This is a genomic window from Streptomyces sp. SID13726, assembly GCF_010548375.1.
Taxonomy (GTDB): domain Bacteria; phylum Actinomycetota; class Actinomycetes; order Streptomycetales; family Streptomycetaceae; genus Streptomyces.
Genome location: NZ_JAAGLY010000011.1, coordinates 167234 through 222834, shown reverse-complemented (window position 1 = coordinate 222834; position 55601 = coordinate 167234). Strand labels below are relative to the sequence as shown.

The window sequence follows — 55601 nt, the reverse complement described above, 5'->3', positions numbered from 1 at the left end:
AGGTCGGCGGACAGGCGTGGACGGCGTCCCCGACCAGCACGACCCGGCCCCGGTGCCAGGCGCCCTCCACCAAGTGCCGGTCGAACCACGTGTAGTTGACGGCCTTCGGATCGGTGAACGCGGCACGCAGCTGCGGCCACACCCCGCCGTACCCCTCGCTCAGCGACCGCATCTCGTCGGCGTACCCGCCCAGGTCCAGGGAGGCCCGGTCGCGGGCCCGTTCGACGAGATACGCGTACACGGTGGTCTCGCCGGTCGGGCAGTACCCGGCGATGAAGCACGGGCCGCCGTAGATCATCTCGGTGCGGGTGACACCGGCGGGGCGGGGCGCCGGAGCCCGCCAGATGCCCATGCCGACCGGCTCGGGTCCTTCGGTGATCCCGATCGCCCGGCGGGTGGCGGAGTTCAGCCCGTCGGCGCCCACCACCAGGTCGTAGCGCCGGTCCGTGCCGTCCGAGAAGGTCACCTCGACGCCCTTGTCGTCCTGTGCGAAGGCGGTGGCCGTGGTGCCGAGGCGGACGTCGGCGCCCGAACCGCGGACCGCGTCGATGAGGAGCCGCTGGAGCACCGGGCGCTCCATGCCGATGTGGGCGGGCAGGTCGTCCCCGCCGGTGCGCAGCTCCTCGTGGGCCTGCAGCACGGTGCCGTCGGGGGCGAGGAGGGCGACGCCTTCCGCGGCGTAACCGTGCTCCTCGACGCCCGGAAGGACGCCCACCTCGCGCAGGACCCGCAGGGCGTTGCCCTGGAGGGTGATCCCAGCGCCTGCCGAGGCCTTCCAGTCGGGGCTCGCCTCGACCAGGTCGACGGCGATGCCGGCCCGGCGGAGCAGGACGGTCAGGGCGTTGCCGGAGGTGCCTCCGCCGATGACCAGGACGGATCTGTCGGTGCTGTGAGCCATGTCGGGGAACTCCCGGGAACGGGCCGCGCGACTTCGGGCGGCGGGATGCGGCTCTCGCCCGCCGGGGGAGCGGGCCAGGGTGGGGACGGGGATGCGGATCAGGGGTGGGGACGGGGGGACGGGTGCGGAGCGGGTGCGCCGGTGGGGTCCGGGGAGGGCGACGGTTCCGGGGCGTGGGCGTGGGCGTGGGCGTGGGCGGGGAAGGGCCGGGAGCCGGGAGCCGGGCGGTTACTTCACGGCGACCGGGTTCACGGGGGAGCCGACCGCGCCGGTGATCGGCAGGGGAGCGGCGGTGAGCCAGAACTCGTACACACCGTCGTCCGCGCAGTCCGCGGCGAGCGTGTCGAGGTCCCACATCTCGCCGATCAGCAGGCCCATGTTGGGGATGACGACCTGGTGCAGCGGCTGGAAGGCGTCGTCGAACTCGTTGGGCCGGACCTCGAAACCCCAGGTGTCGGTGGCGATCGCGGCGATCTCGCGGGCGTGCAGCCAGCCGGCCGTGGTGAAGGACAGCCCGGGTGCCGGACCGCCCGCGTAGTCGCCCCAGCCGCCGCGCCGCACCCGGGCCAGCTGCCCGGTGCGCACGAGCACGATGTCGCCGCGCCCGACGGCCACACCGTTCGCCTCGGCGGTCGCGGTCAGATGCTCCTCGGTGACGGCGAAACCGTCGGGCAGCTCACCGTCGGTGCCGATCACGCGGCCCACGTCCAGGAGCACCCCGCGACCGGCGACGTACGGCGCCATGTGCTCGATGCCGGTGACGAGGTCGCCGTCCGAGGTGACCGTGGTCGCGGCGTCCCGGCCGTTCCAGGCCCTGCCGTGGTCGAAGATGTGCCCGAGCCCGTCCCACTGCGTGGAGCACTGGAGCGGCATCGCGATCACGTCGTCGGCGCCGCCGATGCCGTGCGGGAAGCCCTGGTTGCCGAGGGCGGCGTCGGTGCCCGTGTCCAGCATGGTGTGCACCGGGTTGGTGCGCCGCCGCCAGCCCTTCTGCGGGCCGTCCATGTCGAACCGCTGCGACAGCGAGAAGCTCGTACCCCGCCGGACCAGCGCGGCACCCTCGCGGCGCTTGGCCTCGTCGAGGAAGTTCAGCGTGCCCAGCACGTCGTCCGCGCCCCAACGCCCCCAGTTCGAGTACGCCTTGGCGGCCTCGGCGATCGCGCCCTCGGGGTCCCGGCGGTTCACAGCGCCTCCGCCACACAGCGGGTGCGCTGGGCACCGAGCCCGGTGACGGACCCCTCCATCACGTCGCCGTCGCGCAGCAACCGGCCCCAGTGGATGCCGTTCCCGGCCGGGCTGCCGGTCAACACCAGGTCACCGGGCAGCAGTTCGGCGGTCTGCGAGATGTACGACACCAGCCGGGCCACCCCGAACAGCATGTCCTTCGTGGACTCGTCCTGCATGGTGTCCCCGTTGAGCTTCAGCGTGACCCGCAGGTCACCGGGGTCGGCGATCGACCCGGCCGGCACGATCCACGGCCCGAGCGGGGTGAACCCGGGCGCGTTCTTGCTGCGCAGCCAGTCGGTGCCGATGGCCTTCATGTCCCGGCGGAAGACGGAGGCCCGGTCGGTGAGGTCGTTGGCGATCGTGTACCCGGCGACGTACTCCAGGGCCTCCTCGACCGGCACCCGCTCGGCGACCCTCCCGATGACGACGGCCAACTCCAGCTCCCAGTCGGGCTGTTCGGCCCAGGAGGGCAGCACGACATCGTCGTAGGGGCCGGTGATCGCGCTCGGCAGCCCGATGAACACGTACGGCAGGTCCTCGGCGGCCCGCCGGTCCATCACCGCGGCGATCTCCGCCCGCGCCTCCTCGACCGTGCGGGGATCGTCGGGGGAGCGGTGCGCGACCTCCAGGTCGATCACGTGCTGCCGGTAGTTGGCGCCGGACTGGAAGACCTGCCGGGGCTCGACCGGGGCGTGCACCCGCAGGCCCGCGAGCGGCCGCCGGTCGAGCGAGGGGTCGTCGGCGAGGGAGTGCAGCACGGGGAGGATCTCCTCCCACCGCTCCAGGACGGCACGTATGCCGGACGGTGCCCAGTCGAGAGCCCTGCTCAGATCGAGGACCCGCTCCCCGGCCAGGAGACCGGGGAAGGGCGCCCCATCGGGGGCGGAGAACGTGCCGAGCGCGAACGGGCCGGCAGGTTGCGCGAGCGTGGCCATGAGATTTCCTCCCGCTGGGTTGCGGTCTACTCTGACCTCGATGTGTCAATCACGGAAATCAATCCTGTGGATTCGGTGAATCCACGGCGTGGATACTCGTTCCGAGCTGCTCGGTGGTGCCGGTGAACCTGTCCCGACTCGACCTCAACCTGGTCGTGGCCCTGCGCGCCCTCCTGGAGGAACGCAATGTCACCCGGGCCGGCGAACGCGTGGGACTCAGCCAGCCCGCCATGAGCGCGGCCCTGTCCCGGCTGCGCCGCCATTTCGACGACGAACTGCTCGCCCGCACCGGGAACGCCTACGAACTCACCCCGCTCGGCGCGGCCCTGCGCGACCGCAGCGCGACGGCCTGCGACCTCCTGGAGCGGGTCTTCGCCAGCCAGGCCGACTTCGACCCGGCCGCCGAGACCCGCGAGTTCACGCTGCTGGCCTCGGACTACGGCGCGGCAGCGTTCGGCGCCCCGCTCTCCCGCGCCCTGCACGAGGAGGCACCCGGCATCCGGGTCACCTTCCAGCACCCGGCGCCCACCATCGTGGAGAACACCGCGACCGTCCTCAGCACGGTCGACGGACTGCTGATGCCGCACGGCGTCATCGACGGCTTCCCCGGCGTCGACCTCTACCAGGACCGCTGGCTGTTCCTGGTCGCCGACGACAACCACGAGGTCGGCGACGAACTCACCCTCGACCTGCTGGCCCGCCTGCCCTGGGCGGTCTACCAGCGTCCCTACGACGCCGGCGCGGCCCGTCAGCTCAGCATGATCGGCATCAGCCCCCGGGTGGAGGTGTCGGTGCAGACCTTCCAGCTCCTGCCCCACATGGTCGAGGGCACCCGCCGCGTGGCCATGATCCAGGAGCGCCTGGCCCGCGGAGCGGTCCGCTCCGCCGCCGTCCGCGTCCTGCCCTGTCCCTTCGAGGCGGTCCCGGTCCGGCAGGCCCTGTGGTGGCACCCCGTCCACACCCAGGACGCGGCCCACATCTGGCTGCGCCGGAAGGCCCAGGAAGTGGGAGCGACCCTGACGGGAGACGCGGGTCCGACGGGCGCGCAAGCACCCTGAAGGGGCGCGGGGTCGTACGGATGTGCGGCTTCGCGGTTGAAGGAAAGCCCCCGATGCGGTCAGACCACGTCTTCGGAAAGCGGCCGAGAACGTACGGCGGTCAGCCCCACGGCGACAAGCAGCGAGGTCACCCCCAGCACCCCCACGGCCCCCGCCAGACTCCCCACCACGGACTCCCCGGCGAGCAGCACCAGCGGACAGACGAACTCCCCGCCGAAGAACGCCGCCATCCACAGCCCGGTCCCACGCCCGCGATCCTCGAACGCCAGCCGGGACATCGCACCGGTCAGCAGCGCCGGCAACAACATGCCCGTACCCACGCAGTTGATCACCGCACCGGCCACCAGCAGCGGCGCGCTCCCCGCGAGGAACATCACCCCGAACCCCGCCGCGCAGACCGCGAACACGGCGGGCAGCATCGGATCGGGCGCCCGCTTCAGCCGGGCGAAGGCGACCGCCCCGCCCACGGTCGCCGCGCTGGCGACGGCAGTGGACAGTCCGATCATCCCGGAGTCGGACACCCCGAGGTCGTCGAGCAGGTACGACATCTCGACCGGCACCGTGTAGAAGACCATCGCCCCGAAGAAGGTGAGCCCGCAGACGCCGCCCAACTGCCGCCAGGGGAAGGGCCGTCGAGCCGTGGCCGGGGTCAGGGCCGTGGCGCCGCGGACCGTGGGGCCGGGCAGCGCGGCCACCATCAGCGGGGCCAGCACCAGACTCACGGCGTACACCCAGAACGGCACCCGCCACCCGGCCGCCCCCGCGACCCCACCCAGCACGAAGAACACGGTCGCTGAGGCGGACGCGCACATCGTCTGCAGGGCCAGGTACTTCACCCGCCGCCGACCCGAGTAGTAGTCCCCGATCAGGGTCGTGCAGCACGTCATGATCGCGGCCTCGGTGACCCCGACCAGCGCCCGGCTCACGATGATCGCCCCCAGGGACGACAGCCACAGCGGCGCCGTACCGAACACGGCGTACAGCAGTGTCGCCACGATCAGCAGCCGCTTGCGCCCGAGCCGGTCCACGATCACCCCGGCGAACGGCGCCAGCAGCGCGAGCGACAGCGCGGGCACGGTCAGCGCCAGCGGCACCAGGGCCTTCGCCCCCGGTACCGACGCGAAGTGGTCCTGCATCTTCGGCAGCACGGGGGCGATGAGGACCGCGCCGAGGATCGGCAGACAGCTGCCGGCCATCAGCAGGGTCACCCGCAGCAGATGGGCCGGGCCCGTGACGGGGACGGGCTCGACGGCGGTGGTGTCCACCGCGGCGGGGGACGGGGGCACGGATCCGGGCATGACGACTCCAGGGGACGGCGTACGGGAGACGGGCATGCCGTGAGCGGTGCGCCTGCGACGGCGCACGGCATGCCGGTGAGGTCCGCACACCGGCGGTGGTCCGGACGGCGGCGTGCGGGCTGGCACGACTATGGGCGGTCCCGGCGGCCCGCCGCCATCCTCCACGCGATCCGAATCCCGTATCCGGCTCATCCACGGGGTGGATGAGCCGGCCCCGTCGGGCTACCCACCGAGTTCCCTGGTGATCCGGTCCGGCATGAACGCCGAGGAATCCAGGGCCCGTTCCTCCCAGCCGAAGACGCACGCGGTGGCCACGCCGTCGAAGCCCTCCCCGGTGGCCCTCAGCTCTCCGCGGTGGACCTCCGTCCTTCCCGGTGGCCCTCAGCCCTCCCTGGTGGACCTCAGCCCTCGTACTCCCGCAGCTTGCGGTACAGCGTCGCCCGGCCGATCCCCAGGGCCGCCGCCGCGCTGGACTTGTTGCCTCCGTGGCGGTGCAGGGTCTCCAGGATGGTGGCGCGCTCGGCGTGTTCCATCGGACTGAGAGGCCGGACGGCGGGCCCCTCGCGCACGGCGTCCGGGAGTTCCGCGCGGCGGACCGGCCCGGAGATCCGCCGGTGCTCCGCCAACGCCTGTACGACATGGGCGAGTTCGGTGACGTTCCCGGGCCACGGGTGCTGTTCGAGGGCGCGCAGGGCGTCCAGGGACCAGGTCAGCGGCGGATTGCCCGGTGCCGGGCGCGGGGTGAGGGAGGCCAGCAACTCCCGGATGTCCTCGGCGCGTTCCCGCAGCGGCGGCAGAGCGACGGCTCGCGCTGCCAGTTTGTCGAGGAGCCGTTGCAGACACGGTCCCGGTGGGGTGCCGGGTGTGTGGGTGATCACCAGCCGGGCGTCCGGGTGCTCGTCGAGCAGGGAGTTGAGGGTGGCCACGGCGGGCTGCGTCAGGCGCTCGGCGTGCCGCAGGAGCAGCGGGCCTCCGACGGCCCAGCCGGCCAAGTCCCCCTCGGGAGAACCGTCCTCGGCCGCGTCGACGACCTGGACGGCGGCCGGGCCCAGCAACTCCCTCGCCAGGGAGGTCTTCCCGGTTCCACGTTCGCCGGTGAGCAGCAACGGCTCGGGGGCGCGGGCCAGTTCGGCGGCGCGCTCGACGGCGTACCGCCACGGGAGGGAGGAGCCGGACAGGGCGGGGAGCGGTCGCGGTCTGGGCCTGGGCGCGCTCTCGTCCCGCGGTTCCAGGACGGCCACGATCCCCATGACCGCGCCCTCCTGCCGCACCACGTCGATCCGGGCTGTGCACCCGGCCCCCTCGGGCAGTTCGACGGGCGCCGGCGCGTCCGTCTGCCGTGCCGCCACCGCCGTACGCTCAAGGGCCCGCAGCGCCTCCGGGGTCGCCAGCCGCTCCGCCGCCGCGCTGACCAGCCGGTTGCGGCCGTCCAGTGCCACCACCGCCCGGTCCTCGCCGCGCGCGGTGCGCAAGTAGGCGTCCAGGAGGACCTGTTCGGGGCGTCCGGCCCGGGCCAGCAGTTCCGCCTCCACCGCCATCGCGGCCGCCTCGGCGAGCCCCGCCTGCGGGTGCGGTGGGCATCCGCCGCACAGGTGGGAGGCGACGGTGAGGGTGCCGAGAGCGTGTCCGCGCTTGGGCGCGAGGACGGGGACGCTGACCGCCGACACGTCCTGCCAGACGTCGAGGAAGTGCTCGGGCCCGTGCACCTCGGCCCGGCACCGGTTGCGCAGGGCGAGGGCCGCGCTGTTGTGGCCGACCTCCTGCTCCGACAGGCCGGGGCACGGGGCGATGCCGGGCGCGCTCCCGGACGTCCACAGCACCCGCAGCCGCGCGTCGGTGAGGACGAGGACGGAACGGCCCGTGCCCAGGGCGGGGGCGATCCGTTCCAGCACCGGGCGGGCGGCGCCGAGCAGCGCCGAACCGACCGGCCGGGGCGGAGCCGCAGGCTTTTTGAGGTCGTGCGGCACACCGAAGAACCGAGCCCGCCGCCATGCCGCCAGGACTTCCTCCGGCACCCCGTCGGGCAGCGGACGCCCGGCCAGGAAGCGCTCACGCGCCACTCGCAGGGGTGGGAGCGCGTGGACCGCGGGGGAGTGCTCTGTGGTGGTCACGACGGGTCCACCGTAGCGGGTTCGGTTGAATGGACAACCAGTGCCCCCGGGGTGAGCGGTGCGTGGAGCGGACGTGCGGGGACCAGTCGTGCGGGGGCCAGCCGTGCGTGGCGGATCGCGCGCGGTGTCGGTCGAGACGTTCTCGAACGCGACGGCGACTGTACGGTGACCCCATGACCGCCCCCGACGCCGCCCCCGGAACCGCCGGAACCGCCGGAACCGCGGTCCCGCGTCTGACCGACCGCCCCGGCGACGCCTCGCCCTTCGCGCTCGGGCTGCTGCTGCGCCGGGCGCACTGGCGCGCGGCGGCGGTGATGGAGGAGGCGCTCAAGCCCCTCGGCGTCGAGCTGCGGCACTTCGCCGTGCTGATCGTGCTGGTCGACCGCGGGCCCACCGCGCAGCGCGACCTGGTCACGGCGACGGGCTCGGACAAGGCCGGGATCATGCGGGTCGTGGACGACCTGGAGCGCAAGGGCCTCGCCGTGCGCAGGCCCGTGCCGGGGGACCGGCGGGTGCGGGCGGTGGAGATCACGCCGGCGGGCGTGGAACTGTTCGACGCGGCGCATGTCGCGGCCGGGCCGCGGGCCGAGCGCCTGGTCGCCGGGCTGGCGCCCGGAGAGCCGGAGCGACTGGCGGATCTGCTGACCCGGTTCGCCCACCCCGAGGTCGACCAGGCGTAGCCCCGCCCGGGCGAGTCCGCCTCCCAGGCCGATTTGCGTTCTGCAATGGTATCGAGTGATACTTTCTCGAACGTAACCAAGAGGCCCGAGGAGGCAGAAGATCTTGGACGTCTACGAGGCGGTCACGAGCCGACGAGCGGTGCGCGGGTTCACCGACCGGCCCGTTCCGAGACAGACGCTGGAGCGTGTGCTCGCGGCCGCGGCCTGGGCGCCGTCCGGATCGAACATCCAGCCGTGGCACGCCTACGTGCTGACCGGAGCACCGCTCGCCGAGCTCAAGAAGCGGGCCGGTGAGCGGGTGGCCGCGCAGGACCCGTGGGACGAGCGGGAGTACGAGATGTACCCGCCCGTGCTGAAGTCCCCCTACGGAGAACGGCGTTCGGCCTTCGGCGCGCAGCGCTACGGCGCGCTGGGCATCGGCCGCGAGGACTGGGAGGCACGTCAGCGGGCCGCCGCCGCCAACTGGGACTGCTTCGGCGCGCCCGCCGCCCTGTTCTGCTATATCGACCGTGACATGGGCGCCGCCCAGTGGGCCGACGTCGGCATGTACCTCCAGACCGTCATGCTGCTGCTCCGTGCCGAGGGACTGCACAGCTGCCCGCAGATGGCGTGGTCGGTGTACCGCAGGACGGTCGCCGAGGTCCTGTCGCCCCCGGACGGCCTCGTTCTCTTCTGCGGCATGTCCATCGGGTTCGAGGACAGCGCGGTGGTCCACCCCCGCACGGGCCGGGCACCGCTGCCCGAGACCGTCACCTTTGTCGATGGTGATCAGGAGGGCGAACCACGACCATCCCCGGCGAAAGGCATGTCATGAGGTTCGCGGTCACCGGCGGCACCGGGCTGACCGGGTCCCAGGTCGTCACCGACCCGGCCGCCGGGATGTTCGCCGTGGCCAAGGGCGGCGTCGTCACCGACAAGGGCGCGCACCTCGCCCCCACCCGCTGCACCGACTGGCTGCCCTGACGCCCCCTCGCGCGGGTGTCTCGTAATGAGACACCCGTGGTCCGGCACACCGCACCATGATCATTACTGTCCGGTGTCCGTGTCACCCCGCCAGGAGCCTCCTCGTGCCCACCGTCGTCGAGACCGACGTCCTGATCGTTGGCAGCGGCCCGGCCGGAGCCTCGGCCGCGCTCGCCCTGAGCACCTACGGCGTGCCCAACCTCGTCGTCACCCGCTACGCGAGCCTCGCCGACACCCCCCGCGCGCACATCACCAACCAGCGCACGATGGAGGTTCTGCGCGACCTCGGCGTCGAACAGGACGTCATCGCGCGGGCCACGCCGCAGCACCTGATGGGCAACACGACCTTCTGCACCAGCCTGGCCGGTGAGGAACTCGGCCGCGTGCGCTCCTGGGGCAACGACCCCCTGGTCCAGGCCGCCCACGAACTCGCCAGCCCCACCCGCATGTGCGACATGCCCCAGCACCTCATGGAGCCGGTCCTCGTCGACGCGGCTGTCGCCCGCGGCACCAGCCTGCGCTTCGAGACCGAGTACCTCTCCCACACCCAGGGCGCCGACGGCGTGACGGCCACCGTCCGGGACCGGCTGCGCGGGGACACGTACGAGATCCGCGCGAAGTACCTGATCGGCGCCGACGGCGGCCGCTCGAAGGTCGCCGAGGACGCCGGGCTGCCGATGGGCGGCCAGATGGGCGTGGCCGGCAGCATCAACATCGTCTTCGAGGCGGATCTCAGCAAGTACACGGCCCACCGCCCGTCCACCCTCTACTGGGTCCTCGCCCCGGGCGCGACCGTCGGCGGCATCGGTGCGGGACTCGTACGCTGCGTGCGGCCGTGGAACGAGTGGCTGATCGTATGGGGCTACGACGTCGAGGCGGGCGCCCCCGACCTGACGACCGAGTACGCCGAGTCCGTCGTACGCCAGCTGGTCGGCGACGACGGGATCCCGGTGACCATCAAGTCGTCCTCGGCCTGGACCGTCAACGAGATGTACGCCGAGACCTACTCCGACGGCCGGGTCTTCTGCGCCGGCGACGCCACCCACCGGCACCCGCCGTCCAACGGGCTCGGCTCCAACACCTCGATCCAGGACTCCTACAACCTCGCCTGGAAGCTGAAACTCGTCCTCGACGGCACCGCCTCCCCGAAGCTCCTCGACACCTACACCGCCGAACGCGCCCCGATCGGCAAGCAGGTCGTCACCCGCGCCAACCAGTCCATCGGCGAGACCGCGCCCATCTTCGACGCCCTGGACGGACTCTCCCCGCAGACCCCCGAACAGCTCTGGGCCAACATCGCCGCCCGCAAGGACGCCACCGAGGCCGCCGAGAAGCAGCGGGCGAAGCTGCGCGAGGCCATCGCCTTCAAGGTGTACGAGTTCAACGCGCACGGCGTCGACCTCAACCAGCGCTACGTCTCGGACGCGGTCGTCCCGGACGGGTCAGGCGCGGAGACCTTCGCCCGCGACCCGGAACTCCACCACCAGCCCACCTCCCGCCCCGGCGCCCGCGTCCCGCACGCCTGGATCACCTCGGGCACCCGGACCCTGTCGACGCTGGACACCGTCGGCAAGGGCCGCTTCACCCTCCTCACCGGCATCGGCGGCGAGGACTGGATCCTGGCCGCCGATGCCCAGGACACCGAGATCGCCGTCGTGGTCGTCGGGCCCGGTCAGGAGTACGAGGACCCGTACGGCGACTGGGCGCGACTGAGCGAGATCTCCGACGCGGGCACCCTGCTCGTCCGGCCCGACGGGTTCGTCGCCTTCCGGCACGCGACCGCGGCCCCGGACGCCGAGGCGCTGCTGACGGACGCGCTGCGGCGAATCCTCGGTCACGCCCGATAACGCGCGACCATGGCAGAAGCGGAACGCCGTCGAGCACGAGGAGCCGGGATGACCACCGACGCGATCGGAACCAGCGTCACCGAGGAGGCCGTCGCCAGCCTCCACGCGACCGCCGATCCACGCCTGCGCGAGCTGCTCGCCGGACTCATCGGCCATCTGCACGACTTCGTGCGCGAGACCCGTCTCACCCAGGACGAGTGGGAGCGGGCCATCGCCTTCCTCACGGCCACCGGGCAGACCTGCACCGACACCCGGCAGGAGTTCATCCTCCTCTCGGACGTCCTCGGCCTCTCCATGCTGGTCGAGACGGTCAACGGCGACCGGGTGCAGGGCGCCACCGAGTCCACCGTGCTCGGCCCCTTCCACATGACCGAGTCGCCCGTGCGTGAACTCGGCGACGACATCGACCTGGTGGGCGGCACCGAGCCCTGTGTGGTCAGCGGCCGGGTCCGCTCCGCCGACGGCACCCCGCTGCCCGGCGCCGTCCTCGACGTCTGGCAGGCCGACGACCAGGGCTTCTACGACGTCCAGCAGCCCGACGCACAGCCCGCGGGCAACGGACGCGGACTGTTCACCGCCGACACCGAGGGCCGCTTCTGGTTCCGCACCTGCGTCCCGGCGCCCTACCCGATCCCCACCGACGGCCCGGTCGGCGACCTGCTCCGCGCGACCGGCCGGCATCCCTACCGGCCCGCGCACATCCACTTCATCGCCGGTGCCGAAGGGCACATCCCCGTCACCACGCACATCTTCGTCGCGGGCAGCGACTACCTCGACTCCGACGCCGTCTTCGCGGTCAAGAAGAGCTTGGTGCAGGACTTCGCGGCCACCGACGACCCGTCCCTGGCCGCCGAGTTCGGCGTCCCGAACCCGTTCCGGCACGCCCGCTTCGACCTGGTGCTGGAGCGCGACGCATGACGTTCCAGGGCGACTTCACCTACGAGAGCCGGCCCGGCCGGGTCGTCTTCCGGCCCGGCGCCGCCGTCACCGCGACGCCGGGCGAGGCCGAACACCTGGGCCTGCGACGGCTGTTGGTGGTCTGCGGCAGCCGGGGCGAGGCCGTCGCGCGGAAGGTCGCGGACGCGCTCGGCGACTCCTGCGCGGGACTGCACGCCGAGGCTCGTATGCATGTCCCCGCCGAGGACGCGGAGCGGGCGGTGGCGGTCGCCCACGCCGCCGTCGCCGACGGGATCGTCGCGGTCGGCGGCGGCTCCTCCGTCGGCCTCGGCAAGGCCATCGCCCTGCGCACCGGACTCCCGCTGATCGCCGTGCCGTCGACCTACTCGGGCTCCGAGATGACCCCCGTGTGGGGCCTGACCGAGAACGGCGTCAAGCGCACCGGCCGCGACCCGAAGGTCCAGCCCCGCAGTGTCGTCTACGACCCCGAGCTGACCCTCTCCCTGCCCGTCCCGCTCACCGTGACCAGCGGCGTCAACGCCCTGGCCCACGCGGTCGAGGCGCTGTACGCCCCGGACACCTCACCGCTGATCGCGCTGATGGCCGAGGAGGGCGTACGCGCGATGGCGCAGGCGCTGCCCCTGCTGGCCGCGGAACCCGCGGACCTCGACGCGCGCGGCCGGGCCCTGTACGGCGCGTGGCTGTGCGGGGCGTGCCTCGGGGCGACCACCATGGGCCTGCACCACAAGCTGTGCCACGTCCTTGGCGGCACCTTCGGACTGCCGCACGCCGAGACCCACACCGTCGTGCTGCCCCACGCCCTCGCGTACAACGCCCCCGCCGTTCCCGGCGCGTTGAGCGCACTGAGCCGGGCACTCGATGCCGACGACCCGTCACAAGCCCTGTGGGGCCTGGCCGGACGCCTGGGCGCCCCGCGCTCGCTCGCCGAACTCGGTCTGAAGGAGACCGACTTGGCGGAGGCGGCCGAACAGGTGGCGGGACAGCCGTACGCCAACCCGCGTCCCGTGACCGCGGACGGGGTACGGGCGGTGCTCCAGGCGGCCTACGAAGGACGCCGGCCGTGAGTACCGCAGCACCACAGCAAGTCCCCTAGGAAAGGTGAACATCATGGCCCTCGCACTCCTCAGGCGCCGGCGGTCCAAGGCTGCCCATGCCGGGGCTGCGGGCCTCTCCGTCCCCCTCCCGCCCGGCGCGGGCGCCGTGGCCCGCGAGATAGTCGACCCGATGGGCTCGCCGCTGGCGGGCGCGGACGTCACCGTCACCGCGCTGGACACGCACCGGGTCGCGGCCCGCGGGACGGTCGATCCCTACGGTTTCTTCCTCGCCGTACTGCCTCCGGGCCGCTACAGCCTGCTGGCCGCGGCCGAAGGGCTCCAGCCGCACCGCGAGACGGTCGAGGTCGTCCCGGACGCGGTGGCGCCCGCCGAGCGGGTCTGGCTCCAGCCGGCCGCCGCGCTCCAACTGCCCACGCCCGGCGTCTGGTTGTTCGATCCGCCGCACACCGCGATCCGGTTCATCGCCAAGCACGTCGGCATGGCCCATGTGCACGGCCGCTTCGAGCGCTTCGAGGGCGGCATCCAGGTCGCGCAGGACATGTCCCAGACCCGGGTCCAGGTCCGCATCGACGCGTCCAGCATCACGACCGGCAACTCCACCCGCGACAACCATCTGCGCTCCGGTGACTTCCTCGACGTCGAGCGGTTCCCGCACATCGACTTCGTCAGCACCCGCTTCGCCTACCGGGGCGGCAGCAAGTGGACCCTCCAGGGCTCCCTGACCATGCACGGCGTCAGCCGCTCGGTCGCCCTGGACACCACCTACCTGGGCACGGTGAACGGCGGCTACGGCGAGGAACTGCGCTGTGCGGCCCTGGCGACGGCCGAGCTGCACCGCGAGGACTACACGCTGAACTGGCGCTCCATGCTGGCCCGGGGCATCGCGGTCGTGGGTCCCACGGTCCAGCTGGAGCTCGACGTGCAGGCGATGTACCGGACGCACGACACGCCGACCCCGCCCGAGTAGGGGCGCGCGGGCGGCCCGTTGTCAGTCCCGGTCGGTACCTTCGGCGCATGAGAGCCAACGGAACTTTCAGCGTCAAGGCGTTCGTCCCGACCGAGCTGAAGCCCGAGCCCGCCGTGGCCACCGGGCTGCCCGTCGGTGTCGCGACGATGGAGAAGCACTTCGAGGGCGAGGTCGCCGGCCGTGCGGCGACCTTGTTCACGGCCGCGTACGACCAGGAGAGCGGCGTCGGACCTATGTGGCCATGGAGTCCTTCGAGGGCTCGCTGCACGACCGGTCCGGCGCCTTCAACTTCGTGCACTCGGCGACCACCACCGGCAGCGACCGCACCGCCGAGTTCTTCACCGTGGTCCCCTCCAGCGGCACCGGCGACCTGGCCGGAATCACCGGCACCGGCGGTCTCGGAGTGGACACCGACGGCACCCATCGGATCTGGTTCGACTACGAACTGGGCGGAGGTGTCTGACAACTTCACGAAAATCACACAGAACCCGCCTGACACTTGAGGTTTCAAGCGTTACGCTCGCCGTCATCCGAGTGCTCGGGGGAGCGGCTCGTCCGTCATGGCGCTCCCTCCCCCCACGGTTTCAGGAGACTCGGCGTGAGTGACGGCGACGTAGTGGTGATCGGCGGCGGCTATGCGGGCGTCCGGCTGGCGAAGCGGCTGGACCCGACGGCCCGGGTGACCCTGGTGGACCGCAAGGAGGTCTTCTTCCACCGCATCTCCTCCCTCCGGGCGGGCGTGCGCAGGGAGTGGACCGTCACCCCCTTCATCCCCTACGACCGGCTGCTGCGCCACGGCCGGGTCGTCGTCGGCAAGGTGGTCACCGTGGACACCGCCGAGCGCCGGGTGGTGCTGGCCGACGGGACCGGACTGCCGTACGACGTGGTGGTGATAGCGACCGGGGCCGACTACCCGGCACCGGCCCGCTTCGCCGGCACCACCACCGAGGAGGCGGTGAAGTCCTTCAACGAGCACCAGACGAAGATCGCCTCCGCCGACCATGTCCTGGTCGTCGGCGGCGGTCCCTCCGGGGTCGAGCTCAGTGCCGAGATCCGGCTGGCCCGGCCCGAGGCCCGGGTCACGCTCGCGCACTCCGGCTCCAAGCTGCTGAGCAACACGGGCAGCGAACGGGCCGGACGCAAGGCGCTCGCCTGGCTGGAGGCCCATGACGTGGAGGTACGGCTCGACTCCTTCATGTCCCCGGGCAACGACTTCGGCACCTACCGCGACGCCCACGGCGGGCTCATCGCCGCCGACCTCTCCTTCTGGGCCACCGGCACCACCCCCAACACGCTCTGGCTGCGCCTGGCCGGACACGGCGACTGGCTGAACCCGTCCGGGCACGTGAAGGTCGACCGCGCGCTGCGGGCCGAGGGCCACCTGGACGTCTTCGCGGTGGGCGACGTCAACGACGCCACCGAGCACAAGATCACCCCGGCCGCGCTCGCCCAGGCGGACCTCGCGGCCTGGAACATCCGCGCCCATCTGAACAGTTCGGGCCGGCACCGGAAGGAGCCGCGCTTCTACCGGCCCGTCCACCGCACCCCGCTGATCGTGCCCTTCGGCCCGGCCGACGGGGTGACCATGCTGCCGGTGCCGGGCGGCGAGACCGCGGTGCTCGGCGGGCGCACCACGACCCTGGCCAAGGCGAAGACGCTCATGACGCCCTACATGAGGCGCCAGCTCGGCTACACCGCGGCCTGACCGGAGCCGACGGCCGGGCGCCCGGCCAGGGCACTCGGGTGTGCCGGGCCGGGCGCCCGGCCGTCGGCTCCAGGCGTGCGGAACGTGTGCCGTGGCCCTCGGTGTCCAGCGCCTGTGCCGTGGCCCTCAGGCGTGCAGCACGTGCTGGGTGGGCCGGACCAGGCCGGACTCGTAGGCGAAGACCACCGCCTGGACCCGGCCGCGCGCGCCGATCTTGGTGAGTATGTTGCTGACATGGGACTTGACCGTGGTCGGCGCGATGGACAGCCGGTCGGCGATCTCGGCGTTGGAGTCACCGGTGGCGACCGCGCTGAGCACATCGCGCTCGCGCCCGGTGAGGGTGTCGAGGCGGTTGCCCGGCCCGGGGACGGTTGTGCCGCGCTCGCTGCGGACGGCGTCGATGAGCGCCCGGGTCAGCCCCGGCGAGACGACGACGTCACCGGCGGCCACGACCCGGATCGCCGCGACGAGTTCGTCGGGGGTGGCGTCCTCGGGGAGGTGCCCGGCGGCTCCGGCGCGCAGGGCACCGTAGGGGTAGCCGTCGGAGTCGGTGGTCAGGAGCAGGACGTGCGGGGTGGGCGGTCCGTCGGGGGTGTGGGTGATGCGGCGGACGGTCTCGGCGGTGTCGGTGCCGGTCGTGCGGGTGTCGAGCAGCACGACGTCCGGCCGGAGCGCGGCGCTGAGGCGGACCGCCTCCGCCCCGCCGACCGCCTCGCCGACGACGGTCAGGTCGGGCCGGGACGACAGGAGCATACGGAGGCCGACGCGCTGAAGCGCCTGGTCGGTGGCGATGAGGACGGTGGTCATGGGGGCGTGCTCCATCCTCGCCCAGCGGGCAATATGCTGAACGAAACGGTTTCGTTCTCGTGGGGGTCAGCGTAACTCCGGGGCAATCGAAACGTGAGCGTTTCGATTGTGGGGTGGGTCACATTCCGCTTCGGTTTCGACTCGTAGGGAGTCGTCGTCGCGGGTGAGGAGGGGGAGCGGCCGGTCGGGGGCGTGCGCAGGGTGGCGTCCAGCGACCGCCAGTCGGAGGCTCGACCCGGGGTCTCGGACCCTGGGTGTCCTGTAGGGCGGCGATCCCGAAGCCGGTCAGGACGACCCGGCGGGCGGGGCCGAGCAGGACGTTGCCTGGCTCGACGTCCCGGTGCGGCACCCCGGCCTCGTGGACCCGGCGCAGTGCCTGGGCCGGTGCGAGAGTGACCCTGGCCGTCTCGCTCACGCCCGGCGGGCGCTGCTCGGCGATGGTCCGCTCCCGCGAGGGCGACCCCGGGACGGTCGATGCACGCACCGACCCTCGCCTCGCGCAGCGCACGCTCCCGGCGGGTGCGCGCGTCGGCGTCCGTGCCCGGTCCCTCTGGATGCAACTCCTCGACGGCGACCGGCCGTTCAGGCACCTCGCCACGGGCTCGCCACACTCGTCCCGTCCCGTCCCGTCCCGTCCCGCCCCGTACCGTCCTGGCCGACGCTCTCCGCCAAGCGGTAGTGACCCCCGATCCGCATATGGGCTCACCGCCCGCCCACACCCATGACGGCACACCGCTGCCGTGTGCGTCGAAGATGGGCAACCCGGGCCCGACCGGCGGCGACCTAGGAGTGAAATCCCGCCCCCACGAAGGGAGTTCACTTCATGCGCACTCGCATCGTGCGTCTCATGACCGTCCTCGCCGCCCTGCTCGCGGTGTGTGCCGCGCCCGCCGTCACGGCGACCCCGGCGCAGGCCGCGGACAACTGGAACCCGCCCGCCGGGCTCGTACAGCCCCTGGGCGAGGTCTGGAACCACGTCGAGTCGACCTATCCCAACCTGTACGGCTTCCGCAACTACGGCTGGGACCAGGTCGTCGCCAACAAGGGAAGCGTCAACTACTGCGTCCGCTGGGAGTCCGACGCCCCGGTCAGCGCCGCCCTCCGGGACCAGGTGCACGCGGCCGTGAAGAAGCAGTTCGGCAAATGGATGTCGGCCATGCTCGACAACGGCACCGGCACCAACGCCTGGCCCTACACCACCGTGCCCGTCAACATCGTCGGCTGGGCGGTCAAGAACCGCTCCACCCTCCAGTGGACCGACAACTCGGTCGACATCTACGCCGGGAACCTCGACTCCGGCGGCGCCCCGCAGTGCGCCCCCGACTGCGGCCGCTTCTTCCACCAGGACGGCAACTACTCCAAGTGCCCCGGCGGAGCGGCCCGCCACTACGACCAGTCGCTCTGGCTGACCAAGGGCTTCCAGGGCGGCGCGGGCGGTGACTGGGGCCAGCGCGTCGGCCAGGAGTACTTCACCGGGGCCCTCGCCCAGGAGAACATCCACATCTATCTCCACGAGGTCGGGCACACCTTCGGCCTCGACGACTTCTACGACTGGACCCCGACCGGCCAGTGCTGCTTCCTGATGAAGGCGGGCAGCGCGACCCAGATCACCGAGTTCGACAAGTGGATGCTGCGCGACTTCTGGCGCCACCTCAAGAACCGCTACGGCTACTGATCGATCACGCACGGACCATTGACGTGGTCCAGAGAAGGGTGTCACTCTCCTGACTACGTAGTCAGCGAGCTCAGCGGCCAGACCCAGGAGTCAGATGACTACGTAGTCCACAGGAGGCCAGATGAAGACACCCGGAACCGGACGTCCCCGGCGCGGCCCCGGCATGACCGAGGTCGCCCGGGCCGCCGGGGTCTCGCAGAAGACCGTGTCACGGGTCGTCAACGGCGAGCCGCACGTCAGCCCGGAGGTACGCGACCGCGTCCTGCGGGCCGTGGAGGAACTGGGGTACCGCCCGAACAACGCGGCGCGCGCCCTGCTCCTGGGCCGGTACCGGCGGATCGGGGTCGTCTCCCTCGGCAGCGCGCTCTACGGCCCCGCCACCCTGCTCCTCGCCCTGGAACGGGCCATGCAGCGGGCGGGCTACTCCTTCGCCCTGGCCGGCACCCTGGAGGGCCAGCCCGTCCAGGTCGCCGTGGAGGCGCTGCTGGAACAGGGCGTGGACGGGATCGTGCTGTCCGAGCCGATCGACGACGGCACCCCGCTCCGGCTCAGTGCGGACGTACCGGTCGTCAGCCTCGGCGAGGGCGTCGACGCCGGCCAGGCGCCGAGCGCGGTCGTCGGCGTCGACGGGGTCGCGGCCGCCCGCACCGCCACGGAACACCTGCTGTCCCTGGGGCACCGCACGGTCTGGCACATCCCGGGACCCCACGACTGGTGGGCCGCCCGCGACCGTGCACGCGGCTGGCGCGAGGCCCTCGCCGCGGCCGGTGCCCCCGAACCCCCGCTACCGGTCGAGGGCGACTGGAGTCCCGCCTCCGGGTACGCGGCCGGCCGCCAGCTCGCCCGACTCTCCGACGTCACGGCGGTGTTCGCCGCCAACGACGACATGGCGACCGGCGCGCTCCGGGCGTTCGCCGAGGCCGGCCTGTCCGTCCCCGGCGACATCAGCGTCGTCGGCTACGACGACATCCCCGCGGCCGCCTATCTCTCCCCGCCCCTGACCACCGTCCGCCAGGACTTCACCGCCGTCGCCGACCGGGCCGTCGAGGTACTGATCGCCCTCATCGAAGGCGGCCCGGCACCGACCGAACACCACGGCATCACCGGCGAGTTGACCGTACGGGCCTCCAGCGGCCCGGTACGCGAACCCGCACCACCCCTCCGCTGAACCGTCGGCGCGACGGCCCGGGCACCTTCGCCGCGGGCCGGTCCGCCCTGCCCGCGAGTGCCGCCCGGGACGGCCGCACCCGCCCCCTCGTAGCCGCGCCACGTGAGGAGTCACGTGTGTCCCCAGCACCCCCGACCCGCCGCGCCCTGCTGCGCACAGCCCTCGCCCTGGTCACCGCCGCCGCCCTCACCGCCTGCGGAGGCGCCGGCACCACCGCCCGCACCTCCGGAGACGTCACCCTCTCCCTGTGGACCCACGACCCCGGATACGAGGACTTCTTCCGCAAGGGCATCCCGGAGGCCGACCGGCTCACCGACTTCCGCTACCACCTCGACGTCACCCGTGCGGGCCCGGCCGACCTCGTCACCAAGCTCCTCGCCCAGGCCGTCGCAGGGCGCGGCACCCCCGACACGATCGGCTTCGAGATCGGCAGCTTCCCCCGCATGCTGCGCGGCGACATCGCCCCGCGCCTGCTGCACGACCTCACCGCCGACATCGCCGCCGTGCCCGGCCTCAAGGACGACCTGCTGCCCGCCCGCCTCGCCCCCTACAGCAAGGACGGCAGGCTCTACGCGCTCGACTCCGACACCCCGATGGTCGTCTACTACTACCGCGACGACCTGTTCTCCAAGTGGAACCTCCCCACGGACACCGCCACTTGGGAGGAGTACGCCGAACTCGGCGCCCGTGTGCACCAGGACCACGGCGCCTCCCTCTGTGTCGTCTCCACGATCGGCAGCGACACCGGCCAGGTCGTCCAGTCCTTCCAGATGCTCCTCTACCAGCGCGGCGGCGCCTTCTTCGACGCCGACGGAGAGCTGACCCTCGACTCGCCGGAGGCGGAGGAGACCCTGCGCTTCCTGTGCGAGGGACTGCGCACCGGCTTCGTCATCGACATCTCCGACTACTACGGGGCGGCCATGCAGACCGCCCTGAAGACGGACAAGGTCGTCGGACTGCCCATGGCCATCTGGTACAAGAACTACGGCCTGGTCCCCAACGTGCCCGAACAGAAGGGGAGATGGCGGGTCCGTGACCTGCCCCGGTTCTCCAAGGGCGGCGGGGGGACCGCGGCGCTCGGCGGCACCGGCTTCGGCGTCGTCAAGGACAAGGCCAACACCGGGGCGGCCGTCGACTTCCTCCTCAACACCTGGCTCACCCATGACGGCCAGGTCCGCCGCTTCACCGAGACCGGCTATCTGCCCACCCGCCGCTCGGTCTACGAGGACCCGGCGCTCAACGCCACGAAGGACGACTTCTGCGGCGGCCAGCAACTCTTCAGGCTGTACCGGTCGTTGCTGCCCGACGTCCTCGCCTTCCACCAGAGCCCCGACCAGTCGATCCTCTTCGACGTCCTCGCCGGAAACCTCCTGCGCGCCTACCGCGGTGACGTCAGCCCACGCCAGGCGCTCAAGCAGACCGCGGCCGACTACCGCGACCAGGCCGGACGTTAGGAGGCCCTGCTGTGACCACCGCCGTCGCGGGCCACGCCCGCACCACCGACGAACGCACCGGCGAGCCCGGCACCGCGCGGCGCCCCCGCGGCTCCTGGGCGCCGTACCTCTTCATCTCGCCCTTCTATCTCCTCTACGTCCTGTTCATGCTGATCCCGATCGCCGTCTCGCTGTGGCTCAGCCTCACCGAGTGGGTCGGTCTCGGCGCCCCGCACTGGGTCGGCCTGCGCAACTACCGCAACCTGCTCACCGACATCAGCTTCCACCGGGCGCTCGGCAACACCGGCGTCTTCGTGCTCGTCGCCGTCTGTGTCGTCGTCCCGCTCGCCCTGCTGATCGCGCAGGCCCTCAACACCCGTGGCCTGCGCGCCCGTGACCTGTGGCGCACCGCCTACTTCGTGCCGATCGTGGTCTCGCCGATCCTCGTCGCCCTCATCTTCGGCCTGCTCTTCGACCGGCAGTTCGGCCTGATCAACTCCGTCCTGCGGGCCCTGTTCGGGACCGGCGGAGTCGACTGGCTCGGCGATCCGAGCCTCGCCAAGGTGAGCATCGCGGTGGTGATGCTGTGGCGCTGGACCGGCTACCTCACGGTGTTCTTCCTCGCCGGACTCCAGAACGTGCCGAAGGAGTTGTACGAGGCCGCCGCCCTCGACGGCGCCGGACGTCTGCGCACCTTCACCACCGTCACCCTGCCGGCGCTGAAGCCGGTGACGGCGTTCGTCGTTGTCACCTCCTTCATCGGCGCGGCCCAGATCTTCGAGGAGCCTTACCTGCTGACCGGCGGCGGACCGGCCGAATCGACGCTCTCCGTCACGATGTTCATCTACCGGGCGGCCTTCCAGCGCCAGCAGTTCGGCTACGCGGCAGCCGCAGCCGTCGTGCTGTTCGTCCTGGTCTTCGGCCTCAGCCAGCTCTTCAACCGGCTCCTCGGCATCGGGAGGGCGTCCGCATGATGCGCACCCGCATACCCCTGTACGGCACGCTCGTCCTGCTGCTCCTCGCCTTCCTCGCCCCGCTGCTCTGGGCGCTCAGCGGTTCGTTCAAGCCGCGCGGCGACATCTTCGCCTACCCGCCCCGGCTGATCCCCGACCCGTTCACGCTCGACAACTACCAACGCCTGTTCTCCGGGCAGCCGTTCTGGCGCTGGTTCCTGATGAGCACGGTCGTCGCCCTCGTCGCCACCACGGTCTCGGTGTTCGTCTGCGCCCTGGCGGGCTACGGCTTCGCCAAGTTCCGCTTCGCCGGGAAACGGCTGCTGTTCGGGGTGATGTTCAGCTCGCTGTCGATCCCGTTCGCGGTCATCCTGGTCCCGCTGTTCGTGATCCTCGTCAAGTCCGGCCTCGGCAGCCCGTGGTTCGCGCTGATCGTGCCGTGGGTGGCGCCCGCGTTCGGGATCTTCATGATGCAGCAGTACATCGTGCAGTCCGTCCCGGACTCCGTCCTGGAGGCCGCCCGCATCGACGGGGCCAGTGAGTTCGGCATCTTCCGCACCATCGTGCTGCCCCTGCTGCGGCCCTCCCTCGGCGCGCTCGCCGTCTGGCAGTTCCTCCAGAGCTACAACAGCTTCCTGTGGCCGCTGGTGCTGGTCTCCGACAGCTCCCAGTACACCCTGCCACTGGGCCTCCAGACCCTCTTCGTCTCCGAGCAACGGCAGTACGACCTCGTGCTCGCCGGAGCCGTCATCGCCGTGGTGCCCGCGGTCGCCCTCTTCGTCCTGTTGCGCAAGCAGCTCCTGGAGGGGCTGTCCACCGGCGCCGTCAAAGGCTGACTCAACCACCGTATTGGAGAAGGATGTTCCAGCTTCCACCCCGGGTCCTGTTCGGCGCCGCCTACTACCACGAGTACCAGCCGTACGAGCGGTTGAAGGACGACCTCGACCTCATGGCCGAGGCGCGCTTCACGGTGATCCGGGTCGGCGAGTCCGTCTGGTCGACCTGGGAGCCGGAGAACGGCCGCTTCGACCTCGACTGGCTCCAGCCGGTCCTCGACGGCGCTCACGAGCGCGGCATCTCGGTGATCCTCGGCACCCCGACCTACGCCGTACCCTCGTGGCTGGCCCGCCAGTACCCGGAGATCGCCGGGGAGTCGCGCACCGGTGAGCGCATCGGCTGGGGTGCCCGGCAGGAGGTCGACCTCACCCACCCGGCGTTCCTCTTCCACGCCGAACGGGTCATCCGCCGGATCATCGCCCGCTACGCCGACCACCCGGCCGTCATCGGCTACCAGGTCGACAACGAACCCGGCCTCCATCTCCTGCACAACCAGGGCGTGTTCCAGCGCTTCACCGACGAACTCCGGGCACGCTACGGCGATGTGGAGACCCTGAACCGCGAATGGGGCCTCGTCTACTGGTCGCACCGGCTGTCCACCTGGGCCGACCTGTGGACCCCCGACGGCAACGTCCAGCCGCAGTACGACCTGGCCTGGCGGCGCTTCCAGGCCCGGCTGGTCACCGAGTTCATCGGCTGGCAGGCGGACATCGTCCGGGAGTACGCCCGCCCCGGGCAGTTCGTCACCACCTGCATCTCCTACGACCGCCCCGGCGTCGAGGACGACAAGCTCACCGAACGTCTCGACGTCACCGCGGGCAACCCGTACTACACGATGCAGGACGCCCTCGAACTGCCCGACCGCGGCCGGGACGGCCAGGACTGGACGACCAACGGCACCTGGGCCCTGTACCGCAGCGCCGACCGCATGTACTCCTCCCGCCAGGAACCCTTCCTCGTCACGGAGACCAACGCGCAGGCCATCAGCTACCCGTGGAACAACCGCCCCGCCTACGACGGCCAATGGCGCCAGGCCGCCTGGGCGTTGATCTCCCGTGGTGCCTCGATGATCGAGTACTGGCACTGGCACACCCTGCACTTCGGCGCCGAGACCTACTGGGGCGGCGTCCTCCCGCACAACGGCAGGCCCGGCCGGGTGTACCGGGAACTCGCCGTGCTCGGCGCGGAGTTGGAGAAGGCGGGCGACCTCGCGGCCTCCCTGACCCCGGACGCCGACGTGGCCTTCCTGTACGACGGGCCCAGCAAGTGGGCGCTCCAGGGCCATCCGCCGCTCGCCCTGGCGGACGGGGGCCCGGACGGGCGGTCGTACGAGACGGTCTTCGACGCCTTCTACCGGGGCGCCTTCGACGCGGGCGCGCAGTCCCGCATCCTGCACCCCGGGCAGCTCGCCGGGCAGGACCTGCCTCCCGTGCTGGTCGTACCCGCCTACTACGCGGCCGACGACCAGATCCTGGAGCGGCTGAAGGCGTACGCCGAGGCGGGCGGCCACCTGGTCCTGGGTCCGCGCACCGGGTACGGCGACACCGAGGCGCGGGCGCGTACCGACGTGCAGCCCGGGCGGCTGTCCGAGGCGGCCGGGGTGATGTACGACGAGTTCAGCAACCTCGGCTGGCCCCTGAAGGTGACCGGGACGGCCGTACTGCCGCTGCCGCCCGAGGCGCACGCCCTGCACTGGGCCGACGGACTCCAGCCGCAGGGCGCCGAAGCGCTCGCGACCTACGCGCACCCGCACTTCGGCCGCTGGCCAGCCGCCACCACCCGGAGCTGCGGCGAGGGCCGGATCACCTACGTCGGCACGGTCCCCGACCCCGCCTTCGCGCGGGCCCTGTTCGAATGGGCCGTCCCGGCCGAGTGGCGTCCCGCCCACCCCGCCGTCACCGCGACCTCGGCCACCGCACGGGACGGCCGCCGGGTGCGCTTCCTGCACAACTGGTCGTGGGACGAGGTGACGGTCCCGGTGCCGGCGCCCGTCCGGGACGCGCTGTCGGACACGGCGTACACCGAGGAGGTGCCGCTCGGCCCCTGGGACGTGAAGGTGCTCACGGAGGACTGACCCCGGTTGGGAGAACATCTGTCGACGGATACGGTATTGGCATTCTCATTTTGTGCAAGTACCGTATCCGACGATGAATGACGACGCCCAGACCTTCGCCCTGACCTCGTCCGGCATCCCGCTCAAGCCGGTCTACGGACCGGAGGACCGGGCTGTCGAGCCGCCCGCGCCGGGCGCGTTCCCGTTCACGCGCGGCAACTACGCCTCCGGCTACCGGGGACGGCTGTGGACGCTGCGCCAGTACTCCGGTTTCGGCACCGCGGAGGACTCCAACCGCCGCTACCGCTATCTCCTGGACCAGGGCGGAACCGGCCTCTCCGTCGCCCTCGACCTGCCGACCCAGTGCGGCTACGACTCGGACGACCCGGAGGTGAGCGAGGAGGTCGGCCGGGTGGGCGTGGCCGTGGACACCCTCGCCGACGCGGAAGTGCTGTTCGACTCCATCCCGTTGGACCGGATCAGCACCAGCTTCACCATCAACGGCACGGCGGCGATCCTGCTCGCCTTCTACGTGGCCGCCGCCGAGAAGCGCGGGGTGCCGAGGGTCAAGCTCACCGGCACCATCCAGAACGACATCCTCAAGGAGTACGCCTCCCGCGGCACCTGGATCTGGCCGCCCGAGCCGTCCCTGCGGCTGATCGCCGACACCATCGAGTTCTGCGCGGCCGAGGTGCCCCGCTTCAACGCCATCTCCGTCGCCGGCGCGCACTTCCGGGACGCGGGCGCCAACGCCGTGCAGGAGATGGCGTTCACGCTCGCGGACGGGGTCACCTACGTCGACACCGTGCTGGCGCGCGGCCGTATGACGATCGATCAGTTCGCCCCGCAGGTCTCCTTCTTCTTCTACACGCACGGCGATTTCTTCGAGGAGATCGCCAAGTACCGTGCCGGACGCAGGCGTTGGGCGACGATCGTGCGCGAGCGGTACGGCGCGGGCTCCGACAAGGCGGCGATGTTCCGCTTCGGGTGCGTGGCCGGAGGCGCCTCGCTGTACGCCCCGCAGGCCCGCAACAACACCGTCCGGATCGCCTACGAGGCCCTCGCCTCCGTACTCGGCGGAGTCCAGTCGATGTTCACCGCCGCCTGGGACGAGCCCTTCGCCCTGCCCAGCGAGGAGTCGGCGACCCTCGCCCTGCGCACCCAGCAGATCCTCGCCCACGAGACCGGCGTGACCCGGGTCGCTGACCCGCTCGGCGGCTCGTACTTCGTCGAGGCGCTCACCGACGCCACCGAGGAACGGATCGCCGAGATCATGGACGACCTGGAGGCCCACGGCGGCATGGTCCGGGCGATCGAGGACGGCTATCTGCAAGGGCTCATCGCCGACGAGGCCTACCGGCTGCACCAGGAGGTCGAGGCGGGCACCCGCCCCGTCATCGGCGTCAACCGCTACGTCGACGCCGACGAACCGCCGCCCGACATCGCCACCTACGAACTCGACGCCAAGGGCCGCGAGGTGCAGCTGAAACGCCTGGCCCGGGTCAAGGCCGAACGCGACCCCGCGGCCGTACGCGCGCGCCTGGCCGACCTCGTCGGCGCGGCCGAGGGCGACGACAACCTCATGGGGCCGCTCGTCGACTGCGCCAACGCCTACTGCACGGTGGGCGAGATGGTGGCGACGCTGAAGGACGTCTGGGGCGAGTTCCAGCAGCCGGTGGTGTTCTGATGGGCACCCGCATCCTCATCGCCAAGCCCGGTCTCGACGGCCACGACCGGGGCGCCAAGATCGTCGCGCGGGCGCTGCGCGACGCGGGCTTCGAGGTCGTGTTCACCGGCATCCGGCAGCGCGTCGAGGACATCGTCGCCACGGCCGTGCAGGAGGACGTCGCGGTCGTCGGCCTGAGCATGCTCTCCGGCGCCCATCTCGCCCTCACGGCACGGACCGTGGAGGGGCTGAGGGCCGCCGACGCGGGCGACATCACGGTCGTCGTCGGCGGCACCATCCCGCCCGCCGACGTACCCCGCCTGAAGGCCGCCGGCGCCGCGGCCGTGTTCCCGACCGGGACACCGCTCGACGTCGTGGTGACGGACGTACGCGCCCTGACTCTGGAGGGAAGAACATGCGCATCGGAGTGATGATCGGGCCCGAGCGCGGCGACTCCGCGCGCAAGGCCTCCCGGATGATCGCGGACGTCGAATGGGCCGAGTCCGCGGGCATGGACACCGCCTGGATACCCCAAGTGCCCACCGACTTCGACGCGTTGACCGCCGTCGCCCTGATGGGCACCGCGACCAGCCGGATCGAGCTGGGCACCGCCGTCGTACCGCTCCAGGCCCAGCACCCGATCGCCCTCGCCCGGCAGGCCCTGTCCACCCAGGCCGCCACCGGCGGACGGCTCGCCCTCGGCGTCGGCCCCTCGCACCACTGGATCATCCAGGACATGCTCGGCCTGCCCTACGAACGCCCGGCCGGCCTCACCCGCGACTACCTCGACATCCTGGACGCGGCCCGCAACGGCCCCGGCCCCATCGACGTCAAGAACCGCACCTACACCGTGCACAACCCCCTCGACCTCGCCCCCGTCGCCCCGCTGCCCGTCCTGCTCGCCGCCCTCGGCCCGGTCATGCTGGCCCTCGCGGGGGAGCGGGCCGACGGGACCGTGCTGTGGATGGCCGACGAGAAGGCCGTCTCCGACCACGTCGTCCCGCGCATCACCAAGGCCGCCGAGACCGCCGGACGCCCCGCACCCCGGATCGTCGCCGGTATCCCGGTCTGCCTGTGCCGCCCCTCGGAGGTCGACGCGGCCCGCACCCGCGCCAACCGCATCCTCGGCGAGGCCGAGATCTCGCCCAACTACCAGCGCCTGCTGGAGTACGGCGACGCCGAGGACGTCGGCGACCTGTGCGCGGCGGGCGACGAGAGCGCCATCGCGGCCCGCTTCCAGCGGTTCGCCGACGCCGGGGTCACCGACCTGTCCGTACGCCTCCTGCCGATCGGCGAGGGCCGCGACGAACTCGTCGCCTCCAAGCGCCGTACACGAGAGATGATCGCCTCGCTCGCCGCGAGCTTCCGATGACACCGGGGCCTCTCTCGGGCATCCGCATCCTCGAAGTCGGCCACATCCTCGCGGGCCCCTTCGCCACCATGCTCCTCGCCGACCTCGGCGCCGACGTCACCAAGGTCGAGCCGCCCGGCGGTGACCTCTCCCGCCAGGTCTCCGACGCCTACTTCGCGAGCCTCAACCGCAACAAGCGCAGCGTCTGCCTCGACCTCACGACGGAGGCGGGACAGGCACGGCTGGGTGAACTGGTCGCGGACGCCCACGCGTTGCTCGTCAACCTCAAGCCGTCGGTGATACGGCGGCTCGGGCTGACGTACGACAGCCTGCGCCGCCGGAACGAGCGGATCGTCTGCGTCGCCGTCACCGGATACGGCCTCGACGCGGGCGACGACCCCGCGTTCGACTACGTCATCCAGGCCGCGACCGGCGTGGCCGCGCTCACCGGCGATCCCGACGGGCCGCCCATGCTGCCCGGTTACTCCTCGGTCGACAACTCCGCCGCCCTGACCGCCGCGTTGGGGCTGCTCGCGCAGATCGTGTCCGGGCGGGGCGGGCAGGTCGAGGTCGCGCTCAGGGACGTGATGCTGGCGCAGCTCAACTACCGCGCCTCGGCGTACCTCAACGAGGGCACCGAGCCTCGGCGGCTGCCGAACGGGGCCCACTCGTACTATGTGCCGGCCCAGCTCTTCCCCACGGCCCAGGGGCACTTGGCGCTCTTCGTCACCCATGACGGCTTCTGGAAGAGCTTCGCGGCCGAGGCGGGGATCGACGGCTTCCCGACCATGGCGGAGCGTGCGGCGCGGCGGGACGAGGTGCTCGGTGCCGTCACCCGGGCCCTCGGCGCCGACACGGCCCGGGGGTGGGAGGCGCGGTTGCGGCCGCTCGGGGTACCGGCGGCGGCCGTACGCACACTGCCGGAGGCGCTGGACGCGGCCCCGGAGATGATCGTGAGGGCCGGTGACCATCGGCTGGTCGCCGGCCCGATCCGGGTCGCCGGATACGAGCCGTCGTACCGTCCGGCGCCCGGGCTGGGGGAGCACGGTCACTCGTAGTGGACCGTCACCGATCCCTCGTCCGGAATGCCCTGGCAGGTCAGCACGTACCCCTCGGCGACCTCGTCCTCCGTCAGGGCGTCGTTCACCCGCATGGTCGCGGTCCCCTCCGTCAGCTTCGCCATGCAGGTGGCGCAGTTGCCCGCCTCGCAGGAGAACGGCGGGGTGAGCCCGGCCCGGCGGGCGCTCTGGAGCAGGGTCTCGCCGGAGCGCTTGGGGACGGTGGCGCGCTGGGTGCCGAGCAGGATCGTGACGGTGCCCTCGGGCTGTGGTGCGTCAGCGGCCGCTGACGGCGGCACCGCCGCACCGAACCGCTCGCTGAACACCCGCCCCGGGCCCGGCAGCGAGTTCTCCACCAGCTCCATGAAGGGCTCGGGACCGCACACGTACGCGTCACCGCCCCCTCGCGCGAACTCCGCGACCGCGTCGGCGTCGAGGAAGCCCCTCTCCGCGTCCAGGTGCCGTACGACCGTCAACCGCCCCCGATAGCGCTCGGCCAGGTCCGCCAGCACCCTCTCGAAGATCGCCGAGGACCGGTCCCGGTCGGCGCACAGCAGCCGCACGCTCCGGTCGGTGGTCGCCAGCGTGCTCTTGGCGAGGGAGAGGATCGGGGTGATCCCGCTGCCGCCGCTGAAGCCGAGCAGCGGAGTCGTGGCCGGGCGGAGGCAGAACCGGCCCCGGGGCAGGGTGAGTTCGAGTTCGTCGCCCTCGGCCACATGGTCGTGCAGCCAGCTGGAGACCTTGCCGCCGGGCACCCGCTTCACGGTCGTCATCAGCTCGGCGTCGGTCTCCGGGGCGCTCGACATCGAGTACGACCGCAGCAGATCACGGCCGTCGACCCGGACCCGGAACACACAGAACTGGCCCGCCCGGTAGGTGAAGGGGCCCTGGTGAGGGTCGAGCACGAACGTCCTGGCGTCCTCGGTCTCCTCGACGACCTTCACGACCGTCGCGCGCTGGAACAGGGCCGGGATCGCCATGGACGCCCTCCTCGGGCTCTGGTATCAAGGTTCTGTTGCTGCGAGAATACTATTCTCGCCTGGCAGATGGGACCCTCTCAATGCGTGGGGTGTTGGTTTTCGAGGATCGCGAGTACACCGCGTCCGAACTGGACGCTCTGGCCGACGGGTTGGCCGGACGGCTGGAGCGAAGGGGTGTGCGGGCGGGGGAGCGGGTCGCGCTCATGTCCTCCAACCGGCCGGAGTTCGTGATCGCCGTACAGGCCCTGTGGCGGCTCGGCGCGGCGGTGGTCCTGCTCAGCCCCGCGTGGAAGCGCGGCGAGGTCGAACACGCCCTGGACATCACGAAACCGGCCCACGCGGTGGGCGATCACCCGGTGCTGGCCGCCCTGATGCCGATGCTGCACCTCGACGAGCCGATCCCGGCCGCGACCGGGGTGCCCTTCGCGGGGCCCGATCCCGGGTCCGACGCCGTGCTGGTCTTCAGCTCGGGCACCACCGGCATGCCCAAGGCCGTCCGCCACACCCACGCCTCACTGGCCGCCGCCGTACACCACTGGCGTGACGCGCTGGGCCTGACCGCGGCCGACCGGATCCAGATCACCACCCCGCCCTCGCACATCCTCGGCCTGCTCAACATCGTCACCGCCCTGGAGGCGGGCGCCTGGCTGCGGCTGCACCGGCGGTTCGACCTCGACCGGATGCTGCACCACATCCAACTCGACCGCGTCACCGTCGAGATGGCGGTCGCGCCGATCGCGCTCGCCCTCGCCTCCCACCCGAAGCTGGAGTCGTACGACCTGTCGTCGCTGCGCTACATCATGTGGGGCGCGACCCCGGTGACCCCGAGCGTCGCCGAGACCGTCACCCGGCGCACGGGGGTCGGCTGGCTGCCCGCCTACGGGGCCAGCGAACTCCCCGTGATCGCCTGCAACCCGCTCGTCGGCGCCCGTCTGGACACTCCGGGGCGGGCGGTGCCGGGCGTGCGGGTGCGGGTCGTGTCCCTGGAGACCGGGAATCCGCTCGGGCCGGGCGAGACCGGCGAGATCGAGGTGCGCGCGGAGTCCCTGATGGCGGGCTATCTGCCGGCCGAGGAGACGGTGGGCGCCTACCACGACGGCTGGTACCGCACCGGGGACGTCGGCAGCGTCGACCCCGAGGGCTGGATCAGCCTCACCGACCGCTCCAAGGACATGATCAAGGTACGGGCCTTCCAGGTCGCGCCCGCCGAGATCGAGGCCGTGCTGCACGGCCACCCCGCGGTCGCCGACTGCGCGGTCTTCGGCGTCCCGGACACGGCGGACGGGGAGGCGGTCGTGGCCGTCGTGCGCACGAGCGCGCCGGTCTCCCCGGACGACCTCGTCGCCCTGGTCGGCGACCGGCTGGCCTCCTACAAGCGGCCGAGCCATGTGGAGTTCGTGGACGCGATCCCCCGTCTGCCGTCGGGCAAGGCGCTGCGGCGCGTCCTCAAGGAGCGGTTCATCGAGCGGCAACTCGTCAAGGAGCGTGATGGACGTACGTCTGACGTCTGAACAGCGTCAACTCCGGGACGCGGCAGCCAGGTTGGCCGACGACCTCGGCCCCGGCTCCGTGCTCGACCTGGAGGACCGCAGCCGGATCGCCCGCCTGGAGAAGGCGGTCGAGTCGACCGGCTGGCGCACCCTGCGCTCGGACGGGGCCTCCGGCGTCGAAGTGGCCCTGGTCGTCGAGGAGTTCGGGCGCGCGCTGGTCGACGTGCCCCTGCTCGGCCCCCTGCTCGCCGACGACCTCGGGCGCCACTGCGACCACGACACCTCCGCCGCGACCGTGGCAGTGGGTTCCCTGGCGCTCGACGCGAGCGGTAGACGGTACGCGCTCGCCCTCGACGGAGGCCGCGTCCTGTCCGCCGAGGTGGGGACGGCAGACGCCGGCGCGGACCTGACCCGGCGCCGTGCCGAACTCACGGGCACACAGCGGCAGATCGCCGAGCTGCCCTCCGAACTCACCGACCGCTGGAACGCGTTGGCGCTCGTCGCCACCTGCGCCGACCTCGTCGGCACGGCCCGCGGCGCGCACACGCTGGCCTGCGACTACGCGCGCGTACGAGAGCAGTACGGCAGGACGATCGGCTCCTACCAGGCCGTGGCCCATCTCCTCGCCGAAGGACTGGCCCTCATCGAGGGATCGGTGAGCGTCCTGCGGCACGCGGCCTGGGCCGTCGACGAACTGACCCCCGCCGAGGCGATCAGGGCCGCCCGCATCGCCAAGCTCTACACCGCCCGCGCCGCCCGCACGGTCTGCGAGACGGCCGTCCAGGTGCACGGCGGCATCGGCAACACCTGGGACTGCCTCGCCCACGTCCACCTGCGCCGCGCCCTGACGTCCATCGAGCTGTTCCCCGTCCGCCTGGAGGAGATCGACCTTGGACTTTCGTGACGCACCGGAGGAGGCCGCCTTCCGGGACCGGCTGCGGGCCTGGCTGGCCGAGCGGGCGGGGACCTTCCCGACCGCGGGCGACGAGTACTGGGCCCGGCAGGGCGAATGGCACCGGGCCCTGCACGCGGCGGGTTTCTTCGGCCTCTCCTGGCCCAAGGCGTACGGCGGCCACGAACTCCCACCGGTCCACGACGTCATCCTCGACGAGGAACTGGCCCGCGCCGGAGCCCCGCCCAGGCCCAGCCTCGGCTACCTGGTCCAGGGTCTCGGCCGGCACGGCAGCGAGGAGCTGCGCCGCCGCTTCCTGCCCGGCATGATCGACGGCACCGAACGCTGGTGCCAGGGCTTCAGCGAACCCGGAGCGGGCTCCGACCTCGCCTCCCTCACCACCAGGGCCGTCCGCGACGGGGACTCCTATGTCGTGCACGGCCACAAGATCTGGACCAGCTACTCCGACGTGGCCGACTGGTGTCTGCTCCTCGCGCGCACCGACCCGGACGTGCCCCGCCACAAGGGCATCTCGGCCTTCGTCGTCGACATGCACCAACTGGGCGTCGAACAGCGCCCGTTGAAGATGATGAGCGGAGTCACCAAGGAGTTCGGCCAGGTCCTCTTCGACGGCGCCCGGGTCCCCGCCGACCAGATGGTGGGCGCGCCGGGGGAGGGCTGGGCGCTGGCCATGACCGTCGTCGGCCACGAACGCGAACCGGCCACGCTGGGCTTCTCCGCCCGCTACGGCAAGCTGGTGCGTCAACTCGCCGCCAGGACAAGCGGATCGACGCCCCCTCCCGAGCTGGCCTGGGCCGCGGTGGAGGCCGAGATGCTGCGGCTGCACGTACGCCGCCGGCTCTCCGAACAGCTCGACGGCGTCTCGCACGGCCCTGAGGGCTCGCTCGACAAACTGCTCATGACCTGGGCCGAACAGGCCGTGGGACACGCCGCGTTGGCCGTCGGCGGCACCGAGGACCCCGAACTGCTGAACGCCTACCTGTACAGCCGCGCGCAGAGCGTGATGGGCGGGACCTCGCAGATCCAGAAGAACATCATCGCCTCGCGCATCCTGGGACTGGGAGTCTGACATGACGGAGAACCTGTACGGCATGCCCGAGGAGATCCAGGTCAGGGCGGACGGCCCGCTGCGGATCATCACCCTCAACCGCCCCGACGCCCTCAACGCCGTCAACGACCCCCTCCACCACGGCCTCGCCCAGCTGTGGCCCCGGCTCGGCGAGGACCGGGACGCCCGCGCGGCCGTCCTCACGGGCGCGGGCCGGGCCTTCTCGGCGGGCGGTGACTTCACCTACCTCGCCGAGCTCCGCAGCGACGACGACCTGCGGGCCCGGACCATCGCCGACGGCCGCGAGATCGTCCTCGGCATGGCACGCTGCCGGGTCCCCGTCGTCACCGCCGTCAACGGCCCCGCGGTGGGCCTCGGTTGCAGCCTGGTGGCGCTCAGCGACGTCGTCTACATGGCCGAGTCCGCCTACCTCGCCGACCCCCACGTCCAGGTCGGCCTGGTAGCAGCCGACGGCGGACCGCTGACCTGGCCCCTGCACACCAGCCTCCTGCTGGCCAAGGAGTATGCCCTCACCGGCGCCCGCATCCCCGCCGAGCGGGCCGCCGCGATGGGACTGGCCAACCATGTGGTCGAGGACCCGCTGGCGGAGGCCACGGCCTGCGCGAAACGTGTGGCGGAGCTGCCGAGGCAGGCCGTCGAGAGCACGAAACGGGTCCTGAACATCCACGTGGAGCGAGCCGTGCTGGCCACGCTCGACTACGCCATGACCGCCGAGGAGCAGTCCTTCCGGACCGACGAGTTCGGGGCCATCGTCACGCGGCTGACCGGCGGTGACGCGTAGGCCCCGACGGTCAGCCTCCGACGCTCAGCCTTCGACGGTCCGCGTGACCACCCAGTGCCGCTTGCCGATCTGCCGCGCACGCGCGAAGCCCCGCTGCTCGAACATCGCCACCGTGGCGTTGTGCAGGAACGAGGAGGACACCGAGCGGTCCTCGGCGTCCTCGGGATAGCTCTCCACGGTCCCGCCCCCGAGGCGCGCGATCTCCCGTAGCGCGCCGTCCAGGGCGGCCGCCGCCACGCCCCGGTGCCGGTGGCCCTTGTCCACGTAGAAGCAGGTGATGCGCCAGTCGGGCAGGGCTTGCAGGCCCTGTTCGTAGACGCGCCGGTGCTTGATGCGGGGCAGTTCGCCGGTCGGCCCGAACTGGCACCAGCCCACGCACACCGTGCCGTCGTACACCAGCGAGGCGTGCGCCCGGCCTTCCCGGACCCGCTGCTCCTTCTCGGCGCGGTTCTGCTCCGGTGTCTTGTGGCGGCCCACCCCCTCGGAGTGGAAACCCATGCACCAGCAGCCGCCCCACACGCCGTTGTTCCGCTCCACGAGCGAGGCGAAGTCGGGCCAGCTGGTCTCGTCCAGCGGTCTCACGCGATAGGTGTCCTTCGGCACACCGCCAGGCTGCCACAGGGCACCGACAACGGCGCTGCTACTTCGGCGGGAACCGCAGCGCCCCGTCGAGGCGGACCACCTCGCCGTTGAGATAGTCGTTCTCGCACAGGTGCTGGACGAGGGCGGCGAACTCCGGCGAGCGGCCCATCCGCCGGGGGTGCGGGACCTGAGGCCCCCAGTACGCCTCCAGCTGGTCGCCCGCCTTGCCGTACGCGGGGGTCAGGAAGGTGCCGGGCGCGATGGTGACCACCCGGATGCCGAGCGGGGACAGGTCGCGGGCGGCGACCAGGGTCATGGCGGTCACCCCGCCCTTGGCCGCCGCGTAGGGGAGCTGCCCGATCTGGCCCTCGTACGCCGCGATCGACGCGGTGTTGACGATGACACCCCGGCCCTGGTCGTCGTCGAGGGGTTCCTGGCGGGCCATGGCGGCCGCGGCCAGCCGCATCACGTTGAAGACGCCGGTGAGGTAGATGTCGACGGTCCGGCGGAAGCCGTCCAGGTCGAGGGGTTCGCCGTCGCGGCCGATCAGCCGTCCGCCGGTCGCGGGGCCGCCGTGCGTGTCCACCGAGATCCGCAGCGGACCGAGGTCCTCCGCCGCGCCGACGGCCGCCCGTACGTCGTCCTCGGAGATGGCGTCCGTCCTGACGTACCGCACCCCCAGCTCCGCCTCCAGGGCCTTGCCCTTCTCGTCGGCCAGGTCGGCCACGACCACCGTCGCGCCCGCCCCGTGGAGCCGGCGGACCGTCGCTTCGCCCAGACCTCCGGCCCCGCCGACCACGAGCGCGGACGACCCCGCTATCTGCATGACAGCCCCCTTGCGAGTCACGTTCTGATTTTGCGAGAGTAGCATTCTCATCCGGTGCTGTGATCCTGTCCGGCCCGCCGAGTTGGTTGGAGACGTCCATGCCCGAGGCAGTCATCGTGTCCGCCCTGCGCACCCCCGTCGGCACCGCCCGCAAGGGGACCCTGCGCGACACCACGGCCTTCGACCTGGCCGAACACATCGTCGGCGCCGTGGCACGCGGCCTCGACCCGGACCGGGTCGACGACGTGATCCTCGGGGAGGGCCTGTACGGCGGCGGAGTCCTGGCCCGGCACGCGGCCCTGACCGCCGGGCTCACCTCGATCCCCGGCCAGGCGGTCAACCGGCACTGCGCCGCGGGCCTGTCCGCCGTCGCCGCCGGGGCCGCCACGATCCGCTCCGGCATGGACGGCCTCGTGATCGCGGGAGGCGTCAACTCCGCCTCCACCGCGCCGAGGTCGAGCTTCCGCGTCGACGGCGAGTGGGTCGAGCCCTGGATGCCGCCCACCCATCCCGACCGGCCGGACGCCCCCAACGCCGACATGTCGATCACCATCGGCTGGAACGTCGCCCAGCGGGCGGACGTCAGCCGCGCGGAGATGGACGCGTGGGCGCTGCGGTCCCATCGCAACGCCGTCCGGGCCATCGACGAGGGCCGCTTCGACGCCGAGATCGTGCCGATCGAGACGGCTCACGGACGGTTCTCGGTCGACGAACACCCGCGCAGGGACACCTCGTTGGAGAAACTGGCCGCGCTCAAGCCGCTGCATCCGGAGATCGACGGCTTCAGCATCACCGCGGGCAACGCGTGCGGGGGCAACGACGGCGCCGCCGCCCTGGCGGTGGCGAGCGATGCCGTGGCCGGCTCCTTGAACCTGCCCGTGCTGGCCGTCGTGCGGTCCTGGGCGAACGTCGGCGTCGACCCCGCCGAGACCGGGCTCTCCCCGGTCAAGGCCATCCCCAAGGCGCTCTCCCGCGCCGGGCTCACCACCGCCGACGTCGACCTCTTCGAGATCAACGAGGCCTTCGCCTCCGTGGCCGTCGCCGCCGTACGCCTCCTCGACCTCGACCCGGACCACGTCAACGTCAACGGCAGCGGCTGCTCCCTCGGCCACCCGGTCGCCGCGACGGGCGCCCGCATGCTGGTCACGCTCGTGCACGAACTCCGGCGCAGGGGCGGGGGGATCGGCGTGGCGTCGATGTGCGCGGGCGGCGGGATGGGGTCGGCGATGGTGGTGGAGGTGCCGGGGGCGGTTGGCTGAGGGCGGATGCCGGGCGAAGGGGTTGCGGTGGGGCGGGCAATGGCGGGCGGCTGCGCCCCGATCTCGTCTGAGGTTCGCCACCACGCCTGAAGCCCGCCCGGCTCTCAGCCCAGCCTCGCCGTGATCTGCGGCAGATCCACCGTCGTACGAATCCCCGCCTCCGCCGCACACACGACCGGCACCGCGTTCACCGCACGGTTCGCCGTGTACGACGGACTCACCGCGGCCATCCGGTCGAGCGGCACCGGCATCCGGAGGGTCACCTCCAGCGGGGCGTCGCCGTCGACGGAGACGTGCCAACCCGTGTCGTGGAGGTCCCAGTTCGGGGCGAGGTCGGTGGTGCAGTACCAGGTGGCGCGGAAGCGGAGCAGCGGGCGCCCGGCGTGCATGCCGGTGACGGTGAGCCGTTGCGCGGCGACGGTCCCGGCGGCCAACTCGCCCGCGGCGATACGGGTCCGGTGCCGGGCGGTCGCCAACTCACCGCCTGCCTCAAGGGAGTCGAGCGGCAGGGACAGCGCCTCGGCCACCAGACGCAGCGAAGGACCGAAGCTCGTCCGGGCGTGGGTCAGGCGACGCTCGTCGAAGTCGGCGGGCGGCGAGCCGAAGCCCATCACCCCGAACAGCAGCTCAGGAGAAGGCCGTCGGGAGAGATCGGCGTACTCGTCGATGGTCGCCGACTCCAGTCGTCGGGCGATCGACGTCAGGACCAGCGGCACCGCCTCCGTGATGAATCCGGGGCTGCTCCCGGTGCTGTGGATCGAGGTCCCGCCGCGCTCGCACGCCGCCTCGACCCGCTTGCGCACCACCGGATCCATGCTCGCCGGATGGTGGAACTCCCCGCGCGTGGTGACCACGTTGGCCCCGGACTCCAGCAGCAGGCACACCTCGTCCGGATCGCACAGCAGCGGCATGTACAGCACGCAGTCCGCGCCCGACCCGAGTACGTCCTCGACGGATCGCGTGGCCGTCACCCCCACCGCACCGAGCCCGCACAGCTCACCCGCGTCCCGCCCCGCCTTGTCCGCGGAGTGCACGTACACCCCGGCCAGCTCCAGCCCGGGGTGCTCGACGACACCTCGCAGCGACCGCGCCCCGATCGTGCCGGTGGCCCACTGGACGACCCGGAGCGCCGTCATCCCGCCACCCCCGCGCTGAACCGCAGCAGGGCCTCCTGCGCGTAGGACGCGACCAGCGAGCCGTCCTCGGTGAGCACGTCTCCCCGGCCGAAGCAGCGGCCGTGGGCCAGGACCGGGCTGTGCTGGCGCAGCAGCAGCCAGTCGCCGGCGTCGTAGGGCCGGTGGAACCAGACCGTGTGCGAGGTGACCGCGGAGGTGAACGCCTTGCCGGCGTCCTGCTGGGTGAGGCCCGGGAGAGGGCGCAGAGCCGTCCCGATGAGGGTCAGGTCGGTGGCGTACGCCGTGAGGGCCGGGCTCAGTTCGGCCATGGCGGTCGGCGTGCGCATCCACAGGTCGAACTCCGGGGACTCGGCACCGGGGGAGTCGAGGTCGGCCGTGGTGCGGGTCTCCCAGGGGAGCGGATGGAGGTCCCTGCGGTCCTCGGGGCCCGGCAGGGCGGGGACGGCGGCGACCGACTGGTGCGCCGGGCCGTCCTCCGGGGCGTGCAGTGACACCGAGGCGGTGGCAACCACGCCCTTCGACTGCCGGGCCACGATCGTCAACGTGGCGAAGGAGCCGCCTTCGTGGTGGCGCTCCACCTCGTAGCGGACGGCTTCCTCGGGGTGGCCCGCCCGCGCGAACAGGGCGTGCAGGGACTTCACGGTCTTGTCCGGGCAGACCAGGTGCGCCGCCCTGGCGAACTGGGCCAGCAGCTGACCGCCGAACAGCCGGTGATAGCCCAGTCGTTGGTTGCGCCCCTCGTAGGTGAGGGGCGTGTCCGCGGGGTGCGCGCGTAGGTCGAGACAGGCGAGCAGGTCGTCCCAGAGTTCACTCAAGGCAAGCGGCATACCCCCGAGCGTAAGTCAAATTTACGACTACGAGAATGGGGTTCTCGAACTTCTCGGACCTGTCCCGCCCGGCCTCAGCTGAGCGTGAACCCCTTCGCGCAGAAGTCCCAGATCTCCTCGGAGGTGAGCGGGTGGGACCCCTCCTGGCCGCTGGACTGGGCGTTGAACATGACGGTCTGCATGGTCAGCGCCGCCACCCGGCGGGCCTTGAAGCCCGGACGCAGCAGGCCGGCCTCCTCCAGCTCCGTCATCAGCTCGGTGAACAGGGTCAGCAGCGGAGCGTTGGCCACCCGCATCTCGGCCGGGTGGGAGACCAGCAGGCGCAGCGCGAAGTCGGTGAACAGCGGGGCCTGCTTGCCGGTCGGGTCCGGGCGTGAGCTGTCGAACAGGGTCTGCACGACGACCCGCAGCCGGTCCAGCGGGCCGGACTCCGCGGCCGCGGTGGTGCGCAGTTCGTCGGCCGACTTGCTCATGGCGTCCTCGAACAGGGCGAGCAGCAGCTCGTGCTTGCCGTCGAAGTGCTGGTAGAAGCTGCGCAGCGACTGGCGGGACCGGTCGACGACCTCCTGGACGGTGAAGTCGGTGGTGCCCTTCTCCGCCATGATCGCCTGAGCCGCGTCGAGGAACCGCTCCACCCGCTGCTCGGCCCGGCGTTTGGCCGCCTGGGTGGAGCGCTCGACGGCGCGCTGCTTCCAGGCCGGTTCCTCGCTCTGGCTGCTCACGGGCTGGTCCGCCTTCTGTGTCATGGGGAGAACATTACTGCACTTTAGCGGCAAGCCCTCGCCTCCAGCCTGGACACCTCGGATGTCTTGGAGGAGACTGGCGATTTCCAATTACAAGAATTATGTTCTCATCAACTCGGAGCGGGACTTGGGGAGCCGTGATGCTGTTTGAGTTCGACGCGGAGCAGCGCCTGTGGCAGGACACCGTCCACAAGGCCGTGGCCAAGGAATGCCCTCCGGCACTGGTACGGGCCGTCGTCGACGCCGGCGCCGACCCGGCCCCGCTCTGGCGGCGCTACGGCGAGCTCGGCTGGACCGAGCTGACCGACCCCGCCGACGCGGTCGAACTCGCGATCGTGCTGGAGGAGTTGGGGTACGCCACCGATCCGACGCCCTATCTGGCGACCCTCACCCAGTTCGCCCCGCTGGCGGACGGGCTGTTCGAGCCCGGCCCGGCCGGAGCCGCCGTCCACGACGGGGTGAGCGCCCGCCCGGCCGGCGGCGGCTGGGTCCTGGAGGGCACCGCCCGCCATGTCCTCGACGGCGACCGGGCCGACCGGCTGGCCGTGGTGACGGACGCGGGCGTGTTCGTCGTACCCGCCGACGAGGCGGCCGTCGTGCGCACGGGCGCCTTCGACCCCGTACTGCACCTCGCCGAGGTCACCTTCGACGGGGTGCGGGTCGGCATCGGGGCCCGCAGCGACGCCGACCCCGGGCGGGCCCGGCACATCGCCCTGACCGGCATGGCCCTGACGATGGTCGGCGCCTGCCGCCGGGCGCTCGACCTGGTCCTCGACCACGTCCGCACCCGCCATCAGTTCGGCGCCCCCATCGGCTCCTTCCAGGCCGTGCAGCACAAGGCGGCCGACATGCACGTCGCCGTCGAGCGGGCCCGCGCGCTCGCCTACTACGCGGCCCTGACCATCGCCGCCGACGATCCGCGCCGCCCGCTCGCCGCCGCGATGGCCAAGGCGGGCGCCGGCGAGTGCCAGGCCCTGGTGTTCCGTAACGCCGTACAGCTGTTCGGGGCGATGGGGCACACCTGGGAGAACGACCTCCAGTTCGCCGTCAAGCGGGCCAAGGCGGGCGAGCTGCTGCTGGGCGGGGCGGCCGAGCACCGGGCGTGGATAGCCGACGAGTGGATCGCCGAGGAGGTGTCATGAAGCTGTCGTTCGACGCCGATGTCGAGGCGTTCCGCGCCGAGTTCGCCGCGTTCCTGGACGCGCACCTTCCCACGGAGGCCGAGGCCACCGAGCGCTCCCGCTCCACCGCCCACATCCCCGAGTGGGCCAGGCGCTGGCAGCGGCTCCAGTTCGACGAGGGCTGGCTGCTGCCCGGCAACCCGCCCGAGTTCGGCGGCCGTGACGCCACCGTCATCCAGCAGTACGTCCACCGCGAGGAACTCTCCCGCCGCCGGATCTACCACAGCTTCAACCCGCAGGGCGTCGGCATCATCGCCGCCTCCCTGCTCTCCTTCGGCACCGAGGAGCAGAAGCGCCGGTGGGCCGTGCCCATCCTGCGCGCCGAGATCACCGCCGCCCTCGGCATGAGCGAACCCGGCGCCGGCTCCGACCTCGCCTCCCTGCGCACCCGCGCCGAACCCCACGGCGACCACTTCACGGTCAACGGCCAGAAGGTGTGGACCTCCGGCGCCCACGACGCAGACGTCCTGCTCACCTTCGTCCGCACCGATCCCGACGCCCCCAAGCACAAGGGGATCAGCGTCCTGCTCATCCCCACCGACACCCCCGGCGTGACCCGGCGCCCCTTCGCCTCGTACACCCGCCCGGACGACCGCGACTTCAACGAGGTCTTCTTCGAGAACGTCCGCGTCCCCGCAGAGAACCTGGTCGGCCCCCTCAACCAGGGCTGGCGGGTCGCGAACGGCTCCCTCGGCCATGAACGCACCCTGATGTGGCTGGGAGAGGCCGAGCGGATGGACGCCGCCCTGCGCGACTTCCGGCCGGCGAACGCCCTGGAGAAGGACTGGTACGCCACCCTCGTCATGGACCTCCAGGCACTGCGGCTGCTGGGCTCGGCCGCCCTGGCCCGGGCCGCGCGCGGCGAACAGGACGTGCCCGCGCTGTCCGTGCTGAAGGTGTTCGGCTCGGAGGCCGCGCAGCACGCCCTGGAACGGATCCTGGAGGCGTGCGGACCGGACGGCCTCGACCATCCGGCGACCACCGCGCCGTACTTCCACATGAGCTACGACGACGACTTCGCCGGCTGGTTCAACCGCTTCGCCCGCAGCTTCGGCGGGACCATCGCCGGCGGTACGTCCGAGATCCAGCGCACGATCATCGCCGAGCGCGTGCTCGGTCTGCCCCGACGTTGAGGAGAGGTCCGTGCACATCCTGTACGAGGTCAAGGACTACATCGCCACCCTCACCCTGAACCGCCCCGAGGTGGCCAACGCCCAGAACATGGCCCTCCTCGACGAACTCGACGCCGCCTGGACGCGGGCCGCCGAGGACGAGGAGGTGAAGGTGATCGTGGTGCGGGCCGAGGGGAAGCACTTCTCGGCGGGCCACGACCTCAAGGACCGCTGGCCCGGCCCGGGCGAGATCACCCTGGAGTGGATCTACCGCGCCGAGAACCGCCGGTACCTGGAGTACACCCTGCGCTGGCGCAACACCCCCAAACCATCGGTCGCCGCCGTCCAAGGGCGCTGCATCGCGGGCGGGTTGATGCTCTGCTGGCCCTGCGACCTGATCGTCGCCGCCGAGGACGCCCTGTTCTCCGACCCCGTCGTCCAGATGGGCATCGGCGGAGTCGAATACCACGGCCACACCTGGGAGTTGGGCCCTCGCAAGGCCAAGGAGATCCTCTTCACCGGCCGCCCTCTCACCGCCGAGGAGGCCGAGAAGGTCGGCATGGTCAACCGGGTTGTCCCGCGTGCGGAGTTGGACAGCGCGAGCCGTGAACTCGCCGAGCAGATCGCCCGGATGCCCGCCTTCGGACTGCGCCAGGCCAAGCGTGCCGTCAACCAGACCCTGGACGTCCAGGGCTTCTACGCGGCGATCCAGTCCGTCTTCGACGTCCACCAGACCGGGCACGGCAACGCGCTCAGCGTCAGCGGCTATCCGATCCTGGCCAAGCTGGACGAGATGAAGGAGAAGCTTCGCTAGCTCCTCTCCGCCATTTCCTCTCCGTCAGCCCTTCTCCAGCAGACTCTGCGTGCCCAGTACCGAGATCAGCCGCAGCTTCTCGGCGGCCTCGGTGCCGGGCTCCGCCGAGTAAACGAGGATGTGGAGGTCGTTCTCCTCCACCCGCAGCAGGTCGCAGTCCAGCGTGAGAGGGCCCATCTGCGGGTGCTCGATCGTCTTGTGCGAGGCGGCGAGACGGCCCACCACCCCCGCGTCCCACAGCTCGGCGAACCGCGCGCTCCTGGCACGCAACTCCGATATCAGCCGGAGGAGTTGACGGTCCGCGGGATAGCGGGCGGCCGTCGAGCGCAGTTCGGCGACCATGCCCGCCTCGAAGACCCGCCGCTCCTCCGGAGTATGCCGGACCCGGCTCGGCACACCGGTGAAGTTCCGCCACACACCGTTGCGTTCGAAGCCCCGCAGGACCGACGGATCACCCATCAGCGCCGCGTACATCGGGTTGGCCAACAGCAGCGTCATCGCCGCGTCGGAGACCGCCACGGGGGTGTCGACCAGCCGGTCCAGCAGCCGCTGCACACTGGGCGTGATGAACCCGGGTACGACATCGGGGCCCGGCGGCACCAGTCCCGCGAGCCCGAAGAGGTACGTCCGCTCGTCCCCCGTCAGCCGCAGCGCCCGGGCCAGCGCCTCCACGACCTGCACGGACGGGTTGGCCGCCCGCCCCTGTTCGAGGCGCGTCACATAGTCGACCGAGATCCCGGCCAGCAGCGCCAGCTCCTCGCGCCGCAGTCCGGCCGCGCGCCGGTGGCCGCCGAGGGGCAGCCCGGCGGCGTCCGGGGAGACCCGGTCGCGCCAGCGCCGCAGGGCCTGTCCCAGTTCCGTCACCGCCATGCCCTCAGTGAACACCCCCGGCCGCCGATGTGCCTGGTACCGCCAGTCCTGGGAAGCAGGGACTGCTGGCTGCCCTCGACGCGCCGCAGCAACCTGGACGGCATGACGACAACTCTCATCACCGGAGCCAACAAGGGCCTCGGCCTCGAAACCGCCCGACAGCTCGTCGCCGCAGGTCACACCGTCTATGTAGGAGCCCGTGACATCGAGCGCGGCCGACGCGCCGCCGACGAGCTGGGCGCCCGGTTCGTCCAGCTCGACGTCACCGACGACACCTCGGTCGAGGCCGCGGCCAAGACCCTCGAAGCGGCCGGCGGTATCGACGTCCTGATCAACAATGCCGGCATCGAGACCCGGACCGAGGACAACAGCGTGCCGGTCGCCGCGACCGTGACCGCCGACCAGATGCGCACCACCTTCGAGACCAACGTCTTCGGCGTGGTCCGGGTGCTGCACGCCTTCCTGCCGCAGCTGGAGCGCTCGGCCGCGCCGGTCGTGGTCAACGTCAGCAGCGGCCTCGCCTCGCTGACCAACCTCTCCGACCCCGGCCACCACGCCCACTTCTACCCGGGCATCGCCTACCCGACCTCCAAGACGGCGCTCAACATGCTCACCGTGCAGTTCGCGAAGGCCTTCCCGGCGATGCGGATCAACTCCGTGGAACCCGGGTTCACCAAGACCGACCTGAACGGCAACACCGGCACACAGACCGTCGCCGAGGGGGCCGAGATCATCGTACGGATGGCGCAGGTCGCCCCGGACGGCCCGACCGGAGGCTACTTCGACGTCGACGGACCGCTGCCCTGGTGACCCGGCACCGCACGGCTCACAGCTGAACCAGCCGGGGCGCCGCACCCTCCGCGCGCAACCGTGCCCCGGCCTCCCGGGTCAGCTCCCGCGCGCTGCCCAACAGCCCGTCCAGGACCAGGGCCCGCCGCACATGCCGGTGCAGCGGATGCTCGGCGGTGAAGCCGATCCCGCCGAGCACCTGCTGACAGTGCCGGGCGGCCGTGAGCGCGGCCTGCCCGGCGGCGGCCTTGGCCAGGAGCGACCCGAAGGAGTCCTCGGCGGCGACCAGCGCGGCCTCGGCACCCTCCAGCGCCACGAAGGTCTCGGCGAGCCGATGCCGTACGGCCTGGAAGCCGGCGAGCGGACGCCCGAACTGCACCCGGTCGAGCACATGGGTCCTGGCCAGCACCAACATCGCCCGCCCACTGCCGAGCAGCCACCACCCGAGCGCCCGCCGTCCCGCGTCCAGCGGCACCGGATCCCCCGCGGGGGCCTGTCGCAGCGGAAGCTCGGGGTCCAGGGTCCCGCCCGCACCGACCCGTTCCCATACGACCCACCGGCCGCCCGCGTACGGCAGTACCGGCGCCCCGCCGGGCGGCAGCCCCGCAGCCCCCAGTACCACGTCGTTCAGCACCGGAGCCTGCGCCCCCGTCTCGCCCAGCAGCCGGAACACCACCGGGATCGCCACCTCGGGAAACTCCGCCAGCAGCTCAGGCCACCCCAGCTCGGTCAGCGCCGTGTCCAGGGCGGGCCCCGAGGCGGCCGTCATCGTCTTGCGCAGGGTCTCGGAGAGCAGCTCCACCTCGGCCGCGTCCATGCTCACTCCTTCCCCAGGTCGAGCAGCCTGCGGGCGATGATGTTCCGCTGGATCTCGGCGGTGCCGCCGTAGATCGTGGCCGCCTTCGCGTACAGGTACTCCCTCCGCCAGGGCGACTCGGTCAGCTCCAGGACACCGGGCAGCAAGTCCCGTACGGTCTCGAAGAGTTGCTGCTCCGACGTGGCGAGGAGCACCTTGTCCACGGAGGTCTCCGGGCCGAGCCTCGCCCCTTCCGCGAGGCGGCGCTGGGTCGCGTGGGAGCGGCAGCGGGCCGTGTGGAGGGCGAGGTAGGCGGAGCCGAGGGCGGTGTCTTCGGGGCCGGGGCCGGGGCCGGAGCCGGACCATGACCCGGACCCGGACCCGGACCCGGACCCGGAGCCTGCGCCTGAGCCGGTGTCGAGATCTGAGCCCGAGTCGGACGCCGTCTCGTCGAGCAGCCGGTCCAGGCGGGTGTACAGATGGGCGATCCGGTGCCAGAAGCACGTGGAGCGCTCGTGCGGGAGCAGGTCCATCGCGAGCCGCCAGCCGTCGCCGGGGCGGCCCAGCATCCGGTCGGCGGGGACGACGACGTCGTCGAAGAACACCTCGGCGAACTCGTCGACGCCGTGCAGCGTGCGCAGCGGCCGGACGGTGATGCCCGGGGTGTCCATGTCGACGAGGAAGGCGGTGATGCCGTCGTGGCCGGGAGCGGTGCGGGTCAGGAGGACGCAGCGGGCCGCGTACTGGGCGAGGCTCGTCCACACCTTCTGCCCGGTGACCGCCCAGCTGCCGTCCTCGCGGGGCACCGCACGGGTGGTGAGGGACGCGAGGTCGCTGCCGGACCCCGGTTCGGAGAAGCCCTGGCACCACTGCTCCCGGCCGCCGAGCAGCAACGGGACCATCTCGGCGGCCAGTTCGGGCGGGGCGTAGGAGATCAGGGTCGGGACGAGGACCTCGACCATCGACCAGATGCCCGGCTCGGCGAGGCCGCGGGTGGCGACCTCCTCGCCGAGGACCGCGCGGAACACGGCCGGCCCGCCGACTCCCCCCACCTCGACGGGCCAGCCGTGCCGCATCCACCCGGCCTCGAACAACTCCTTCCGGACCCGGGCGAGTTGAGCGACCTGGGCGTCGAGGGAGCGGTCCGGGCCAGGGGACAGGTCGTGCTCCGCGAGCCACGCCTGGAGCGCGGAGCGGAACTCCGGGACGGTCCGTACGGGGAGCGGTTCCGGGCTCATACGGCGGGACGCTCGAAGGCGTGCGGGCGCCCCGAGTCGTGCGCCCCGCTGCGGCGGATGAAGGTCATGGCCCGGGTGCGCAGCCGCCAGCCGTCGGCGGTGCGCGCGTAGGTGTCCCGGTAGTAGCCGATCCGCAGGTCGTGCGTGGCGTGGTCGACGAAGCACAGCGGCTGCGTGCCGGTCGCCGTGTCCTCGTCGGACGCCTCGATGACGGAGGTGCCGGTGAGGAACAGGCCCTTGGGGGCCGCCGCGACCAGCGCCGGGAACTCCGCGAGGGGATAGGTGTCGCCGAAGGCGCTGTAGCTGCCGTCGGGGGTGAACACCGCTAGCAGACCGTCGAGGTCGCCCTGGGTGATGGTCACCGCGTAACGGGCCAGGAGCTGTTGGATCTCCACCAGGTCGTCAGTGGTCATGACCTTCTCCTTCCGGTTCGGCCGGGACGCCGAACGCGTTGAAGACCATCGCCAGCAAGGCGTACGTCCCGACCGTGAACACCAGGTCCATCCGCTGGCGTTCGTCCAGACGCGCACCGAGCGCGTCCCAAGTGGCGTCCGACAGCGTGGAGTCGATTTCCAGCTCGTCGACCGCCTCCAGCACCAGACTCTCCAGCGGATCGGCCGCCTTGCCCTGGGCCGCCGCCTCGATCTCGGCGTCCGACAGACCGGCCTGTCGCGCCAGCGGCAGATGCTGGGCCCACTCGTAGGCGCAGTCCCGGCGCCGGGCCACCCGCAGGGTCACCATCTCGCGCAGCCGCGGTGACAGCGAGGACTTGAACAGCACGTAGGTGCTGAAGGGGAGGAAGACCTCGGCCAGATCGGGGTGCCGGGCCAGGGCGCCGATGGCGGGACCGGCGCCCTGCTCGTTGCGGAGCCTGCGGGGGAGCAGGGCGGACAGGGCCTGACGGGTCCGGTCGTCCCACTCCTCGTCCGGCAGCGGCGGCAGGCGCTGGGGCATGCGGGCTCCTCGGGAGGCTTGGCCATACGGTCGGAAGGCTTGGTCATACGGTACGAGAATGGCATTCTCATCATCCGGCTTGAAGGTTTCCATGCCGCTCACCCGGACGTCAACCGTTGACGCGCAGCTTGCCGAAGTCCCAGCTGACGATCTTCTCCGGCCGGAGTCGCAGCCAGCCGTGTCGGCCGTCGTGGCGGAAGTCGCCGTACTTCTCCGCGAAGAGCCGCTCGGGCGCCCGGAGTTCGTCGACCGGCTCGCCCGTGCGGGGAGCCTCGCCGACCGTCCGGGCCGTGCCGAGGAGTTCGACGCCCCGCAGGCGCAGGAAGTCGAACCCTCCCTCGTCCACCACCACGCTGACCCGGCCGTCACGCGACACGTCGGTCCAACGCTGGCTGCGCACCAGCGAGTTGAGCCACAGCGCGGTCCCGTCCCAGACGAACCACAGGGCGCCGTTGTGCGGATGGCCACCCGGGCCCACGGTGGCGACCCGGCAGACGGGGCTGCTGTGCAGAAAGGCGTCTCGCTCCTTGTCCGACATGGCGATGGCGGTACCCCTGCGCTGACCGGGCACGATTCCTCCCACTGCTGCGTGAATGCGTAATTCTCCTGCGCGAATGGTTGCTTCTCCTTTAGTGAGAAGCTACTTTCCACCGCAGGCAGGACCGTGGCAAGCAGGACCCTGCGAACCCGGAGGAAATGGGGAGCCGTGAGTCTTTTCCATGAGGACCGGCTGTTGATCGACGGCGAGCTGGTGCGCGCCGACCGCAGCTTCGAGACACTCGATCCGGCCACCGGCAAGGTGCTGGGCACGGCCTCCGACGCGGACACCGGCCATGCCGAGACGGCTGTGGCCGCTGCCCGCCGCGCCTTCGACACGACCGACTGGATGCGCGACCGCGATCTGCGGCTGCGCTGCCTGCGCCAGCTCTACGACGGACTGCACCGGCACCGCGAGGAACTGCGGGACCTGACCATCGCCGAGGTGGGCGCCCCGCGCCAGCTCACCCATGGAGCACAGCTCGACGAGCCGGTCGAGATGGTCAAGTACTACGCCGACCTGCTCGAACACTACGACTTCCGCGAGGAGCTGGGCACCGCCGAGGTCCGGGGCCGGAACCACCGCCGCTGGGTGGAGAAGGAGGCCGCCGGAGTCGTCGCCGCCATCGTGGCGTACAACTTCCCCAACCAGCTGGCCCTCGCCAAGCTCGTCCCCGCACTGGCCGCCGGCTGCACCGTCGTCCTCAAGGGTGCCCCGGACACCCCGTGGACGACACTGGCGCTCGGCCGGATCATCGCCGAGGAGACCGACATCCCCCCGGGTGTCGTCAACGTCCTGACCTCCTCGGGCCCCGAGACCGGCCAACTGCTCACCACCCACCCCGATGTCGACATGGTGACCTTCACGGGCTCCACCCCGGTCGGCCGGGTCATCATGGCCGCCGCCTCGGCCACCCTGAAGCGGGTGTTCCTGGAGCTCGGCGGCAAGTCCGCGATGATCGTCCTGGACGACGCCGACCTCAGGAACGCCGCGATGTTCGCCGCGTTCACCATCTGCTCCCACTCCGGCCAGGGCTGCGCGCTCACCTCCCGCCTCCTCGTCCCGCGCGACCGGCACGACGAGATCGTGCCCCTCGTCGCTGCCATGCTCGGCAAGGTCTCCTACGGCGACCCCGCCGACGCCAAGACCCACATGGGCCCCCTGATCAGCGAGAAGCAGCGCGCCAAGGTGCACGGAATGGTCGAGCGCGCGGTCGCCGCCGGGGCCCGCCTGGTCACCGGCGGCAGGCCCGCCGACCGCGAGGGCTTCTACTACGAGCCGACCCTGCTCACCGACGTCGACCCGAGCTCCGAGCTCGCGCAGGAGGAGGTCTTCGGACCGGTCCTCGCGGTCATCGCCTACGACGACGAGGACGACGCCGTCCGGATCGCCAACGACTCGGTCTACGGGCTGTCCGGCGCGGTGCTCGGCGCCGACGACGAGCGCGCCGTCGCCGTGGCCCGGCGCATCCGCAGCGGCACCTTCAGCATCAACGGGGGCAACTTCTTCGCGGCCGACGCCCCGTTCGGCGGGTTCAAGCAGTCCGGCATCGGCCGGGAGATGGGTGTGGCGGGTCTGGAGGAGTTCCTGGAGCTCAAGACCTTCGCCGTACCGGAGCAGTAGCCACCACCGACGAGGGGAACTCCCGTGAGAACCAAGGCAATTCCGGCCGGCCTCGCGGCGGTCGCGCTCTTCGCCGTCGCCGGCTGCGGTGGCCACGACGACACCGGCACGGGCGCCGACGACGGGGCACCCACCAAGGCCGCCCAGCAGGCCGCCGCGGCCGATTTCGGCGATCTGAAGAAGGTCTGCGGCCCCGGCGACGCCAAGACGGCCTCCGCTCAGGGCGTCACCGCCGACTCCATCGAACTCGGTGTCTTCTCCGACGTCGGCTTCACCAAGAAGTCCGAATTCGTGGACGCCGCCAAGGTGTTCACCTCCTGGTGCAACGCGGCCGGCGGCATCGACGGCCGCAAGCTCACCGCGACCACCCGCGACTCCAAGCTGATGGAGGTCCGCCAGCGGATGCTGGAGGCCTGCAAGGAGGACTTCGCCCTCGTCGGCGGCGGCGCCGCCCTCGACGCCCTCGGCGTCAAGGACCGCCTGAACTGCCTGCTGCCCGACTTCCCGGCCCAGGTGAGCCAGATCCAGAACAACGGCTCCGACCTGCAACTCAACGCCACCGGCGGGGCGTCGTACAACCGCTACGCCGGCTACTACGACTGGCTGCTCAAGCAGGCCTACCCCGACTCGGCGAGCGCCGTCGGTCTCATCGGTGGTGACGCCCCCGTCACGAAGGTCATCAACGCCGAGGCGCAGGAAGGTCTGGAGGCCGCCGGGGCGAAGATCGCCTACAAGGACCTCTACCCCGCCCAGGGTGTCTCCGACTGGACGCCGTACGCCCAGTCCATCAAGAGCAAGGGCGTCAAGGGCCTCATCTTCAACGGCGACTTCGTCCAGCTGTCCAAGCTGGAGCAGGTCCTGACCGGCATCGGCTACAAACTCGACTGGATCGACGCCAACAACAACGCCTACGGCCCGGCCTTCCTCCAACTCGCGGGCAAGTCACTCGACTTCCAGAACAACCTCGCCGACCTCAGCGGGGTGTACCCGCTGGAGAAGGCCGCGGACAACCCGGCCACCGAGCAACTCGTCGACCTGTTCGAGAAGTACGCGCCCAAGGCCCAGGTCACCCTGCCCGCGGTACGCGGCTTCGCGGCCTGGCTGCTCTTCGCCAAGTCGGCATCGAGCTGCGGCGACGACCTCACCCGCAAGTGCGTCTACGAGGCCGCCCGCAAGGAGTCCGCGTGGACGGGCGGCGGCCTGCTCGCACCCGTCGACCTCTCGAAGTCGGACGCCCCGCTGACCTGCTTCAACATCGAGAAGGCCACCTCCAAGGGCTGGGAACCGGCCGACTTCGCCCCCAACGACGGCGCCTATCGCTGTGACGCGCCGGCCTACAAGTTCAAGGGCAGCTACGGCAAGCCGCTCACCCTCGCCGACGTGGGCAAATCCCTGAGCGATGTGAAATAGATGGAGCAGTTCCTCACCTTCGGGATCGTGGGCCTGAGCACCGCCGCCATCTACGCGGTGATCGGCAGCGGACTGGTGCTCACCTACGTCACCACCGGCGTGTTCAACTTCGCGCACGGGGCGGCGGGCATGCTGGCGGCGTTCTGCTACTGGCAGTTCACCGTCGGCTGGGGCTGGCCCGTCCCGGTCGCCCTCGCGCTGGTCCTGCTGGTGCTCGCCCCGGGCTTCGGCCTCGCCGTCGAACGGGTCCTGATGCGGCCCGTGCAACACCTCGGCGAGGCCGAACGGCTGGTGATGACGGTGGCGCTGCTCAGCGGCGCCATCGCCGCCGCCCGCTGGATCTGGGACCCCAACGTCCCCCGCCCGCTGGGCACTTTCCTCGCCGACCGCGACCCCCTCCACCTCGGCCCGGCCACCGTCACCTGGCACCAGGCCCTCACCATGGCCGTCGCCCTCGCGGTCGCCGCCGGCCTGTGGTTCCTGCTCAACCGCACCCGCACCGGCACCGAGATGCGGGCCACCGTCGACGACTCGGCACTCGCCCGCCTCACCGGCGCGGACCCCACCCGGGCCGGCCGCACCGCCTGGATCCTCGGCACCCAACTCGCCGCGATCGGCGGCATCCTGATCGCCCCGACCGTCGCCCTGGACGCCTCCCAGCTCTCCCTCCTGATCGTCAGCGCCTACACCGCGGCCGTCTTCGGCAGGCTGCGCAGCCTGCCCCTCACCTTCCTCGGCGCGGTCGTCGTCGGCTGCGTGGAGAGCTACCTCACCGGCTACCTCCCGCAGAACGACTACCTCCCCGGCCTGCGCCTCGCCGCCCCCGCCCTGCTGCTCTTCTTGACCCTGCTGGTCTTCCGCCACCCCCGACTGCGCGGCAGGGAACGGCGGTTGGTCCGGGTCCCGGCGCCCTCCCTCAGGGGAACGGCCGTGTTCGCCGCGTCCGTCGTCGCCTTCGCGCTCGTCCTGGCCACCGTGCTCGGCGACGCCGACCTGGTGACGTACGGCCCGATCTTCTCCCTCGGCATCGTCGCGTTGTCGTACGTCCCGCTCGCCGGGTACGCCGGACAGATCTCCCTGTGCCAGCTGAGCATGGCGGGCATCGGCGCGGTCGTCTGGGGACACCTCGGCGCACACGGCCAACTCTGGGCGCTGCCCGCCGCGATCGGGGTCTCGGCCGCAGCCGGAGCGCTGATCGCCGTGCCCGCGCTGCGCTTCTCCGGCGTCTATCTGGCCCTCGGTACGGCCGCGTTCGCGGTGGTCCTCGACCGGTGGATCTTCACCCTGCCGTCCTTCGACGTCTTCGGGGTGCGGATCTCCCTCTTCGACCAGGGTTCGGTCGACATGGTCGGCCCCGATCTCTTCGGTCTACGGCTGGACTCCACAGCCGAGTTGACCGTCCTCGCATCCGTCCTCCTCGGCCTCGCCTCCCTCGGTGTGGCCTGGCTGCGGCGCAGCGGCTTCGGACGCCGGCTGATCGCGCTCAGGGACAGCGAGGCGGCGTACGCGACACTCGGCGGCAACCTCCTGGTGGCCAAGGTGCTCGTCTTCGCGCTCTCCGCCGGGATCGCCGGCCTCGGCGGCGCCCTGTACGGCATGCAGCAACAGGCCGTCACCGCCGAGCAGTTCAACCTGATAGCCGGACTCCCGATCTTCCTCGTCGCGGTGATCGGCGGCCTCGGAGCGGTGGGCAACGGGCTGTTCGCCGGCACGGCCTTCATCGGCCCGAACATCCTGATCGGACTGGCCTCCTGGACCCAGAACATCGTCAGCGTCCTTCCCGCGCTGGCAGGGATGGGCCTCGGTCACAGTCCGCAGGGCCTCATCTCCCGGTTCCGCGGCCAGTGGGAGCCCCTCGGCCGCGACCGGACCGCACTGTCCGCCCTGATCGGCGTACTCGCGCTCGGCTGGGTCCTGCGCCTGACGGACGTCGTCAACGGCTGGACCCTGCTGCTCGGTTCACTCGTCGCCGCCTACGCCCAGCGCGCCTACGCGTCACGGTCTCGACAGGAGCCGGACGTACCGGTGGAGTGGTGGGGCATACGGCGTCCCTGGCGCCCGCAGGACGAGGAGGTGCTCGCCCGTGGCACTGCTGGAGGTTAGCGGAGTGACCGTCGCCTTCGGTGGCAACCGCGCCCTGGACGGCGTCGGACTCAACGCCGAGCGCGGCCGGGTCACCGGGCTCATCGGACCCAACGGGGCCGGAAAGTCAACCCTGTTCGACGTCGTGTCCGGACTGCGCAGGCCCTCGGCCGGACGGGTGGTCCTCGGCGGCCGGGACGTCACCCGGTACGGCCCCGCGCGCCGGTCCCGGCACGGACTGGCCCGCACCTTCCAACGCCTCGAACTCTTCGGCCGGTTGAGCGTCCGCGACAACCTCCTGGTCGCCGCCGAACTCGGCCCCGAACGACGACGGGCCGCACAGGTCGCCGACGCCCTCCTCAACAGGCTCGGCCTCGCCGGCATCGCCGAGTCCGGTGCCGACACCCTGCCCACCGGAGTGGCCCGCCTCGTCGAGGTCGGCCGCGCCCTCGCCGTACGCCCCGGGCTGCTCCTCCTCGACGAACCCGCGGCCGGGCAGGACGGCGACGAGACCGAGCGGTTCGCGGCCCTGCTGCGCTCGCTCGCCGAGGACGGGACGGCCGTCGTCCTGGTCGAACACGACATGGGCCTGGTCATGGGCGTGTGCGACGAGGTGTACGTCCTCGACCTCGGCAAGGTCATCGCCGTCGGCCCGCCCGAGGTGATCCGCGCCGACGAGACGGTCCTGGCCGCCTACCTGGGGGACGCGTGAACCCACTGCTCGCACTGCGCGACATCCGGGCCGCCCACGACGGCATCACCGTCCTGCACGGCGTCGACCTCGACGTCCGCGCGGGCCAGGTCGTCGCGCTGCTCGGCCCCAACGGCGCCGGAAAGACGACCACGTTGAGGGTCGCCGCAGGTCTGCACCCCGCCCGGTCCGGCCGACTGCTCCTCGGCGGCCGGGACGTGACCGGCGCCGACCCCCGCGACCTCGCCCGCGCGGGAGTCTGCCTGATCCCCGAAGGACGCGGGGTGTTCCCCAACCTCTCGGTCCGGGACAACCTGTTGATGATGACCTTCACGGGCCGCAGCCGCGCCGAGATCGAGGAGATCGCCTACGCCCGCTTCCCCGTCCTGGCCCGGCGGCCCGGGCAGGCCGCCGGCACCCTCTCCGGCGGCGAACAGCAGATGCTCGCCCTCGCCCGGGGCCTCGCCACCGACCCCGCCGTCCTGCTCCTCGACGAACTGTCCATGGGCCTTGCCCCGTTGGTCGTCGCCAAGCTCTACGACCAGGTCGCCGAGATCGCCCGGCAGGGCGTGGCGGTCCTGGTCGTCGAACAGTTCGCGGCGGCCGTCCTCGGCATCGCCGACCACGCGGCCGTCCTCGTGCGCGGCCGGGTCGAACGGCAGGGCCCGCCCGACGGCGGTCTGCGCGACGAACTGTCCGCCCTCTACCTGGGGAGTTCCGCATGACATCCATGTCCGGTGAACCACGGGCCGACCGCTTCGTCCGAGAGCTGGCCGAGCTCAGGATCCCCGACCCGGCCGCCGCCCGCACCACCCTCTGGCTGCGCCTCGGCGCCACGCTCATGGTCCTCGGCCTGGCCCTCGCCGCCTCCGCCTACCTCGTCACCCACACCACCCAGAACCCCCTCGACCAGCGCGACGGACTCGCCCTCGGCCTCGGCGGGATCGCCGCGACCGTCGTCGGCGCGGCCCTCTTCCTGCGCTACTCGCTCACCGGATTCCTGCGGTTCTGGATGGCCCGCCAGTCGTACGACCTCGCCGTGCTCGCCGGCCGCCGCCGCGCCGCGCCCTCCCGGGAGACGATCCCCGCACCCCCGGCCGGAAAGGACCTCAACCATGACCTCGCCAGCACCGACCCTGCGCCCCGGTGACCAGCTCGCCGGCACCGCCTGCACCACCCGCGTGGTCGTCGTCCGCGTCCCCGCCGACCGGGCCCCGGCCCTGACCTGCGGCGGCACCCCGATGATCCCCACCACGGGCGCTCCGGCCGTGCCCGCGTCGGGCGCCGAGCCGGTCACCCTCCTCGGCAAGCGGTACGTCGACGCCGCCGACACCCTCGAAGTGCTGTGCACCAGCGCCGGAGCGGGCCAACTCGCCTGCGACGGCGTCCCGATGACCCTCAAGGCGGCCAAGCCGCTCCCGGCCTCCGACTGAACCGGCCCAGGCCCCTACACGAAGGACGACATGATCAACGGGTTGTTCGACCTGACCGGCCGCTCCGCACTGGTCACCGGAGCCGCGGGCGGCATCGGCGCCGCCGTCGCCCACGCACTCGCCGGTGCCGGAGCGGCCGTCCTCGTCACCGACGTCGACGGGTCGGCCGCGGCTGCCGTCGCCGAGAAGATCAGGGCCTCGGGCGGTACGGCGGACAGCGCGCCGCTGGACGTACGGGACCGTTCCGCCGCGGAAACCGCCGTGGCCAAGGCCGCCGCCCTCACCGACGGCACGCTGCACATCGTGGTGAACAACGCCGGTGTCACCGCCCCGGCCATGTTCCCCGACCTCGACGAGGACACCTTCCGCAAGCTGCTCGACATCCACGTCCTCGGCACCTTCACCTGCTCCCAGGCCGCCCTCCCGTTTCTGCCGACCGACGGCACGGGACGCATCATCAACGTCACCTCGTCCGCCGGGCTCACCGGCACCCTCGGCCAGGTCAACTACTCCGCCGCCAAGGCCGCCGTCATCGGCATGACCAAGTCCCTGGCCCGCGAACTCGCCCGCCGCCAGATCAAGGTGAACGCCCTCGCCCCGCTGGCCGCCACCCCCATGACGGAGACCATCCGCACCAACGAGAAGTTCGCCGCGACCATGCTCGCCCGCATCCCGCTCGGCCGCTGGGCCGAACCCGAGGAGGTCGCGGGCGCCTTCGTGTTCCTCGCCTCGGACGCGGCCTCCTTCGTCACCGGCCAGGTCCTGCCGGTCGACGGTGGCCTGGTGATCTGATGGGCCCAC

54 protein-coding genes and 3 pseudogenes (2 of these 57 running past the window's edge) are annotated in these 55601 nt (G+C 71.8%); 38 read left to right on the top strand and 19 right to left on the bottom strand.

Going from position 1 to position 55601, the window contains the following annotated elements; genetic code table 11:
* The 3 genes from G3I78_RS27905 to G3I78_RS27895 all read right to left on the bottom strand — a co-directional run.
* On the bottom strand, positions 1–898 hold the 5' portion of the coding sequence (locus G3I78_RS27905) for an FAD-dependent monooxygenase (protein ID WP_164429368.1). Its footprint begins 257 nt before the window's first position; 898 of the gene's 1155 nt are visible here — the first part of the coding sequence; it begins with the start codon at positions 896–898; its stop codon lies off the left edge, out of view.
* 228 nt (positions 899–1126) lie between these two features.
* The gene (locus G3I78_RS27900; RefSeq protein WP_164429366.1) at positions 1127–2083 is read right to left on the bottom strand and encodes a cyclase family protein; all 957 of its coding nucleotides are present in this window, start codon (positions 2081–2083) and stop codon (positions 1127–1129) included.
* Positions 2080–3060 carry a fumarylacetoacetate hydrolase family protein gene (locus G3I78_RS27895; protein ID WP_164429364.1) on the bottom strand — a complete coding sequence of 327 codons (981 nt, stop codon included), beginning with the start codon at positions 3058–3060 and terminating at the stop codon, positions 2080–2082. The genes G3I78_RS27900 and G3I78_RS27895 overlap by 4 nt, the downstream gene beginning before the upstream one ends.
* Positions 3061–3182: 122 nt before the next feature.
* Between G3I78_RS27895 and G3I78_RS27890 the strand changes: the two genes are divergently transcribed.
* Positions 3183–4118 (top strand): LysR family transcriptional regulator, encoded by a 936-nt coding sequence (locus tag G3I78_RS27890; RefSeq protein WP_164429362.1) that lies wholly within the window; start codon positions 3183–3185, stop codon positions 4116–4118.
* Between the two features lie 59 nt (positions 4119–4177).
* On the opposite strand, the gene G3I78_RS27885 is transcribed toward G3I78_RS27890, so the two are convergent.
* The 3 genes and pseudogenes from G3I78_RS27885 to G3I78_RS27875 form a co-directional block, all read right to left on the bottom strand.
* Positions 4178–5416 (bottom strand): MFS transporter, encoded by a 1239-nt coding sequence (locus G3I78_RS27885; protein ID WP_164429360.1) that lies wholly within the window; start codon positions 5414–5416, stop codon positions 4178–4180.
* A gap of 222 nt (positions 5417–5638) precedes the next feature.
* Positions 5639–5740, bottom strand: a pseudogene (locus tag G3I78_RS27880) (sugar phosphate isomerase/epimerase); the annotation flags it as partial.
* Between the two features lie 77 nt (positions 5741–5817).
* Positions 5818–7527 carry a helix-turn-helix domain-containing protein gene (locus tag G3I78_RS27875; protein WP_164429358.1) on the bottom strand — a complete coding sequence of 570 codons (1710 nt, stop codon included), beginning with the start codon at positions 7525–7527 and terminating at the stop codon, positions 5818–5820.
* Between the two features lie 173 nt (positions 7528–7700).
* On the opposite strand from G3I78_RS27875, the gene G3I78_RS27870 reads away from it, so the two are divergent.
* The 9 genes and pseudogenes from G3I78_RS27870 (at position 7701) to G3I78_RS27830 (ending at position 15662) form a co-directional block, all read left to right on the top strand.
* Complete coding sequence (locus G3I78_RS27870; RefSeq protein WP_164429356.1) at positions 7701–8207, top strand: MarR family transcriptional regulator; 507 nt, start codon at positions 7701–7703, stop codon at positions 8205–8207.
* Positions 8208–8310: 103 nt separating this feature from the next.
* Positions 8311–9021 (top strand): nitroreductase, encoded by a 711-nt coding sequence (locus G3I78_RS27865; protein WP_164429354.1) that lies wholly within the window; start codon positions 8311–8313, stop codon positions 9019–9021.
* Positions 9022–9062: 41 nt separating this feature from the next.
* Positions 9063–9170, top strand: a pseudogene (locus G3I78_RS27860) (LysR family transcriptional regulator); the annotation flags it as partial.
* Positions 9171–9226: 56 nt separating this feature from the next.
* Positions 9227–11017, top strand: coding sequence for an FAD-dependent monooxygenase (locus G3I78_RS27855; RefSeq protein ID WP_164429352.1), 1791 nt, complete (start codon positions 9227–9229; stop codon positions 11015–11017).
* Positions 11018–11065: 48 nt separating this feature from the next.
* A complete protein-coding gene (locus tag G3I78_RS27850; RefSeq protein WP_164429350.1) occupies positions 11066–11935 on the top strand; it encodes an intradiol ring-cleavage dioxygenase in 870 nt (289 codons plus the stop codon).
* Positions 11932–12999: a maleylacetate reductase gene (locus tag G3I78_RS27845; RefSeq protein WP_164429348.1), complete on the top strand. Its 1068-nt coding sequence runs from the start codon at positions 11932–11934 to the stop codon at positions 12997–12999. Before G3I78_RS27850 ends, G3I78_RS27845 begins: the two co-directional genes overlap by 4 nt.
* Positions 13000–13042: 43 nt before the next feature.
* On the top strand, positions 13043–13957 hold the full coding sequence (locus tag G3I78_RS27840) for a YceI family protein (protein WP_164429346.1): 915 nt from the start codon (positions 13043–13045) through the stop codon (positions 13955–13957).
* Positions 13958–14004: 47 nt separating this feature from the next.
* Positions 14005–14420 (top strand): annotated as a pseudogene (locus tag G3I78_RS27835) (DUF3224 domain-containing protein).
* A 135-nt stretch (positions 14421–14555) separates the two neighbouring features.
* A complete protein-coding gene (locus G3I78_RS27830; protein WP_164429344.1) occupies positions 14556–15662 on the top strand; it encodes an FAD-dependent oxidoreductase in 1107 nt (368 codons plus the stop codon).
* Between the two features lie 126 nt (positions 15663–15788).
* Here G3I78_RS27830 and G3I78_RS27825 read toward each other — a convergent pair whose 3' ends face one another.
* Positions 15789–16469, bottom strand: coding sequence for a response regulator transcription factor (locus G3I78_RS27825; protein ID WP_164429342.1), 681 nt, complete (start codon positions 16467–16469; stop codon positions 15789–15791).
* A gap of 823 nt (positions 16470–17292) precedes the next feature.
* Here G3I78_RS27825 and G3I78_RS27820 point away from each other — a divergent pair.
* From G3I78_RS27820 to G3I78_RS27775, 10 genes are all read left to right on the top strand, one after another.
* On the top strand, positions 17293–18144 hold the full coding sequence (locus tag G3I78_RS27820) for a hypothetical protein (RefSeq protein ID WP_203615592.1): 852 nt from the start codon (positions 17293–17295) through the stop codon (positions 18142–18144).
* Between the two features lie 121 nt (positions 18145–18265).
* Positions 18266–19312, top strand: coding sequence for a LacI family DNA-binding transcriptional regulator (locus G3I78_RS27815; RefSeq protein ID WP_239158077.1), 1047 nt, complete (start codon positions 18266–18268; stop codon positions 19310–19312).
* A 116-nt stretch (positions 19313–19428) separates the two neighbouring features.
* Positions 19429–20766 (top strand): ABC transporter substrate-binding protein, encoded by a 1338-nt coding sequence (locus tag G3I78_RS27810; RefSeq protein WP_164429340.1) that lies wholly within the window; start codon positions 19429–19431, stop codon positions 20764–20766.
* An 11-nt stretch (positions 20767–20777) separates the two neighbouring features.
* On the top strand, positions 20778–21719 hold the full coding sequence (locus tag G3I78_RS27805; protein ID WP_164429338.1) for a sugar ABC transporter permease: 942 nt from the start codon (positions 20778–20780) through the stop codon (positions 21717–21719).
* Positions 21716–22534, top strand: coding sequence for a carbohydrate ABC transporter permease (locus G3I78_RS27800; protein WP_164429336.1), 819 nt, complete (start codon positions 21716–21718; stop codon positions 22532–22534). Before G3I78_RS27805 ends, G3I78_RS27800 begins: the two co-directional genes overlap by 4 nt.
* Before the next feature lie 23 nt (positions 22535–22557).
* Positions 22558–24609, top strand: a complete 2052-nt coding sequence (locus G3I78_RS27795; protein ID WP_164429334.1) for a beta-galactosidase — start codon at positions 22558–22560, stop codon at positions 24607–24609.
* 73 nt (positions 24610–24682) lie between these two features.
* Positions 24683–26275 (top strand): methylmalonyl-CoA mutase family protein, encoded by a 1593-nt coding sequence (locus G3I78_RS27790; RefSeq protein ID WP_164429332.1) that lies wholly within the window; start codon positions 24683–24685, stop codon positions 26273–26275.
* A complete protein-coding gene (locus G3I78_RS27785; RefSeq protein WP_164429330.1) occupies positions 26275–26685 on the top strand; it encodes a cobalamin B12-binding domain-containing protein in 411 nt (136 codons plus the stop codon). Before G3I78_RS27790 ends, G3I78_RS27785 begins: the two co-directional genes overlap by 1 nt.
* A complete protein-coding gene (locus G3I78_RS27780) occupies positions 26670–27626 on the top strand; it encodes an LLM class F420-dependent oxidoreductase (RefSeq protein WP_164429328.1) in 957 nt (318 codons plus the stop codon). The genes G3I78_RS27785 and G3I78_RS27780 overlap by 16 nt, the downstream gene beginning before the upstream one ends.
* On the top strand, positions 27623–28663 hold the full coding sequence (locus tag G3I78_RS27775) for a CoA transferase (protein WP_164429326.1): 1041 nt from the start codon (positions 27623–27625) through the stop codon (positions 28661–28663). The genes G3I78_RS27780 and G3I78_RS27775 overlap by 4 nt, the downstream gene beginning before the upstream one ends.
* Here the strand turns inward: G3I78_RS27775 and G3I78_RS27770 are convergent.
* Positions 28654–29643 carry a ferredoxin--NADP reductase gene (locus G3I78_RS27770; RefSeq protein WP_164429324.1) on the bottom strand — a complete coding sequence of 330 codons (990 nt, stop codon included), beginning with the start codon at positions 29641–29643 and terminating at the stop codon, positions 28654–28656. The two genes, G3I78_RS27775 and G3I78_RS27770, sit on opposite strands and share 10 nt — an antisense overlap.
* A gap of 89 nt (positions 29644–29732) precedes the next feature.
* Between G3I78_RS27770 and G3I78_RS27765 the strand changes: the two genes are divergently transcribed.
* Genes G3I78_RS27765 through G3I78_RS27750 form a run of 4 tightly spaced genes read left to right on the top strand, consistent with a single transcriptional unit; the run spans position 29733 to position 33896 of the window.
* Positions 29733–31154: a class I adenylate-forming enzyme family protein gene (locus G3I78_RS27765; RefSeq protein ID WP_203615591.1), complete on the top strand. Its 1422-nt coding sequence runs from the start codon at positions 29733–29735 to the stop codon at positions 31152–31154.
* Positions 31132–32037: an acyl-CoA dehydrogenase family protein gene (locus G3I78_RS27760; protein WP_164429322.1), complete on the top strand. Its 906-nt coding sequence runs from the start codon at positions 31132–31134 to the stop codon at positions 32035–32037. Before G3I78_RS27765 ends, G3I78_RS27760 begins: the two co-directional genes overlap by 23 nt.
* Entirely contained in the window at positions 32024–33115 is a 1092-nt protein-coding gene (locus tag G3I78_RS27755) for an acyl-CoA dehydrogenase family protein (protein ID WP_164429320.1), read from the top strand. The genes G3I78_RS27760 and G3I78_RS27755 overlap by 14 nt, the downstream gene beginning before the upstream one ends.
* Position 33116: 1 nt before the next feature.
* Entirely contained in the window at positions 33117–33896 is a 780-nt protein-coding gene (locus G3I78_RS27750) for an enoyl-CoA hydratase/isomerase family protein (protein ID WP_203615590.1), read from the top strand.
* Between the two features lie 24 nt (positions 33897–33920).
* Here the strand turns inward: G3I78_RS27750 and G3I78_RS27745 are convergent, their stop codons facing one another.
* Positions 33921–34478, bottom strand: coding sequence for a GNAT family N-acetyltransferase (locus G3I78_RS27745; protein WP_343243867.1), 558 nt, complete (start codon positions 34476–34478; stop codon positions 33921–33923).
* 58 nt (positions 34479–34536) lie between these two features.
* Entirely contained in the window at positions 34537–35304 is a 768-nt protein-coding gene (locus G3I78_RS27740) for an SDR family NAD(P)-dependent oxidoreductase (RefSeq protein WP_164429316.1), read from the bottom strand.
* A gap of 98 nt (positions 35305–35402) precedes the next feature.
* On the opposite strand from G3I78_RS27740, the gene G3I78_RS27735 reads away from it, so the two are divergent.
* The gene (locus G3I78_RS27735; protein ID WP_164429314.1) at positions 35403–36563 is read left to right on the top strand and encodes a thiolase family protein; all 1161 of its coding nucleotides are present in this window, start codon (positions 35403–35405) and stop codon (positions 36561–36563) included.
* Between the two features lie 104 nt (positions 36564–36667).
* Here G3I78_RS27735 and G3I78_RS27730 read toward each other — a convergent pair whose 3' ends face one another.
* The 3 genes from G3I78_RS27730 to G3I78_RS27720 all read right to left on the bottom strand — a co-directional run bounded on the left by G3I78_RS27730 (position 36668) and on the right by G3I78_RS27720 (position 39272).
* The gene (locus G3I78_RS27730; protein ID WP_164429312.1) at positions 36668–37699 is read right to left on the bottom strand and encodes a dihydrodipicolinate reductase; all 1032 of its coding nucleotides are present in this window, start codon (positions 37697–37699) and stop codon (positions 36668–36670) included.
* Positions 37696–38526, bottom strand: coding sequence for an acyl-CoA thioesterase domain-containing protein (locus tag G3I78_RS27725; protein ID WP_239158076.1), 831 nt, complete (start codon positions 38524–38526; stop codon positions 37696–37698). Before G3I78_RS27725 ends, G3I78_RS27730 begins: the two co-directional genes overlap by 4 nt.
* Before the next feature lie 74 nt (positions 38527–38600).
* A complete protein-coding gene (locus tag G3I78_RS27720) occupies positions 38601–39272 on the bottom strand; it encodes a TetR/AcrR family transcriptional regulator (RefSeq protein ID WP_164429310.1) in 672 nt (223 codons plus the stop codon).
* A gap of 137 nt (positions 39273–39409) precedes the next feature.
* On the opposite strand from G3I78_RS27720, the gene G3I78_RS27715 reads away from it, so the two are divergent.
* From G3I78_RS27715 to G3I78_RS27705, 3 genes are read left to right on the top strand one after another with little or no spacing between them, the layout of a single operon-like run.
* Positions 39410–40411: an acyl-CoA dehydrogenase family protein gene (locus G3I78_RS27715; protein WP_164429308.1), complete on the top strand. Its 1002-nt coding sequence runs from the start codon at positions 39410–39412 to the stop codon at positions 40409–40411.
* Complete coding sequence (locus tag G3I78_RS27710) at positions 40408–41583, top strand: acyl-CoA dehydrogenase family protein (protein ID WP_164429306.1); 1176 nt, start codon at positions 40408–40410, stop codon at positions 41581–41583. Before G3I78_RS27715 ends, G3I78_RS27710 begins: the two co-directional genes overlap by 4 nt.
* Positions 41584–41593: 10 nt before the next feature.
* The gene (locus G3I78_RS27705) at positions 41594–42376 is read left to right on the top strand and encodes an enoyl-CoA hydratase (protein WP_164429304.1); all 783 of its coding nucleotides are present in this window, start codon (positions 41594–41596) and stop codon (positions 42374–42376) included.
* Positions 42377–42400: 24 nt separating this feature from the next.
* On the opposite strand, the gene G3I78_RS27700 is transcribed toward G3I78_RS27705, so the two are convergent.
* Positions 42401–43246 (bottom strand): helix-turn-helix transcriptional regulator, encoded by an 846-nt coding sequence (locus tag G3I78_RS27700; RefSeq protein ID WP_164429302.1) that lies wholly within the window; start codon positions 43244–43246, stop codon positions 42401–42403.
* A 102-nt stretch (positions 43247–43348) separates the two neighbouring features.
* Between G3I78_RS27700 and G3I78_RS27695 the strand changes: the two genes are divergently transcribed.
* Complete coding sequence (locus G3I78_RS27695; protein WP_164429300.1) at positions 43349–44056, top strand: SDR family NAD(P)-dependent oxidoreductase; 708 nt, start codon at positions 43349–43351, stop codon at positions 44054–44056.
* Positions 44057–44072: 16 nt separating this feature from the next.
* Here the strand turns inward: G3I78_RS27695 and G3I78_RS27690 are convergent, their stop codons facing one another.
* From G3I78_RS27690 to G3I78_RS27670, 5 genes are all read right to left on the bottom strand, one after another.
* The gene (locus tag G3I78_RS27690) at positions 44073–44852 is read right to left on the bottom strand and encodes an acyl-CoA dehydrogenase family protein (RefSeq protein ID WP_164429299.1); all 780 of its coding nucleotides are present in this window, start codon (positions 44850–44852) and stop codon (positions 44073–44075) included.
* Positions 44853–44854: 2 nt separating this feature from the next.
* Positions 44855–46069 carry an acyl-CoA dehydrogenase family protein gene (locus G3I78_RS27685; protein ID WP_164429298.1) on the bottom strand — a complete coding sequence of 405 codons (1215 nt, stop codon included), beginning with the start codon at positions 46067–46069 and terminating at the stop codon, positions 44855–44857.
* Positions 46066–46482 (bottom strand): nuclear transport factor 2 family protein, encoded by a 417-nt coding sequence (locus G3I78_RS27680; RefSeq protein WP_164429297.1) that lies wholly within the window; start codon positions 46480–46482, stop codon positions 46066–46068. Before G3I78_RS27680 ends, G3I78_RS27685 begins: the two co-directional genes overlap by 4 nt.
* Positions 46472–47023: a carboxymuconolactone decarboxylase family protein gene (locus G3I78_RS27675; protein ID WP_164429296.1), complete on the bottom strand. Its 552-nt coding sequence runs from the start codon at positions 47021–47023 to the stop codon at positions 46472–46474. Before G3I78_RS27675 ends, G3I78_RS27680 begins: the two co-directional genes overlap by 11 nt.
* Before the next feature lie 109 nt (positions 47024–47132).
* Positions 47133–47597 carry a pyridoxamine 5'-phosphate oxidase family protein gene (locus G3I78_RS27670; RefSeq protein WP_164429488.1) on the bottom strand — a complete coding sequence of 155 codons (465 nt, stop codon included), beginning with the start codon at positions 47595–47597 and terminating at the stop codon, positions 47133–47135.
* Positions 47598–47729: 132 nt separating this feature from the next.
* Between G3I78_RS27670 and G3I78_RS27665 the strand changes: the two genes are divergently transcribed.
* The 9 genes in view from G3I78_RS27665 to G3I78_RS27625 are tightly spaced (at most 30 nt apart) and all read left to right on the top strand, a layout consistent with a single transcriptional unit that may run on beyond the window.
* Positions 47730–49184 (top strand): aldehyde dehydrogenase family protein, encoded by a 1455-nt coding sequence (locus tag G3I78_RS27665; protein WP_343243866.1) that lies wholly within the window; start codon positions 47730–47732, stop codon positions 49182–49184.
* A 24-nt stretch (positions 49185–49208) separates the two neighbouring features.
* Complete coding sequence (locus G3I78_RS27660; protein WP_343243865.1) at positions 49209–50594, top strand: ABC transporter substrate-binding protein; 1386 nt, start codon at positions 49209–49211, stop codon at positions 50592–50594.
* Positions 50595–52697 carry an ABC transporter permease gene (locus G3I78_RS27655; RefSeq protein ID WP_164429295.1) on the top strand — a complete coding sequence of 701 codons (2103 nt, stop codon included), beginning with the start codon at positions 50595–50597 and terminating at the stop codon, positions 52695–52697.
* Positions 52678–53388, top strand: a complete 711-nt coding sequence (locus G3I78_RS27650; RefSeq protein ID WP_164429294.1) for an ABC transporter ATP-binding protein — start codon at positions 52678–52680, stop codon at positions 53386–53388. The genes G3I78_RS27655 and G3I78_RS27650 overlap by 20 nt, the downstream gene beginning before the upstream one ends.
* A complete protein-coding gene (locus G3I78_RS27645) occupies positions 53385–54092 on the top strand; it encodes an ABC transporter ATP-binding protein (protein ID WP_164429293.1) in 708 nt (235 codons plus the stop codon). The genes G3I78_RS27650 and G3I78_RS27645 overlap by 4 nt, the downstream gene beginning before the upstream one ends.
* The gene (locus G3I78_RS27640) at positions 54089–54517 is read left to right on the top strand and encodes a hypothetical protein (RefSeq protein ID WP_164429292.1); all 429 of its coding nucleotides are present in this window, start codon (positions 54089–54091) and stop codon (positions 54515–54517) included. The genes G3I78_RS27645 and G3I78_RS27640 overlap by 4 nt, the downstream gene beginning before the upstream one ends.
* Positions 54483–54800: a hypothetical protein gene (locus G3I78_RS27635; protein ID WP_164429290.1), complete on the top strand. Its 318-nt coding sequence runs from the start codon at positions 54483–54485 to the stop codon at positions 54798–54800. The genes G3I78_RS27640 and G3I78_RS27635 overlap by 35 nt, the downstream gene beginning before the upstream one ends.
* A 30-nt stretch (positions 54801–54830) precedes the next feature.
* Positions 54831–55592, top strand: coding sequence for an SDR family NAD(P)-dependent oxidoreductase (locus tag G3I78_RS27630; protein ID WP_164429288.1), 762 nt, complete (start codon positions 54831–54833; stop codon positions 55590–55592).
* Positions 55592–55601 carry the 5' portion of a CaiB/BaiF CoA-transferase family protein gene (locus G3I78_RS27625; protein ID WP_164429286.1) on the top strand. The gene runs 1151 nt beyond the window's last position, so only the first 10 of its 1161 coding nucleotides appear in the window; its start codon is at positions 55592–55594; the stop codon falls past the right edge of the window. The genes G3I78_RS27630 and G3I78_RS27625 overlap by 1 nt, the downstream gene beginning before the upstream one ends.

Excerpts from the sequence above, each read along its gene's own strand:
- G3I78_RS27895 (WP_164429364.1), bottom strand. The coding sequence starts at position 3,060 with ATGGCCACGCTCGCGCAACCTGCCGGCCCGTTCGCGCTCGGCACGTTC.
- G3I78_RS27885 (WP_164429360.1), bottom strand. The coding sequence starts at position 5,416 with ATGCCCGGATCCGTGCCCCCGTCCCCCGCCGCGGTGGACACCACCGCC.
- G3I78_RS27870 (WP_164429356.1), top strand. The coding sequence starts at position 7,701 with ATGACCGCCCCCGACGCCGCCCCCGGAACCGCCGGAACCGCCGGAACC.
- G3I78_RS27855 (WP_164429352.1), top strand. The coding sequence starts at position 9,227 with ATGATCATTACTGTCCGGTGTCCGTGTCACCCCGCCAGGAGCCTCCTC.
- G3I78_RS27850 (WP_164429350.1), top strand. The coding sequence starts at position 11,066 with ATGACCACCGACGCGATCGGAACCAGCGTCACCGAGGAGGCCGTCGCC.
- G3I78_RS27845 (WP_164429348.1), top strand. The coding sequence starts at position 11,932 with ATGACGTTCCAGGGCGACTTCACCTACGAGAGCCGGCCCGGCCGGGTC.
- G3I78_RS27840 (WP_164429346.1), top strand. The coding sequence starts at position 13,043 with ATGGCCCTCGCACTCCTCAGGCGCCGGCGGTCCAAGGCTGCCCATGCC.
- G3I78_RS27825 (WP_164429342.1), bottom strand. The coding sequence starts at position 16,469 with ATGACCACCGTCCTCATCGCCACCGACCAGGCGCTTCAGCGCGTCGGC.
- G3I78_RS27820 (WP_203615592.1), top strand. The coding sequence starts at position 17,293 with ATGCGCACTCGCATCGTGCGTCTCATGACCGTCCTCGCCGCCCTGCTC.
- G3I78_RS27815 (WP_239158077.1), top strand. The coding sequence starts at position 18,266 with ATGAAGACACCCGGAACCGGACGTCCCCGGCGCGGCCCCGGCATGACC.
- G3I78_RS27800 (WP_164429336.1), top strand. The coding sequence starts at position 21,716 with ATGATGCGCACCCGCATACCCCTGTACGGCACGCTCGTCCTGCTGCTC.
- G3I78_RS27795 (WP_164429334.1), top strand. The coding sequence starts at position 22,558 with ATGTTCCAGCTTCCACCCCGGGTCCTGTTCGGCGCCGCCTACTACCAC.
- G3I78_RS27790 (WP_164429332.1), top strand. The coding sequence starts at position 24,683 with ATGAATGACGACGCCCAGACCTTCGCCCTGACCTCGTCCGGCATCCCG.
- G3I78_RS27785 (WP_164429330.1), top strand. The coding sequence starts at position 26,275 with ATGGGCACCCGCATCCTCATCGCCAAGCCCGGTCTCGACGGCCACGAC.
- G3I78_RS27780 (WP_164429328.1), top strand. The coding sequence starts at position 26,670 with ATGCGCATCGGAGTGATGATCGGGCCCGAGCGCGGCGACTCCGCGCGC.
- G3I78_RS27775 (WP_164429326.1), top strand. The coding sequence starts at position 27,623 with ATGACACCGGGGCCTCTCTCGGGCATCCGCATCCTCGAAGTCGGCCAC.
- G3I78_RS27770 (WP_164429324.1), bottom strand. The coding sequence starts at position 29,643 with ATGGCGATCCCGGCCCTGTTCCAGCGCGCGACGGTCGTGAAGGTCGTC.
- G3I78_RS27760 (WP_164429322.1), top strand. The coding sequence starts at position 31,132 with ATGGACGTACGTCTGACGTCTGAACAGCGTCAACTCCGGGACGCGGCA.
- G3I78_RS27750 (WP_203615590.1), top strand. The coding sequence starts at position 33,117 with ATGACGGAGAACCTGTACGGCATGCCCGAGGAGATCCAGGTCAGGGCG.
- G3I78_RS27740 (WP_164429316.1), bottom strand. The coding sequence starts at position 35,304 with ATGCAGATAGCGGGGTCGTCCGCGCTCGTGGTCGGCGGGGCCGGAGGT.
- G3I78_RS27735 (WP_164429314.1), top strand. The coding sequence starts at position 35,403 with ATGCCCGAGGCAGTCATCGTGTCCGCCCTGCGCACCCCCGTCGGCACC.
- G3I78_RS27730 (WP_164429312.1), bottom strand. The coding sequence starts at position 37,699 with ATGACGGCGCTCCGGGTCGTCCAGTGGGCCACCGGCACGATCGGGGCG.
- G3I78_RS27725 (WP_239158076.1), bottom strand. The coding sequence starts at position 38,526 with ATGCCGCTTGCCTTGAGTGAACTCTGGGACGACCTGCTCGCCTGTCTC.
- G3I78_RS27720 (WP_164429310.1), bottom strand. The coding sequence starts at position 39,272 with ATGACACAGAAGGCGGACCAGCCCGTGAGCAGCCAGAGCGAGGAACCG.
- G3I78_RS27715 (WP_164429308.1), top strand. The coding sequence starts at position 39,410 with ATGCTGTTTGAGTTCGACGCGGAGCAGCGCCTGTGGCAGGACACCGTC.
- G3I78_RS27710 (WP_164429306.1), top strand. The coding sequence starts at position 40,408 with ATGAAGCTGTCGTTCGACGCCGATGTCGAGGCGTTCCGCGCCGAGTTC.
- G3I78_RS27700 (WP_164429302.1), bottom strand. The coding sequence starts at position 43,246 with ATGGCGGTGACGGAACTGGGACAGGCCCTGCGGCGCTGGCGCGACCGG.
- G3I78_RS27695 (WP_164429300.1), top strand. The coding sequence starts at position 43,349 with ATGACGACAACTCTCATCACCGGAGCCAACAAGGGCCTCGGCCTCGAA.
- G3I78_RS27690 (WP_164429299.1), bottom strand. The coding sequence starts at position 44,852 with ATGGACGCGGCCGAGGTGGAGCTGCTCTCCGAGACCCTGCGCAAGACG.
- G3I78_RS27685 (WP_164429298.1), bottom strand. The coding sequence starts at position 46,069 with ATGAGCCCGGAACCGCTCCCCGTACGGACCGTCCCGGAGTTCCGCTCC.
- G3I78_RS27680 (WP_164429297.1), bottom strand. The coding sequence starts at position 46,482 with ATGACCACTGACGACCTGGTGGAGATCCAACAGCTCCTGGCCCGTTAC.
- G3I78_RS27675 (WP_164429296.1), bottom strand. The coding sequence starts at position 47,023 with ATGCCCCAGCGCCTGCCGCCGCTGCCGGACGAGGAGTGGGACGACCGG.
- G3I78_RS27655 (WP_164429295.1), top strand. The coding sequence starts at position 50,595 with ATGGAGCAGTTCCTCACCTTCGGGATCGTGGGCCTGAGCACCGCCGCC.
- G3I78_RS27640 (WP_164429292.1), top strand. The coding sequence starts at position 54,089 with ATGACATCCATGTCCGGTGAACCACGGGCCGACCGCTTCGTCCGAGAG.
- G3I78_RS27635 (WP_164429290.1), top strand. The coding sequence starts at position 54,483 with ATGACCTCGCCAGCACCGACCCTGCGCCCCGGTGACCAGCTCGCCGGC.
- G3I78_RS27630 (WP_164429288.1), top strand. The coding sequence starts at position 54,831 with ATGATCAACGGGTTGTTCGACCTGACCGGCCGCTCCGCACTGGTCACC.